The 57671-nt window shown below is 44.3% G+C and carries 49 protein-coding genes and 1 other annotated feature (2 of these 50 cut by a window edge); of the genes, 19 read left to right on the top strand and 30 right to left on the bottom strand.

Annotation, left to right across the window (positions count from 1 at the left end):
- From clpB to rluD, 3 genes are all read right to left on the bottom strand, one after another.
- On the bottom strand, window positions 1-1481 hold the 5' portion of the coding sequence (gene clpB, locus HRQ85_RS20600; protein WP_048606842.1) for an ATP-dependent chaperone ClpB. The gene continues 1093 nt to the left of window position 1, outside the view; only the first 1481 of its 2574 coding nucleotides appear in the window; its start codon is at window positions 1479-1481; the stop codon falls past the left edge of the window.
- 142 nt (window positions 1482-1623) lie between these two features.
- Window positions 1624-2364, bottom strand: coding sequence for a peptidoglycan editing factor PgeF (gene pgeF, locus HRQ85_RS20595; RefSeq protein WP_172380483.1), 741 nt, complete (start codon window positions 2362-2364; stop codon window positions 1624-1626).
- Window positions 2365-2366: 2 nt separating this feature from the next.
- Entirely contained in the window at window positions 2367-3341 is a 975-nt protein-coding gene (gene rluD / locus HRQ85_RS20590; protein ID WP_017056156.1) for a 23S rRNA pseudouridine(1911/1915/1917) synthase RluD, read from the bottom strand.
- A 137-nt stretch (window positions 3342-3478) separates the two neighbouring features.
- On the opposite strand from rluD, the gene HRQ85_RS20585 reads away from it, so the two are divergent.
- From HRQ85_RS20585 to yjjX, 6 genes are all read left to right on the top strand, one after another.
- Complete coding sequence (locus HRQ85_RS20585; RefSeq protein ID WP_048606835.1) at window positions 3479-4207, top strand: outer membrane protein assembly factor BamD; 729 nt, start codon at window positions 3479-3481, stop codon at window positions 4205-4207.
- Window positions 4208-4347: 140 nt separating this feature from the next.
- Window positions 4348-5772: a lytic transglycosylase F gene (locus tag HRQ85_RS20580; protein WP_332017469.1), complete on the top strand. Its 1425-nt coding sequence runs from the start codon at window positions 4348-4350 to the stop codon at window positions 5770-5772.
- Window positions 5773-6212: 440 nt separating this feature from the next.
- Complete coding sequence (hpf, locus tag HRQ85_RS20575) at window positions 6213-6548, top strand: ribosome hibernation-promoting factor, HPF/YfiA family (RefSeq protein ID WP_004735034.1); 336 nt, start codon at window positions 6213-6215, stop codon at window positions 6546-6548.
- A 110-nt stretch (window positions 6549-6658) separates the two neighbouring features.
- Window positions 6659-6780, top strand: a sequence feature (Phe leader region).
- 12 nt (window positions 6781-6792) lie between these two features.
- Window positions 6793-7968, top strand: coding sequence for a prephenate dehydratase (gene pheA / locus HRQ85_RS20570; protein WP_048606831.1), 1176 nt, complete (start codon window positions 6793-6795; stop codon window positions 7966-7968).
- 333 nt (window positions 7969-8301) lie between these two features.
- Complete coding sequence (locus HRQ85_RS20565; protein ID WP_172380482.1) at window positions 8302-10680, top strand: putative bifunctional diguanylate cyclase/phosphodiesterase; 2379 nt, start codon at window positions 8302-8304, stop codon at window positions 10678-10680.
- Window positions 10643-11164, top strand: a complete 522-nt coding sequence (gene yjjX / locus HRQ85_RS20560) for an inosine/xanthosine triphosphatase (protein ID WP_059021471.1) — start codon at window positions 10643-10645, stop codon at window positions 11162-11164. Before HRQ85_RS20565 ends, yjjX begins: the two co-directional genes overlap by 38 nt.
- A 118-nt stretch (window positions 11165-11282) precedes the next feature.
- On the opposite strand, the gene trpR is transcribed toward yjjX, so the two are convergent.
- Window positions 11283-11576, bottom strand: a complete 294-nt coding sequence (gene trpR, locus HRQ85_RS20555; RefSeq protein WP_048615039.1) for a trp operon repressor — start codon at window positions 11574-11576, stop codon at window positions 11283-11285.
- A 172-nt stretch (window positions 11577-11748) separates the two neighbouring features.
- Window positions 11749-13698 carry a murein transglycosylase gene (sltY, locus tag HRQ85_RS20550; RefSeq protein WP_172380481.1) on the bottom strand — a complete coding sequence of 650 codons (1950 nt, stop codon included), beginning with the start codon at window positions 13696-13698 and terminating at the stop codon, window positions 11749-11751.
- Window positions 13699-13961: 263 nt separating this feature from the next.
- On the opposite strand from sltY, the gene ettA reads away from it, so the two are divergent.
- The 3 genes from ettA to HRQ85_RS20535 all read left to right on the top strand — a co-directional run bounded on the left by ettA (window position 13962) and on the right by HRQ85_RS20535 (window position 17148).
- Complete coding sequence (ettA, locus tag HRQ85_RS20545) at window positions 13962-15629, top strand: energy-dependent translational throttle protein EttA (protein WP_017056147.1); 1668 nt, start codon at window positions 13962-13964, stop codon at window positions 15627-15629.
- 90 nt (window positions 15630-15719) lie between these two features.
- Window positions 15720-16088, top strand: a complete 369-nt coding sequence (locus HRQ85_RS20540; protein WP_048615035.1) for a PilZ domain-containing protein — start codon at window positions 15720-15722, stop codon at window positions 16086-16088.
- 49 nt (window positions 16089-16137) lie between these two features.
- Window positions 16138-17148 (top strand): M23 family metallopeptidase, encoded by a 1011-nt coding sequence (locus HRQ85_RS20535; RefSeq protein ID WP_048606822.1) that lies wholly within the window; start codon window positions 16138-16140, stop codon window positions 17146-17148.
- A 161-nt stretch (window positions 17149-17309) separates the two neighbouring features.
- Here the strand turns inward: HRQ85_RS20535 and tyrA are convergent, their stop codons facing one another.
- The 4 genes from tyrA to HRQ85_RS20515 all read right to left on the bottom strand — a co-directional run bounded on the left by tyrA (window position 17310) and on the right by HRQ85_RS20515 (window position 21725).
- Window positions 17310-18437, bottom strand: a complete 1128-nt coding sequence (gene tyrA / locus HRQ85_RS20530; RefSeq protein ID WP_050622330.1) for a bifunctional chorismate mutase/prephenate dehydrogenase — start codon at window positions 18435-18437, stop codon at window positions 17310-17312.
- Window positions 18438-18555: 118 nt separating this feature from the next.
- Window positions 18556-19629 (bottom strand): 3-deoxy-7-phosphoheptulonate synthase, encoded by a 1074-nt coding sequence (locus HRQ85_RS20525; RefSeq protein ID WP_017059354.1) that lies wholly within the window; start codon window positions 19627-19629, stop codon window positions 18556-18558.
- A gap of 246 nt (window positions 19630-19875) precedes the next feature.
- Complete coding sequence (gene nagZ / locus HRQ85_RS20520; protein ID WP_172380480.1) at window positions 19876-20865, bottom strand: beta-N-acetylhexosaminidase; 990 nt, start codon at window positions 20863-20865, stop codon at window positions 19876-19878.
- 11 nt (window positions 20866-20876) lie between these two features.
- Window positions 20877-21725, bottom strand: a complete 849-nt coding sequence (locus HRQ85_RS20515) for a MurR/RpiR family transcriptional regulator (protein WP_048618290.1) — start codon at window positions 21723-21725, stop codon at window positions 20877-20879.
- A gap of 241 nt (window positions 21726-21966) precedes the next feature.
- Between HRQ85_RS20515 and HRQ85_RS20510 the strand changes: the two genes are divergently transcribed.
- From HRQ85_RS20510 to murQ, 4 genes are read left to right on the top strand one after another with little or no spacing between them, the layout of a single operon-like run.
- Complete coding sequence (locus HRQ85_RS20510) at window positions 21967-23559, top strand: sodium:solute symporter (RefSeq protein WP_048618288.1); 1593 nt, start codon at window positions 21967-21969, stop codon at window positions 23557-23559.
- A gap of 3 nt (window positions 23560-23562) precedes the next feature.
- The gene (locus HRQ85_RS20505) at window positions 23563-24447 is read left to right on the top strand and encodes a BadF/BadG/BcrA/BcrD ATPase family protein (RefSeq protein ID WP_172380479.1); all 885 of its coding nucleotides are present in this window, start codon (window positions 23563-23565) and stop codon (window positions 24445-24447) included.
- Entirely contained in the window at window positions 24444-25556 is a 1113-nt protein-coding gene (locus HRQ85_RS20500; RefSeq protein ID WP_172380478.1) for an anhydro-N-acetylmuramic acid kinase, read from the top strand. The genes HRQ85_RS20505 and HRQ85_RS20500 overlap by 4 nt, the downstream gene beginning before the upstream one ends.
- A gap of 45 nt (window positions 25557-25601) precedes the next feature.
- Window positions 25602-26522, top strand: coding sequence for an N-acetylmuramic acid 6-phosphate etherase (murQ, locus tag HRQ85_RS20495; protein WP_048606806.1), 921 nt, complete (start codon window positions 25602-25604; stop codon window positions 26520-26522).
- A 268-nt stretch (window positions 26523-26790) separates the two neighbouring features.
- On the opposite strand, the gene HRQ85_RS20490 is transcribed toward murQ, so the two are convergent.
- Entirely contained in the window at window positions 26791-27141 is a 351-nt protein-coding gene (locus HRQ85_RS20490; protein ID WP_017098352.1) for a DUF2799 domain-containing protein, read from the bottom strand.
- A gap of 332 nt (window positions 27142-27473) precedes the next feature.
- On the opposite strand from HRQ85_RS20490, the gene HRQ85_RS20485 reads away from it, so the two are divergent.
- The 3 genes from HRQ85_RS20485 to btsR all read left to right on the top strand — a co-directional run bounded on the left by HRQ85_RS20485 (window position 27474) and on the right by btsR (window position 31731).
- Complete coding sequence (locus tag HRQ85_RS20485) at window positions 27474-28967, top strand: carbon starvation CstA family protein (protein WP_048615024.1); 1494 nt, start codon at window positions 27474-27476, stop codon at window positions 28965-28967.
- A gap of 256 nt (window positions 28968-29223) precedes the next feature.
- The gene (locus HRQ85_RS20480) at window positions 29224-30894 is read left to right on the top strand and encodes a sensor histidine kinase (protein WP_048606801.1); all 1671 of its coding nucleotides are present in this window, start codon (window positions 29224-29226) and stop codon (window positions 30892-30894) included.
- A 105-nt stretch (window positions 30895-30999) separates the two neighbouring features.
- Window positions 31000-31731 (top strand): two-component system response regulator BtsR, encoded by a 732-nt coding sequence (gene btsR, locus HRQ85_RS20475; protein WP_017106772.1) that lies wholly within the window; start codon window positions 31000-31002, stop codon window positions 31729-31731.
- A 140-nt stretch (window positions 31732-31871) separates the two neighbouring features.
- Here btsR and ispH read toward each other — a convergent pair whose 3' ends face one another.
- The 6 genes from ispH to murJ all read right to left on the bottom strand — a co-directional run bounded on the left by ispH (window position 31872) and on the right by murJ (window position 39696).
- Window positions 31872-32828, bottom strand: coding sequence for a 4-hydroxy-3-methylbut-2-enyl diphosphate reductase (ispH, locus tag HRQ85_RS20470; RefSeq protein ID WP_029235087.1), 957 nt, complete (start codon window positions 32826-32828; stop codon window positions 31872-31874).
- 138 nt (window positions 32829-32966) lie between these two features.
- On the bottom strand, window positions 32967-33398 hold the full coding sequence (gene fkpB / locus HRQ85_RS20465; protein WP_017062866.1) for an FKBP-type peptidyl-prolyl cis-trans isomerase: 432 nt from the start codon (window positions 33396-33398) through the stop codon (window positions 32967-32969).
- A 149-nt stretch (window positions 33399-33547) separates the two neighbouring features.
- Complete coding sequence (lspA, locus tag HRQ85_RS20460) at window positions 33548-34048, bottom strand: signal peptidase II (RefSeq protein ID WP_004735054.1); 501 nt, start codon at window positions 34046-34048, stop codon at window positions 33548-33550.
- A 157-nt stretch (window positions 34049-34205) separates the two neighbouring features.
- A complete protein-coding gene (gene ileS, locus HRQ85_RS20455) occupies window positions 34206-37064 on the bottom strand; it encodes an isoleucine--tRNA ligase (protein WP_048606798.1) in 2859 nt (952 codons plus the stop codon).
- 63 nt (window positions 37065-37127) lie between these two features.
- Window positions 37128-38063 (bottom strand): bifunctional riboflavin kinase/FAD synthetase, encoded by a 936-nt coding sequence (gene ribF / locus HRQ85_RS20450; RefSeq protein ID WP_017062867.1) that lies wholly within the window; start codon window positions 38061-38063, stop codon window positions 37128-37130.
- Between the two features lie 70 nt (window positions 38064-38133).
- Complete coding sequence (murJ, locus tag HRQ85_RS20445; protein ID WP_032545655.1) at window positions 38134-39696, bottom strand: murein biosynthesis integral membrane protein MurJ; 1563 nt, start codon at window positions 39694-39696, stop codon at window positions 38134-38136.
- A 251-nt stretch (window positions 39697-39947) separates the two neighbouring features.
- Between murJ and rpsT the strand changes: the two genes are divergently transcribed.
- Complete coding sequence (rpsT, locus tag HRQ85_RS20440; RefSeq protein WP_004739529.1) at window positions 39948-40208, top strand: 30S ribosomal protein S20; 261 nt, start codon at window positions 39948-39950, stop codon at window positions 40206-40208.
- Between the two features lie 292 nt (window positions 40209-40500).
- Here rpsT and HRQ85_RS20435 read toward each other — a convergent pair whose 3' ends face one another.
- Both HRQ85_RS20435 and nhaR read right to left on the bottom strand, forming a co-directional pair.
- The gene (locus tag HRQ85_RS20435; protein WP_004735028.1) at window positions 40501-40794 is read right to left on the bottom strand and encodes an ArsR/SmtB family transcription factor; all 294 of its coding nucleotides are present in this window, start codon (window positions 40792-40794) and stop codon (window positions 40501-40503) included.
- A 100-nt stretch (window positions 40795-40894) separates the two neighbouring features.
- A complete protein-coding gene (gene nhaR / locus HRQ85_RS20430) occupies window positions 40895-41785 on the bottom strand; it encodes a transcriptional activator NhaR (RefSeq protein ID WP_017062869.1) in 891 nt (296 codons plus the stop codon).
- Window positions 41786-42174: 389 nt separating this feature from the next.
- Here nhaR and HRQ85_RS20425 point away from each other — a divergent pair, with 389 nt between their 5' ends.
- Window positions 42175-43320: a Na/Pi symporter gene (locus HRQ85_RS20425; RefSeq protein ID WP_050646294.1), complete on the top strand. Its 1146-nt coding sequence runs from the start codon at window positions 42175-42177 to the stop codon at window positions 43318-43320.
- Between the two features lie 191 nt (window positions 43321-43511).
- Here the strand turns inward: HRQ85_RS20425 and HRQ85_RS20420 are convergent, their stop codons facing one another.
- The 7 genes from HRQ85_RS20420 to rppH all read right to left on the bottom strand — a co-directional run bounded on the left by HRQ85_RS20420 (window position 43512) and on the right by rppH (window position 51041).
- A complete protein-coding gene (locus HRQ85_RS20420; protein WP_172380486.1) occupies window positions 43512-43988 on the bottom strand; it encodes a hypothetical protein in 477 nt (158 codons plus the stop codon).
- Window positions 43989-44205: 217 nt separating this feature from the next.
- A complete protein-coding gene (locus HRQ85_RS20415; RefSeq protein ID WP_172380477.1) occupies window positions 44206-45606 on the bottom strand; it encodes a winged helix-turn-helix domain-containing protein in 1401 nt (466 codons plus the stop codon).
- Window positions 45607-45730: 124 nt separating this feature from the next.
- Complete coding sequence (locus HRQ85_RS20410) at window positions 45731-46582, bottom strand: thymidylate synthase (protein ID WP_017056122.1); 852 nt, start codon at window positions 46580-46582, stop codon at window positions 45731-45733.
- Window positions 46583-46591: 9 nt separating this feature from the next.
- On the bottom strand, window positions 46592-47413 hold the full coding sequence (gene lgt / locus HRQ85_RS20405; protein ID WP_017059338.1) for a prolipoprotein diacylglyceryl transferase: 822 nt from the start codon (window positions 47411-47413) through the stop codon (window positions 46592-46594).
- A 57-nt stretch (window positions 47414-47470) separates the two neighbouring features.
- The gene (locus HRQ85_RS20400) at window positions 47471-48262 is read right to left on the bottom strand and encodes a sulfite exporter TauE/SafE family protein (protein ID WP_048606789.1); all 792 of its coding nucleotides are present in this window, start codon (window positions 48260-48262) and stop codon (window positions 47471-47473) included.
- A gap of 8 nt (window positions 48263-48270) precedes the next feature.
- On the bottom strand, window positions 48271-50520 hold the full coding sequence (ptsP, locus tag HRQ85_RS20395; RefSeq protein ID WP_050644343.1) for a phosphoenolpyruvate--protein phosphotransferase: 2250 nt from the start codon (window positions 50518-50520) through the stop codon (window positions 48271-48273).
- 2 nt (window positions 50521-50522) lie between these two features.
- Window positions 50523-51041 (bottom strand): RNA pyrophosphohydrolase, encoded by a 519-nt coding sequence (rppH, locus tag HRQ85_RS20390; protein WP_017059335.1) that lies wholly within the window; start codon window positions 51039-51041, stop codon window positions 50523-50525.
- Window positions 51042-51656: 615 nt separating this feature from the next.
- Here rppH and mutH point away from each other — a divergent pair.
- A complete protein-coding gene (gene mutH, locus HRQ85_RS20385; RefSeq protein WP_253918872.1) occupies window positions 51657-52322 on the top strand; it encodes a DNA mismatch repair endonuclease MutH in 666 nt (221 codons plus the stop codon).
- Between the two features lie 89 nt (window positions 52323-52411).
- On the opposite strand, the gene HRQ85_RS20380 is transcribed toward mutH, so the two are convergent.
- The 5 genes from HRQ85_RS20380 to prfB form a co-directional block, all read right to left on the bottom strand.
- Window positions 52412-52723, bottom strand: coding sequence for a DUF6482 family protein (locus HRQ85_RS20380; RefSeq protein WP_004735016.1), 312 nt, complete (start codon window positions 52721-52723; stop codon window positions 52412-52414).
- 214 nt (window positions 52724-52937) lie between these two features.
- Window positions 52938-53189, bottom strand: a complete 252-nt coding sequence (locus HRQ85_RS20375) for a hypothetical protein (RefSeq protein WP_004735015.1) — start codon at window positions 53187-53189, stop codon at window positions 52938-52940.
- Between the two features lie 571 nt (window positions 53190-53760).
- Window positions 53761-55095 (bottom strand): cyclic-di-GMP-binding transcriptional regulator VpsR, encoded by a 1335-nt coding sequence (gene vpsR, locus HRQ85_RS20370; protein ID WP_050646298.1) that lies wholly within the window; start codon window positions 55093-55095, stop codon window positions 53761-53763.
- Between the two features lie 271 nt (window positions 55096-55366).
- A complete protein-coding gene (lysS, locus tag HRQ85_RS20365; RefSeq protein ID WP_017059330.1) occupies window positions 55367-56899 on the bottom strand; it encodes a lysine--tRNA ligase in 1533 nt (510 codons plus the stop codon).
- Between the two features lie 98 nt (window positions 56900-56997).
- Window positions 56998-57671, bottom strand: a protein-coding gene (prfB, locus tag HRQ85_RS20360; protein WP_100208942.1) for a peptide chain release factor 2 (it continues 425 nt past the right edge of the window). Within the gene, window positions 56998-57671 belong to an annotated coding region that runs on past the window's edge; the region does not span the whole gene.

The raw sequence follows: 57671 nt of genomic DNA, 5'->3' as shown, positions 1-57671 counted from the left end.
TCACCAGCACGTCTCGCAAAATCCATATCCATACGAGCCTGTTCTAGCTCTGACTTGATGTGTTGCGTGCCTGAAAGCGCGGCTTTCTCTGCATTCCACACTTCTTCAAGCTCTGCGAAATCTCGTTCTTTGTCAGAAAGCTCTTCTTGTAATGTTCGAAGACGTTTTTCACTGGCTTCATCATTTTCATTGGTAAGAGCTTGCTGCTCGATCTTCAATTGAATGATCTTACGCTCGAGCTTATCTAGCGACTCAGGTTTTGAGTCGATCTGCATACGGATACTCGAAGCAGCTTCATCAATCAGATCAATCGCCTTATCTGGCAACTGACGGTCAGAAACGTATCGATGAGATAATGTTGCCGCTGCGACGATTGCTGGGTCAGTAATTTCTACATGATGATGAAGTTCATAGCGCTCTTTCAAACCGCGGAGAATTGCGACCGTGTCTTCCACGGTTGGCTCATCGACTATCACTTTTTGGAATCGACGCTCTAACGCAGGATCTTTCTCTATATACTGGCGATATTCATCGAGTGTGGTTGCGCCTACACAGTGAAGTTCACCACGAGCCAATGCTGGTTTTAGCATATTACCCGCATCCATAGAGCCTTCGCCTTTACCCGCACCTACCATGGTGTGAATTTCATCGATGAAGAGAATGATGTTGCCCTCTTCTTTCGACAATTCGTTAAGAACTGATTTTAAACGTTCTTCAAATTCACCACGATATTTAGCGCCGGCAATCAAAGAGCCCATATCTAACGAAAGGACACGTCGGCCTCTCAAACCTTCAGGTACTTCATTATTGATAATACGCTGCGCTAAACCTTCGACAATTGCTGTTTTACCAACACCTGGTTCACCGATAATGACGGGGTTGTTCTTAGTGCGGCGTTGAAGTACTTGGATCGTGCGACGGATTTCGTCGTCTCGGCCAATTACCGGATCCAGCTTGCCTTGCTCTGCTCTTTCGGTCAGATCAATGGTGAACTTCTCTAGTGCTTGGCGTCTGTCTTCCGCATTCGGGTCATCGACCTTCTGACCACCGCGAACTTGTTCAATAGCTTGAGATAATTTTTGCTCAGTAAGACCTAGTTCTTTAAGTAGGTTTCCTAAAGGACCTTTGTCTTCAATAGCAGCAAGTAGGAATACTTCTGAAGATATGTAACTGTCTTGACGCTTTTGCGCGACCTTGTCACATAGGTTAAACAGCGTTCCCATCGCATTCGATAGCTGAACGTCACCACCGATGCCACTTACTTTAGGCACTCGATCTAATATTTCGCTCAATTTAGAACGCAATTGAACCACATCAATATTCAGCATGGTGAGCAATGGACGAATTGCACTACCATCTTGATTAAGCAAAGACACCATTAGGTGTACAGGTTCTATATATTGGTGATCACGACCTAATGCGAGCGACTGAGCATCAGATATCGCAATTTGGAATTTACTAGTGAATCGATCGAGACGCATGCCAACCTTCCTACTCTTAGATATGTTTATCTTATGCTTAGAAGATGGATACGGTAACTGGGATTTTCAAGGGATAAGAATGAAGAATAGAGCTGATATAAAAATATAAATGAACTGGATGACTAGTTGCACTAGCTAAAGGTTACTCTAACCAAATAAAAGTAGCTTGGCGCCCAGTAATACCATCACGACGATAAGAATAGAACGCATCCGCATCAGCGAAGGTACACAGATTGGAGTCTATCACAGAAGTGACACCAACTTTGTTCAGTCGTTGCGTTGCAAGCTGAGACATATTCGCTAGCCATTTGCCCGGTTCAGCTTTGGCTTCAAATGCGAGCTTAGCTTGAGGGTCAAAACTAACGAAAGCTTCCAACACATCATCGCCTACTTCAAAGGCTTGTTTGCCTATTGCAGGACCAAGCCAAGCAATGAGCTTATTCTCTGAATCTAGGTTTGAAAACTTTGCGACGGCATTTTCAAGAATTCCACCAGCAAGACCACGCCAACCAGCATGAACTGCAGCAACTTGAGTGCCTTTGGTATCAGTAAGAATTACAGGTAAGCAATCGGCTGTCATCGCAGAACAAACAACACCTTTAGCTGTGGTAAATGCACCGTCAGCATCAAGAATATCTGCCGTAGGGTGTAAAACCGTAACGACATCTGTTGAGTGAGTTTGATTTAGCCATACCGGATCTGCAGGCATATTAGCGTGTTGCTTGAGCCAGGCTCTGTTGTTTTCAACAAGCGAAGTATCATCCCCAACATGCGTACCTAGGTTTAATCCTTGATACGCACCAGTAGAAAAACCATCAAAACGTGTCGAAGCAAATGCTTTCACGTTATTTGGTGCATTCCAGTTAGGGATGATCATCGACATAGTTAAATGTCGTCTTCCAAGTTTTCGCGAGCATCAACACGTAACGCTTCAGCCATCACAACCATGTCATTTGGCACAGGAGCGTGGAACTCAACTTCTTCACCAGTAATTGGGTGAACAAATTTAAGCATAACTGCGTGCAGTGCTTGGCGGTCAAAAGAACGAATCATAGTCGTTAGTTCTTCAGATGCACCTTTTGGAATACGAGCACGGCCACCGTATGCAACGTCACCTAGCAGCGGGTGCTGAAGGTATGACATGTGAACACGGATTTGGTGAGTACGACCCGTTTCTAGACGTAGACGAATACGAGTATGTTCGCGGAAGTGCTCAGCAACACGGTAGTGAGTTACCGCTGGCTTTCCTAATTCATTTACGTCCATTAGAGTACGCTTAGTTGCGTGACGGCTAATGCCTTTCTCTACCACACCACCAGCGGTCATTTTGCCAATTGCAATTGCTTCATATTCACGAGTAATACGACGCTTAGCAAGAGCACGCACAAGACGAGTTTGAGCTGGAACCGTTTTAGCCACAACCATAAGACCTGTTGTGTCTTTATCAAGACGGTGCACAATACCTGCACGAGGCACTTCTGCAATCTGTGGGTAATGGAAAAGCAATGCGTTTAGTATGGTTCCATCCGGTGTGCCTGCGCCTGGGTGTACAACCAGATCGCGAGGCTTATTGATAACCAATAAGTCATCATCTTCGTAGACAATGTCTAGAGGAATATCTTGTGCTTCCCAGCGCTCTTCATCTGCAAGTTCAGCTTGCAAGATGATCTCTTCACCGCCCAAAACCTTAACGCGTGGCTTAGTAATAACTTCGCCATCCACTTGGATTTTGCCGTCAAGAAGCCACTCTTTAATGCGAGAGCGAGAAAAATCGGTAAATAGTTCAGCGACAGCTTGGTCTAAACGTTGACCTAACTGGCTGCTTTTTACTGTGTCTGTTAATGTGATCTGCTGAGCCATATCGAACTTTTTTAAAAACCGTGAGACTAATACCCATTAGTATGGATAAAATAGAATAATTGCATCATTGTATCTGTTACTGGTTAGAAAGTAACGGAAGCTTACGAAATATTTAATTCAAGGAATCGACGCCTGACATGAAACACCTTACTTTATCGGGTCTATTAGCCGTATCACTCTTGGTTGGTTGTTCAAGTAGTGAAGAGATAGTGCCAGATGTACCACCATCGGTTCTCTACTCTGACGCTCAAGAATCACTGCAGAGCGGTAGCTGGCTTTCAGCAATAGAAAAGCTAGAAGCCCTAGATTCACGTTACCCATTCGGCGCCTATTCTGAGCAAGTACAGCTCGATCTGATTTACGCTTACTACAAAAATGATGACTTGGCACTTGGCCTCGCTACCATCTCACGTTTCCTACGTTTGAACCCAACGCATGAGAAACAAGACTGGGTTCTTTACATGCGCGGCTTAACGCACATGGCGCAAGACCGAAACTTCATGCACGATATTTTTAATATCGACCGTAGTGACCGAGACCCAGAACCAGTGAAGCTAGCGTTTGCTGATTTCAAACGACTGTTAGAACGTTTCCCTGCAAGCCCATACGCTGAAGATGCACAAAAACGCATGTTCGCACTGAAAAACCGCCTAGCGGAGTATGACTTAGCAACGGCTGATTTCTACCTACGCCGCGAAGCTTGGATTGCTGCGATCAACAGAACGCAAGAGCTGCAAAAAACTTACCCAGACACCATTGCTGCGCGTAAGTCTTTAGATATCCAGCTAAAAGCTTATCAACAACTCGGCCTAGATGACGCTGTGTTAAGAACAGAAAAGTTGATTGAGTTAAACCCACTACCTTAATCAAACTTCTTACATCTCAATCCAAAAAGCGCGCTAATTTACTAGCGCGCTTTTTTTTATCTACATATCGCAAACTTGATGGATCGCATAATACACGGTATCTTCAAAAGATAACTTTTAACAAAACATCAACATGGAGTGTGGATGTGAGTAGGTTGTTATTATTTATCTGGATATCGCTATTTAGCCAATTATCCTACGCATTAGAACTGTCCCCGTTAAGCAACAAGCCTTACATGGGTGACTTAGATGTGCTCAAAACCAAAGGGACGGTTAGAGTGCTCGTGTCTGCTGATCTTGGTTTTTATTATATCGAGGATGGAAAACCAAAAGGCATCGTGGCTGAAATGCTCTACCACTTTGAGAAGAGCCTTCGTAAGAAGCATCCCTACCTTAATGTGCAAATTATCCCAGTGCAGCGAGATGATCTACTTCCCTCATTAGAATCTGGTTATGGCGACGTCGCTGTCGCGAACCTGACGATCACCGACAAGCGATTGCGAATCATCGATTTTTCCGACCCAATGATTAAAGATGGAAAAGAACTGATTATCACAGGAAAGAATTCAGCCCCTATCACCGAAATCAAGCAACTGAGCGGTAAAGAGGTTTGGATCCGTGCAAGTTCGAGTTACTTCGAGAGTGTACAAAGAGTCAATAAAGAACTGAATGAATTAGACTTACCACCGCTGCATGTCCACTTTATTGAGGAGTCATTACAAGACTACGAGCTGATAGAGTTGGTCAACCAAGGCTATATACAAGGCACAATCCTAGATAGCCATAAAGCAAAGTTATGGACTGACGTAATGGAAAACATTCAGGTCCATCACGATTTACCCTTACGTGAAAATGGCCAAATAGCGTGGGCATTAAGGAAAAACAGCCCTCAACTAAAAAAAGAGATCAACAAATACGTCAAGACGGCACGAACAGGTACCCTACTTGGAAATGTTATCTATCAGAAGTACATCGACAACACTCGCTGGTTAGGTAGAGCGCTCAACCCAAATAAAATAGACCGAGTGGCTAAGCTGTCAGATGTTTTTGAAAAATATTCGAGTCAATACGAATTCGACCCTTTGATGATGTCTGCACAAGGTTTCCAAGAGTCAGGACTGGATCAAAGCCGGGTTTCTCACCGTGGAGCTATTGGTGTGATGCAGGTATTGCCAAGTACCGCCAAAGACAAAAACGTCAACATCAAAAACATACATAAGGTGGATAACAACATCCATGCGGGCGTGAAATACATGCGTTTCATTAAGGACAGGTATTTTGACGACCCTGCCATTACGCCAGATAACCAAATCTATTTCACTTTGGCTTCTTACAACGCTGGTCCTGCTAAGATTAGAAAGATGAGGCGCATTGCCAAGCAGAAAGGTTACAACCCAAACATCTGGTTTAAAAACGTAGAAATCATCACTCGTAAATACGTGAGCAAAGAACCGGTGACCTACGTCGCCAACATCAACCGTTACTTTGTAATCTATAAGCAGTTACAAGCTATCAATGCTATCCGAGAAAATGGGACAGCCAGACTACTAAAAACCAACGATTAGTTTGTCTTCAACCCTAAGAGCCAGGGGAGCTAAGGCACTAAGGCACTAAGGCACTAGGGCAAATTAAAAACACAAAAGCCGCATAAGAAAACTTATGCGGCTTTTGCTTATCAAATTCAGAGAAAGCTTATATAGCGATATATATCACGAGATCTACATCACAAAACACTATTGAGTAAATTTCAATCAAACACTTTCAATAAGCTGTAAGACGCCCCTAAAAACTGGTTTAATTTTTAGCGAAGCCTTGCCTCCAAGTTATCGTTTTTCATAGAGATAACAAGCATTTTTCGCCAAAAAGATACTAAGACTTGCGTGAGATCACATTTGATTTTAATGCTTATCCCACCCAATCAAAACAAGATCTAGATCACATTCTTTATTCCTAAAAGTCGTAATCTGAAGTTAACCCATGAGGGATACAACAGAGGAAAACTTCTATGAAAATGAACATCACTGGTAAAAACATCGACATTACCTCTGCAATCCGTGATCACATAGAAAGCAAATTTAAAAAGCTGGATAAATGGCAAGTAGACATCATTGGCTGCCAAGCGAGCTTTAGCGAAGAACCAAACAAGAAGAAAAAATTTGAAGCGGTTCTAACCGTACCAAAAGGCCAACTTGTTGCTTCATCAATCCATGACGACCTCTACGTAGCTATCAACGAAGTAGAACAAAAACTAGAGCGTCAACTCAACAAGCTACGCCATAAACCTGAAGCGCGCCGCGCTGAAAAGCCTGAAATCGAAGAGCTAGAAGCTGAAGTAGAATAAGGAAAGAGAACAGATTAAAAAATAGCGCCTCAGGGCGCTATTTTTTTGCTTGACGCTCGTAGCTCGCTTGCTTATTGTGTTTAAATATTCATAAAAAAAACACTTTTTATGCACACTCAATCTTTGTTTATTTTTGACTTCTTTTTTCTTCCGTAAATCGGAGGCTAAGTCGTTTTAGAAAAACAAGTCAAAAACGAACAAGAAGCCTCCCACACTAGGGAGGCTTTTTTATAAGGACACATTTATGACTGACCGCTCAATTTCACTGGATGATATCCGCCTTCGTCTTAATGATTTAGACGACGAACTCCTGAAGTTACTTTCGGAGCGTCGCAAGCTAAGTATCGAAGTCGCTAAAAGCAAAGTAGAGACATCAAAACCAGTTCGTGATGCAGTACGAGAGCAACAACTATTAGTTAAGCTGATCAACAATGGCAAAGATAAATACGAATTGGATGCGCAGTACATTACCAAGCTGTTTCACACCATCATCGAAGATTCCGTTTTACTACAGCAGTCATATTTACAAAACCTAGCGAACCCGCAAAGCCGCAAACCATTGGCTCGCGTTGCATTCTTAGGTTCTAAGGGATCATATTCTCACCTTGCGAGCCGCGAATACTTCAGCCGCAAGAATATGGAGTTGATTGAGCTGAACTGTAATCACTTCAAAGAAGTCACATCAACAGTAGAGTCTGGCCATGCCGACTACGGTGTCCTACCAATTGAGAACACCAGTTCAGGGTCAATTAACGAGGTCTACGACCTGCTACAGCATACGACTCTATACATTGTTGGCGAACTTTCTCAACCGATTGAGCACTGCCTCCTTGCTAAGAGTGATATCCGATTAGAAGACATCAAAACGCTCTACTCGCACCCACAACCTCATCAACAATGCAGTGAATTCTTGAGCCGCCTTAAAGGTGTCAGCCTTGAGTCTTGCGCAAGCACAGCTGATGCAATGAAAAAGGTTAAAGAACTGGGTGGTAATGACGTAGCTGCTATTGGTAATGCATCTAGCGGTAAGCTTTATGGGCTTCAGCCAATCCAAGGCAACATTGCAAACCAAACAGAAAACCACACTCGTTTCATTGTTGTGGCGCGTAAGCCTGTTGAAGTATCAACTCAAATACCAGCGAAAACGACGCTCATCATGTCGACATCTCAAGAGGCGGGCTCTTTGGTAGAGACACTACTGATCTTGCAACGCTTAGGCATCAACATGACCAAGCTAGAATCTCGTCCTATCATGGGCAACCCTTGGGAAGAGATGTTCTATGTCGATTTAGAGGCGCATCTGGATTCAGATAATATGCAGCAAGCGATAACGGAACTAACAGCCATTACTCGCCACCTGAAAGTGTTGGGTTGCTACCCAAGTGAGAACATCAAAGCGACTCAAGTGAAGTTGTCATAGCTGAGAGCGAGTATCGGCTTTTAGCTCACATAAGTATTTGGCCTACAGTAGGCCAAATGCTTAAATCACCCTCTAGTCGAATACTATTCGAGCTAAGAACACATACCCTAGCATGCCTGAGAAACAATTCTCTTGTTTCGCACATTCGGCACGCATACTCGCTCCACTGCTTACGCCTTTCTAACAAAAAACTCATTAGTAGCTTTTTTATCAATAAAGACAAAACCTTACCCCCTTCACAGGAAATCATCGAACTACGTGTAATTAATAGCGAGTAAGCATTAAGTAACATAAACTTACGCGCTTAAATTATAAATAGTGTTGTCATTAACTATGAAGCTAAGTACTAAAATCTTACTACTGATAGCCCCTGTGATACTGATCAGTACCGCGGCTTCTAGCTATATTATTTATTCGACACAGAAAAGTAGCTTCATTAAACGCGAAGACAACGCACTTCAGCTGAATATGGAGAAACTAGCCGGTTACTTTCGCCAATCTCGTTCGTTCCTCAATAGCTACTCTTACACCTTGACCCAGAGTGATATGGTGAAGCGTTATTTCCTCACTGATCAAAATCTATCTCGCGATCTTGAACTGGTCAGTAACCTTCGAGAAGCCATACATTTCCTGCAAGATGACGATGAAAGTTATACCGGTTTAGCACTTCTTAATGGTGATCGAAAACTGCATTATTACGCGGATAATAGCAACGACTCACGCACTCAGATTGACAGTAAGATATTGGAGTATGTTGACCAGCACTATCAAGACACCCTAGCAACATCGAGTACCAACTATATTCAAAACTCCCAAGGCGAAGGGATGTTGGTTCACTACGACAAGGTTGATAGAAAAGCGATTTTCCCAACCGCAAGCAATCAACCCGACGATGTGTTCTTTGTTGTTGTCTCTGTCTCTCTCGACAAGTTTAATGCGCTGAGAAAACAAATAGAATTCGATTACCAAACCAGCTTGTTCTTCACATCCATAGCGGTTTCTTTGGAAAATGATGTTACTCACTCAGTCAAGCTTGCACCAGACCTGTACGCCACGGTCGATCCGGCTCAATTCCTGTTGGAAAACAAGCTCGATTCAATTTGGAACAAGTTGAGTTTGTCGTTTGCACTGTCTGCGTTTGTGACTGTCGCTCTGCTACTCATGCTTCTGTCTCGCACCGTGATTACTCCAATAACACGGCTCGATCGACAGCTACAGCAAGTCGAAAAAAAACAACGTAAGAACATTGAACGCTTGGGCACTCGTGATGAACTTGGCCGCTTATCACAGCGTTTTTATGACATGTACCAAGAGCTAGACAACACCTACCAGCAAACCAAGCTCTTGGCCGAAAATGATCAGTTAACCCAAATAGCCAATCGGCATCAGTTTCAAACCTTCGTTCAGCAATCGTTGCCAAAACCGAGTTCGAATACCGAAACCTGGGTTCTCTATTTTGACTTAGATAACTTCAAGTTTGTGAACGACAAATACGGGCATCAAATCGGCGACTCGATTCTGGTCTCTTTTGCTCAGCGTATTTCAGATATTTGTCGTCACTATAAAGAGAAGTTCGACGCTCATTGTATGCCAGCCCGACTTTCTGGAGACGAGTTCGTTGTCTACATTAACGCTCCTAGTCACCGAGGAAATGTCGCGCATCGATTCTCGACTGATTTACTGACTCCATTGCAAAAAGGCTTTGTCACCGAATCAGGCAGCTTTCCGATCACGGTCAGTATTGGTATTGCGACCTACCCTAATGATGGCAACTCAATCGAGAAGCTACTGTCCAACGCAGATACCGCGATGTACCAAGCTAAGCGTGCCGGTAAAAACCAATTTGCTGACTATTCACGGGATTTAGACAAAGCCATTCAGCGCCAAGCAGACATTGAACGTGCGCTTAGAGATAAGAATTTTGATGATGAATTCAGGCTCGTTTACATGCCCTACATGGATTCTACCGGGACTGATGTTATTGGCGTTGAGGTGTTATTACGTTGGAATTCAAAGCAACTTGGTTTGGTTCCACCGGATGAGTTCATTCCAATAGCCGAACAAACCGGGCTGTTCGAACATGTTGACCGTTGGGTAATACAGAATGCGTTTGCTTCATTCCATCGACTTCAGACTCAATTTGATCACTCGATTCAATTGTCGATCAACTTATCTTCTGCTGGTATTGAAACCACTCACCTTGCGGGTTTTATTAAAGAACACGCGGAGTTAAATCGAATTCCACCAAGCCTGATCGATTTTGAAATCACTGAAACCTTTTACTCAAATTCAGAAGGTTTTCCATTGCTGAACGAACTGGCATGCATGGGCTATCGACTGGCGATTGATGATTTTGGTTCCGGTTACACCTCTATCACTCAACTGGTGCAGTATCCAACTCAGAAAATTAAATTGGATAAAGCGTTTTTGGATACCTTAATTGAGACCGATAACCAGAACATCGTAAAACCAGTTATCGGGTTGTGTCATGCTCAGGGGAAAAAGGTCACCGCCGAAGGGATTGAAACTCAAGACATGCACCAGTGGTTACAGGATGCACAGTGCGATATGCTGCAAGGCTATTACTTTGGTAAACCCATGCCACTAGAAGAGTTGAGTGACTGGTATCGACAACATCAACTCAATCTAATCGACAACAAAAAGAATCCGACACATGAAATCTGTAATCATCGCATCGCTGAACCCAGCTAAAATAAACGCCGTTAAAAGCGCGTTCTTATCTGCTTTTCCTGATACTGAATTTGATTTCAAAGGCACCAGCGTCCCTAGTGGTGTCGCCGATCAACCGATGAGCAATGATGAAACCTATCAAGGTGCCGTGAATCGTGTTCACAATGCAACTCAAGCTCAGCCTGATGCAGACTTCTATGTTGGTCTAGAAGCGGGAATAGAAACAAACGTTACCTTTGCTTGGATGGTGATCGAAGCGAATGGTCAACGTGGCGAGTCTCGTTCAGCAAGCCTGATGCTGCCACCAGCCGTGCTTGAGAAGTTAGAGCATGCAAACGAGTTAGGGGATGTGATGGATGAAGTGTTTGGTACCGACAATATCAAACAGAAAGGTGGCGCCATTGGCCTACTGACACATAACCAACTGTCGCGCAGTTCTGTCTATCATCAGGCTTTAATTTTAGCTCTGATCCCATTTGTGAATCCTGAGCACTTTCCTATTTAGCACTTCGTAAACTTAGAAAGGTCAAAGAACAATCTTCAGAAACAAAAAACGCTAACATTCAGTTAGCGTTTTTATCGAATTCGTATTCGCACTATCGCGTGATAGCTTAATTCCGTTATTACTTTAGCAATAGGTCGGCGATCACGGCTTTCTCTTGTTCAGATTTGGCCTTTAGCTCATTTGAGCCTCTGGTTATCGTCGCGACGCCTACGCCCAGCATTTGACTCACCTGACGTTGAGACATATCGCCTTTCATCAGCTCACAGAAGATATTAATTCGAGCAACCAGAGCATCTCGCTCGTCTGGTGTCATCATCATGGTCAACAACAGCTCGTGCTGATCTTTTTCGACAGCCGTCTTTACCAAGTCCATCAGTTGTTGCCAATTATCATATTCAGGTTGTGATGCCATATCTCTACACTTACTTTTAAATTCTGACTTTAAAGAGTCGCTTAACGATTGAAAGCGTTTAACACTTTATACCGAAACACTTGATGCGATCCAATGTAAAAAGGCAGTAAGTGGAAATGGTTCGCACTCACTGCCTTTATTCTTACTCAGTTTCGGGCCAAATGCCGAAGGCTTAGTATTTCGTTTTTGCCTCATGGGGCGCTAAAAACGTCCCTTTCTCACCCAAGATATCTCGATAGTAGGTCTCAAACATCAAGATATTCTGAACATAGCCACGTGTCTCTTTGAATGGAATCATCTCAATAAAAGCGAAGGCATCGAGCTTTTCATCACTACGTGAACGCCACTGTTTCACGCGGCTTGGACCTGCATTGTAGGCCGCAAAAGCAAAGATACGATTGTCATCATATTGAGCGAGTAAACCATCTAAGTAGTGACTGCCAATCTCAATGTTCTTGCCGACATCATAAAGATCATCGCTGCCCTGATACTTAATCTTATGTTTGTTCGCCGTGTATTGCGCCGTCTTTGGCATAATTTGCATGATGCCACGCGCGCCTACTGGAGAACGAGCCTCTGAATCCATCGCACTCTCTTGTCTTGCTAAAGACATCAAAGTGATTGGATCGAGATCGTGCTTTTCAGCGTAGAAGTTAAACCACCACTTATGAGCAACAGGGAAGCGCAGCGCAATGTTATCCCACATCTTCGCAGAGATACTCGCTGTTACGGTAAAGTGATTCCATCGCTGTGTCGCAGCATGAGCGGCAAGCATCGCTTTTTGCTCTTTATCTGCATTAGTTAATAACCAACGCCACTCACTCTTCGCTGCCGCAATTTTATCTCGGTCAATTAGCTCACTAATACGCACCAAAGAGGTGCCGAATGGCTTCACTGTTTCAGCATTGTATTTAAGTGTCGATGTTGGGTATTCGACAGGCTTACCTAACTGCTTAGCCGCAGCCACACTGTAAAAATTACGCTGACCCAAGATATCTGATAATCGCTTATTGCCTTTGTCAGTATCGCCGGTCGCGATTTCAGCTCTGCCCTGCCAATATTGCCATCGAAGCGAAGCCCGATGTTTATTATCCAGGCGCGCTACCCACTCTTTCAAACCCGTCCAATCGGCATGTTGAATCGCTAAGCGAGCACGCCGTTCGAGAAGAACTTGCTTTGATGAACTCGCCAGCATTTTGTCGCGCCACACCATTAACTCTTCAGAGTCGGTGTTGATCAGACGAAACGTTAGGTAATCAGCAAGCTCTTGAGATTTCTCTTTCGAAAACTTCTGAGCCTTGATGACATCATCAAACACCTCTTGAGCGCTGCTTGGTGATTTCCTTGCTAGCTTCTCGAAAGCAAACTCGGTTTGAGCTTGGTAGAATTCATTCGCTGGGTGTTTCTTAGCAAACGCGAGTACATTTTCAGGCTTGTTATAAAGCGCCTTCATCTGCTTTGCTTGAGCAATTGACTCATCATGATCCAATTGCTTAATCAGATAGCTCATTAACTTACCGTTACGGCCCTCGAACGCTAGCAGCATTCTATCCAGAATCAGCTCATCAGCTCTTAGCCCAGCTTGATCCCAGCTTTTAAATAAAGGGTCACAAGCGTCATCAACACCACTACCACTCAACCAAAGTTGTTTAGCTCCTTTAAAGGCAAGCTCTTGGTTACCTTGCTCGTAATGCGCTCGGTAATAGATACATTGGTATTTTTCACCGACAGGCTCTTTGGTTTGAAACTCAAGGATCGTCTTCCACTGTTTTTGAGAAGCCAATGAGTCCAAATAAGGTGCGCGCATTCGATTGGAGAAAGGCAATGCCTTGTTCTCTTCAATGAAAGCATCGACCTCAGCAGGAGTACGCTCTCCTAAACCTAATAAGAAGGCACGATAATCGGTGTAAGGTGTTAAAGGGTATGTTTGAATTTTGTTACGTAACGCGGAGTAAGCTTTTAGGTCACGGTTATCTAAAACCTCTTGCGCTCTATCATAAACGTCACGCTGCATTTCAAGCTCGGAGGCATTGCTAGCCATAGCGACCGGAGCCAGTGAAACCGAAGACAAAATTGCCGATGCAGCCACAGCAATTTTCGTATTACCAATGCGGAAAAACATTCGCTCTTTCCTTAGTGCGTGTATGAATACGTGAAGTCTATTTACGCCCGACATCACATCAAATGTAAAGGATTTGAGTGTAAATATTATTAATATTTAACACTTCGCCTCAGAAGCCTATTAAATATAGTTTTAATGACCAATGTGACAATAATAGGTAAGGATTGGTTCAAGAGTGGCTTTTCTGTCCTAGGAGTAACATCTTTGAGGATATTGGTATAAAATAGCAGACAATTTTGAACAATAATTAGGATCGATCGGCAATGGCTGAATACGTATATACCATGTCTCGGGTGAGCAAAACTGTTCCACCTAAGCGTCAAATTCTTAAAGACATTTCTCTTAGCTTTTTTCCTGGCGCTAAAATCGGTGTTTTGGGTCTAAATGGTTCAGGTAAATCTACCCTACTACGTATCATGGCTGGTATTGATACTGATATTGATGGTGAAGCACGTGCACAACAAGGCCTTAAAGTAGGTTACCTACCGCAAGAACCTGTACTAGACGAATCAAAAACGGTTCGTGAAATCGTAGAAGAAGCGGTTTCTGACGTTGCTGACGCACTTAAGCGTATTGATGCGGTTTACGCAGCTTACGCAGAACCAGACGCAGATTTCGATGCACTGGCTAAAGAGCAAGGCGAACTAGAAGCACTGATTCAAGCAAAAGACGGTCACAACTTAGAGACAGCTCTAGAGCGTGCTGCTGATGCACTTCGTCTTCCTGAGTGGGATGCGAAAATTGAATTCCTATCAGGTGGTGAGCGTCGTCGTGTTGCTATCTGTCGTCTACTTCTTGAAAAGCCAGACATGCTGCTTCTTGATGAACCAACCAACCACTTGGATGCAGAATCAGTAGCATGGCTTGAGCACTTCCTAGTCGATTACAGCGGTACTGTTGTGGCGATTACCCACGACCGTTACTTCCTAGACAACGCAGCTGGCTGGATTCTAGAACTTGACCGTGGTGAAGGTATCCCATGGGAAGGTAACTACACGTCTTGGCTAGAGCAAAAAGACGAGCGTCTTAAGCAAGAAAAAGCGGGCGAAAGCGCACGTCAAAAGACAATCGAGAAAGAACTTGAATGGGTTCGTCAAAACCCTAAAGGCCGTCAAGCTAAGTCTAAAGCTCGTATGGCTCGTTTTGAAGAACTGACAACTGGCCAATACCAGAAGCGTAACGAAACTAACGAACTGTTTATCCCGCCAGGTGAGCGTCTAGGTGACAAAGTTCTTGAAGTGAACAACCTAACTAAATCGTTTGGTGATCGCGTTCTTATCGACGACCTATCGTTCAGCATGCCTAAGGGTGCAATCGTCGGTATCGTTGGTGCCAACGGTGCAGGTAAATCAACACTATTCAAGATGCTAAGCGGTGCAGAACAGCCAGACTCAGGTACAGTTGAACTAGGCGAAACCGTTAAGCTTGCTTCTGTTGATCAGTTCCGTGACAGCATGGACGACACTAAGACAGTATTCCAAGAGATCTCTGAAGGCGCTGATATCATTAAGATCAACAACTTCGAAATCCCTGCGCGTGCTTACTGTTCTCGTTTCAACTTTAAAGGCAACGACCAACAGAAGATCATCGGTGAGCTTTCTGGTGGTGAACGTAACCGTGTTCACTTAGCGAAACTGCTAAAAGCCGGCGGTAACGTACTGCTACTCGATGAGCCTACCAACGACCTTGACGTTGAAACGCTACGTGCTCTTGAAGAAGCACTGCTTGAATTCCCTGGCTGTGCAATGGTTATCTCGCATGACCGTTGGTTCCTTGACCGTATTGCGACCCATATCTTAGACTACCGTGATGAAGGTCAAGTTAACTTCTACGAAGGTAACTATACTGAGTACACTGAGTGGCTTAAGCAGACTCTAGGCGCACAAGCGGCAGAACCGCACCGTATCAAGTACAAGCGTATAGCTAAGTAAATAAGCTTGTATTTTGAACAAAGGCCGCGATAATAGCGGCCTTTGATATATCTGGCTTACGTGTAATGCATCGATATAGAGAGATTACTTATGGTTGAAAGACGTCAATTTTCACGAGTTATTTATCAAGTCCCGACTGAGATCTCACAAGGACACGTAAATGTATCAGGCTCAGTGCAAGACTTATCACTCCATGGTTTACTCATTCAATGCAATGAATCAAAACAACTTAGCCATGATGTCCCTGTTCAAGTGAGCTTTAAGCTCGAAAACAGTGATATCAATATTCAATTAGAAGCAACGATAGTCTCTACCATCAATACCTCAATGCGTTTACGCATAGAGCATTTAGATATTGATAGTATCAGCCACCTTAAGCGTCTTGTAGAGCTTAATGTTGGCGACGATGAACTGCTTTATAGAGAGATTGAACACCTTACCGATTTAGGTAGTGAGTGACATCTCCATTACCCTTTTTCTATTAGAAGCATTTAGTTAATACAGAACCATGTCTAAAAAACTATCCATTACTATTCCCTCTAGTCAGGGGGAACAGACGTTTTACTTCGGCCGTAAGGCTGTGCTCATTTGCACTACTGCCATTTTTTCAGTACCGCTATTAATTGGCGGAGCGGCGTACATGCACTTCGAGAGTAAACAAGAACTCGCGCTACAAGCGGGTGATGCCCAACAGTTGATTGAAACGCTGATTGTTGAAAAAGAACAAACTGAGTTTCTTTATGCTGAGCAAGTAGAAACCAACCATTCGCTATCGCAAACACTGACCGAGAAAGAAGGCACGATTCAGCTGCTTGGTAAGCGTGTATTCGATGTTGAATCAGTGCTGGGTCTTGCTGATGAAGAGCTGCTTACCGATGATATTTCTTTAGAAGATCGCATTGATGCGGCTGCAGTCGATTCAGCAGTAAGAGCCACGATGTTCCGTTTGATTCCAAACGACAGTCCGATGGCTTATCAACGTATCTCTTCTTCTTATGGTAGCCGCACTAACCCTATTTCAGGGAAACGCCATGTACATACAGGTATCGATTTAACGTGTAAGCGTGGTGAAGATATTGTGGCGCCTGCAGATGGAGTCATTGAAACGGTACGCCCAAGTAAAAAAGGCTTCGGCAACTTTATTACTATGCGTCACTCGTTTGGTTTCATGAGTTCTTATGCGCACCTACAGAAGTTCAAGGTACGTAGCGGTCAGTTTGTGAGTAAAGGCGATGTCATCGCGAGCTGTGGTAATTCAGGTAACTCAACCGGCCCACACTTGCACTATGAAGTACGCTTCCTTGGTCGCTCACTGAACCCGCAATACTTGATGGATTGGACGCCTGAGAACTTCAACTACGTGTTCGAGAAAGAGAAAAAGGTTAAGTGGGGCCCACTGGTTCAACTGATTGATAATGTGGTTCGCTTGCAGATCAACCTGACTAACGTGCCTTACATTAGCTCGACCATCGACACCGTATCGAGTGAAGAGAGCAAAAAACCTATCACGACTAACTAGTTGTTAATAGCTAGCTAGTTGTTAAGGGCTAAGAGCTGTTGGTTTGGCTTATGATGATCTAATTGCTTTTAGTCTACTGTAGGCCAAATGCTTTCATAGCGTTCAGCACAAACAAAAAGAGCGACCAGATGGTCGCTCTTTTTTATGATTTCAAATCAGTATTAACCACGATGAATCGAGTCATGTGCTTGTTTTAGAAGACTTTGGCTCTCTTGCAAGAATTGTTGTGAGTAGTCACCAAACCAATCACTCACTTGGTTGAAGCTCTCAACAAACTTAGCCTTATCTTTGCCATCTAGGATTTCTAACGCTTCTCCGAAACAACTATGGAAGCGTCGAATCATCTCTATATTCTCATCCGAAGACAGAATGATATCACCGTACAAATTCGGGTCTTGAGCAAACAGACGACCAACCATCGCAATCTCAAGTCGGTAGATTGGTGAGCTTAGCTTCAGAAGCTGATCGATATTCGGGTTCTCTTTACTCAGGTGCAAGCCGTAAGCAAAAGAGGTGAAGTGACGAAGTGCTTGAATCAATGTCATGCCGTGATCGTGTTCAGCTGCATCCATCTGGCAAAGGCTCGCGCCCCAAATACCAAATTGATTCAGTAGCCATTGGTAACTTTCAGCACCACGACCATCACTGTAAACAATCACTTGCTTAGCAAGACTTGGAACATCAGGGCCAAACATTGGGTGCAATCCAACCACTGGGCCTTGGTGCATGTTCATCATTGCTTGTAGCGGTTTAGATTTAATTGACGTCAAATCACATAGAATACAATCGCTAGGTAGATTACCTAGCTTCGCAATCACACCTTCCGTTAGGTGAATTGGAACCGTAACAACCACAAGCCCAGCATTATCTAAGATTTCGTCGGCCTTATCCCAATCTTGGCTGCCGAGGATTTTCACTTCGTAGCCAGACAGTTTGAACATACGACCAAACAAGCCACCAAGTTGACCATTACCACCAACGATAACTACTGAACGTAATTCTGGGTTAAGACACTTAAAACCAGAATCTTTCTCACTGGCATAAGACTCACGCATAGTACGACGCAAAATATCTTCGATTAACTGTGGTGGAACCCCTATTTTCTCGGCTTCTTGACGACGAGATGCCAGCATCGCAGCTTCACGTTCTGGTACATAAATAGGTAAACCATGTTCACTTTTTACTTCGCCTACTTTCTCTACTAGAGCAAGGCGTTGAGCCAGTAAATCCAACATTTGTTTATCGACAGCATCGATTTGGTCGCGTAATTCGTTCAGTTCAACGGCCATTTTATTCCTTACTAATCTATAAGCCCGTGCCAATCTATCAGCGCACAATCACGTAGGTTCGCTAGCAACAGATCTTAAAATGCCCCATTAGATGAGGCACTTAAATTTAAAACTCTGACTAACCTTTCAAGCGGTTCTCTAAGAACGGGACTAATTCCGTATGTGCATGTTTCAATAGTGCCTCAGTTGAATCCCAATTGATACACGCGTCGGTAATAGAAACGCCGTATTTCATCTCATTGAGAGGTATATCCGAAGATTGGTTTCCTTCGTTAATATGGCTTTCAATCATCAGGCCGATAATCGACTTATTGCCTTCACGAATTTGGTGAATCACATCTTCTGCAACTAAAGGTTGGCGACGGAAATCTTTACGAGAGTTCGCGTGGCTACAGTCGACCATTAGCGCTGCCTCTAAACCAGATTTACCCAGCTCTTGCTCACATTCGTGTACCGATACTGAATCGTAGTTCGTCTGCTTACCGCCACGTAAAATCACGTGACCATTTGGGTTACCTTGCGTTGTTAGTAGTGCAACTTGACCTTCGCGGCTGATACCCATGAAACGGTGGCTAGAAGAAGCCGCCTGCATTGCATTGATTGCAGTGCCTAGGTTGCCATCGGTACCGTTTTTAAAACCGATTGGCATTGAAAGACCACTTGCCATCTCACGGTGAGTTTGAGATTCAGTCGTACGTGCGCCAATTGCCGCCCAGCTGAAGGTATCTGCTAGGTATTGCGGGCTGATTGGATCTAGCGCTTCTGTCGCCAATGGAATTTCCATCTCAGCGAGTTCAACAAGTAGCTCACGGCCAACATGCAGACCATGCTCAATATCGAAAGTGCCGTCTAGATGCGGGTCATTGATCAAACCTTTCCAACCCACAGTGGTACGAGGTTTCTCAAAGTAAACACGCATAACAATATACAGTTGGTCGCTAAGTTGCTCAGATAAGGCTTTTAGGCGTTTCGCGTACTCTTTCGCAGCTTCAATGTCATGGATAGAACATGGGCCACATACAACAAGCATGCGATGATCTTTCTTATGAATGATGTTTGCGATAGTTTGACGAGACTCTTGAATGAAACGACGAGCATTATCACTCAAAGGCAGTTTTGCTTTTAACTCTTCAGGAGTAATCAGTACCTGTTCGTCGATGATATTGACATTGCTTAATTCACTTTTCTGCATAACTCAACCTGTATATTTATTTTTACACCCAACATTTCCATTTGGGCTAACAATCTTTAAAAACACAATAACAGCTAAAAAAACGATTGCAAGTGTAAACAATAAAAAACATTCACCGTAAATTATAATTTACACACCAACTTTAACTCACTCTAAGGGATAAATAGGTTTAAACCACGGATCGCAGATACAAAAAAGGCGATATTTATCATATCGCCTTATCTAAAATTATTATGTGTTTATTTATCACTCACTGCCTAGCATTCGCTTAATCGTCTCCGAGGTCTCTTTCCACCTAGCATCCGAGTGAAGTGTCGACAAATCAAAGCTGTGTTTTTTAAGCAATGAGTTGGCTAAAGGCACCTCTTGAATCGCTAAGTGATCCAGAGCTTCAATTTGTGCATCTCGTTTATTACACATCAACACCATGTCACAACCTGCATTCAAGGCCGCTTTCGCTCTGTCGGCTGGTCCGCCCATTATGGCAGCGCCTTCCATCGTTAAATCGTCGGAGAACACCAAGCCTTTGAATCCAAGCTGCTGCTTCAATACTTTTTGTAGCCAATACTGTGAACCGCTCGCTGGTTGATCATCATAGTGAGAGAAAACCACGTGAGCTGGCATCATGGCATCCAATATTCCAGCTTCAATTTGCGCCTTGAAGATTGCCATGTCGGTTTCAAAGATGTCGTCTCTAGGGTCATATGGCGTATCTAAGTGTGAGTCAGCAATCACGCCACCATGTCCAGGGAAGTGCTTGCCTGTCGTCGCCATGCCAACCGACTTCATGCCTTTGATGAAAGCGCTGCTATGACGAACAATGGTATCAATATCTTCACCAAACGCTCGGCTACCAATCGCTTTACAGTCATGACCTTTGTCTAATACTGGCGCAAAGCTCAGATCGATATCATGGGCAATCAATTCTGCCGCCATCAGCCAGCCGGCCTGTTCTGCTAAATGCTCACCGTTATTTTTGGTCGCAAATTCCTGAGCAGCAGGAATAATGGAAAAGCCATCGCGGAAGCGCTGAACTCGGCCACCTTCTTGGTCAACACCAATCAAAATAGGACGTTTCGCTACCTTGCGAATTTCTTTGTTTAACGCCGATAACTGTTTGCTATCGTGGTAGTTTCGAGCAAATAAGATGAGACCACCAACAGTTGGGTGCTCTAAAATTTCTCTGTCTTCAGCTGTTAGCTCGTAGCCTGCAACATCAACCCACAACGGTCCCATAAAATTTCCTTCTATTGCTTAAATTCCGCTACTGCAGATTTACTTTGTTCAATTAATTGGTCGGCCTGCTCTTCCTGCTGAGTTAACGCAATGAACAACAAGTCAGTAATAAAAAGTTGGCTATCACGCGCGGTGATAGATGAGCTTCGAATATGATTTTCGTCTGCCGCCGAGATGAGTTTGATATCAGCGTATTTATCTAAAGCAGAAGGGGATAACTGGCTTACCACAATCACCTTGGCCTTTTTCGATCTAGCCAACTGGGCAACCTTCACCACTTCTCTAGTGTTTCCTGAATAGGAAATTGCAACCAACACATCATTTTCAGAAAGAGAAGCGGCATTAGCAATCTGAATGTGAGCATCCTGTTCTGCGTTAACAGCATGACCTATTTTCATCAGCTTATAAGCGAAATCTTTCGCAACCAGAGACGATGCACCCACCCCAGAAATCTGTACTTTATTAGCAAGGTGCAGCAAGTCAGCAGCATTGCTTAACTGTTCACCTTCATTTAATAACACTGTACGCTCAAGCGATTGTGTTTTACTTGCAAGAAGTTTGTCCATCACCGTATCTGGCGGATCTTTTCTGGTGATGGTGCCGTGTATTCCACGTTGGGATACTGGCTGATAAGTCATATCGCTTTGATAAAGCTTCACCTTCATTTCAGAGAACCCTTTGTAACCGAGCTTCTGACTAAACTTGACGATTGTCGATTGGCTCACACCCACCGCTTTAGCCAACTCAGGAGAGGAAAGCTGCTTCACCTGTTGTGGATGGTCAAGAACATATCGCGCCACCAGAGCATCAGATGGAGACAGCTTGGGTAATAACGCTTTTACTTTCGCAATGCCTTTCACTAAATGCCCTTCCCTCTAACCGCACCTCGTCATCATAACGAGTTTTGTATTTTCATTGGAATAATTATTCCTTCGTATTCTGGTGTTTGGAATAACTAACACAACCTTCTGGGATCATTGTCAAAGAAAACCGTTGGTCACTATTCCACCAAGGAATAGATTTTGAAACTCATTATTCAAACTGACATTCTGAAAAAATAATAATAAACACCCTCTATCCTATTCATGCTACGGAGCTGCTATGAATTCACTATTTACTTCGCTGGACTGGGCGGTATTTGCGGTTTACTTCGCTGTTATCGCTTTTACAGGCTGGCACTTCAGTCGAACCAAGATCACGAGCACCAAAGATTATTTCTTAGGCGGTAACTCGATGCCAATGTGGGTCGTTGCCATCTCAGTATTGGCGACCTCGCAATCTGCAGCGACGTTCTTAGGAGGACCAGAATCTAGCTACCGTGGCGATCTCACTTATCTAGCGACCAATATTGGTGGAATTATTGGGGCTGTCTTTGTCGCATTAGTACTGATACCTCGCTTCTACAAAAACAAAGTATCTACCGTTTACGAACTGCTGAAAGTTCGTTTTGGCGAGAAAACAAAACAGCGCGCAGGCGTGATGTACTTGGTCGGTCGCGTATTTGCTTCTGGTGCTCGCCTGTACATGGCCGCTATCGCTGTCTCCATGATTCTATTTACCAACATTGACCCAAGCAGCGTAGTGACTTCAGTGGTAATTCTGGTTGCCGTTGGCCTTGCTTATACTTACATGGGTGGCATTCGTTCCGTTATCTGGAGTGACCTAATTCAGCTTGTGGTTTATGTCGGTGCAGCCATTGCTGTGATCATCTATTTATTGGGACAAATTCCAGCTGATTTCAACCAAATTGCGCAGGTACTGGCTAACCCTGGTGAAGGCCAAGCTTCGAAACTGACCTTATTAGATTTTAACCTCGACTTTAGCCCTGCTGGCACCTTCAGCTTTTGGGCATGTATTACGGGATTCGTGCTGTTAAACATTGGTGCGTTTGGCCTTGATCAAGACATGACTCAACGTGTTTTGACTTGTAAAGATGCTAAGCAAGGTTCAAAGGCGATGATTAACTCAATCATTTTCTCAATTCCAGTTGTGCTTGTATTCATGTCAATTGGCCTACTTTTGTATGTCTTCTACCAAAGACCTGAACTAATGGGCGTTGAAGGTAAAGAAGTTGTTCAAAATTTTAATGGCGAGAACGTCACTATTTTCATGTATTACGTGCTGAATGAAATGCCAGCAGGTCTTAGAGGCTTGGTTACTGTTGGGGTTGTTGCAGCGGCACTTTCAACACTAAATTCTGGATTAAACTCAATGTCATCAGTGGCTATTCAGGATATCTATAAGCCTTGGCTAGAAGCTCGTAAAGGAGTGCAAGATGATTTCCATTACGTGAAAGCTGGCCGATTTGGTATGGCGGCGGCAGCTGTGGCCTTAGGTAGTATGGGAATCCTGTGTTACTACTGGCAGCAGTACACTGACATGCCACTGTTGTCGTTTGCTTTGAGTGTGATGGTCTTTGCCTACACAGGGTTGTTGGGTGTCTACTTCACCGCAATATTCACCGAGCGCGGTAACGAAACTTCGGTCGCTTTAGCTCTAATGGCAGGCTTCTTCACCACTCTGCTGATGCAAGCTTATGTTTGGGATAGCGTGATGGGCGTGATTAACGATGATTGGGTAGGAGTTCGTTTAGCGTTCCCTTATCAACTTTGTGTTGGCACATTTGTATCGTTAATCGTGTGCCTTTCAGGAAAGAAGCAAACTCAAGAAGTTAATAAACTACAAACGGTTTAGCCAATGATTACCCATACTTTGGCAGTCGATGGCGGTGGAACTAAAACCGCCATTAGACTGAAGCGAATATTACCAACACTAAGTAACATCGAAGAGTGTATTTTACCTGCTACGTCATTGACCTTATATGGTGAAGCTGCGATCACTCAACTGACTCATTATATTGATGAAATGTTGAGTGTTAATCAGATAAAATCACAACAGTGCTATATTGTGGTTGGTGTTGCTGGCGTAGGAAACTTAGATTTAAAAGCCAAACTGCAATCGGCGTTAACCCATTGCCCGCACCTGTATGTAACGACTGATGCAGAAGCGTCAGTATTTGGTGCTAATTCAGGACAAGGAGTTAACTGTATTGCGATTGGGACGGGATCTGTTGCGATTCAATTAGACGTACAACAAAAGACTCAACAAGTTGGTGGCTGGGGTTTCCCAATTGGTGACCAAGGTGGTGGCGCTTGGCTTGGCTTTCAAGCTGTTCAACAAACTCTCATTGAATTAGATAACAAGCGTACTTCTTTAACGAGTCAGCTTGTAATGCGAAAGACAGGCAACGAACGCAGCCAAATTCTACAGTGGATTGGCGAAGCTAACGCGACCGATTACGCCAAATTTGCACGAGAGCTCGTTGATATGGAACAGCGCTGCTCAACGGCAAGTACCATATTAAAACAAGGTATTGAAGAAATAGAGAAGCTCACACGTACATGCTCAGACTATAACTCATTACCGATTATGTTCTTAGGCAGTTTAGGACAGTTCTATCGCCCTAGGCTTTCCCAAGAACTCCAAGTTCGTACCTTAAACATTCAAGGTAATGCTCTGGATGGTGCAGAAGTCATCGCTAACCAAAAGATCCAGCAGCTTAATTTAGGAAGTGAACAATGAAATCAGAGTTATATATCGGTGTGATGTCAGGAACGAGCATGGACGGCGTTGATACGGCCTTAGTGTCGATTGAAGATACGCGCATCACATTGCTTGCTCATGATGAGTTCCCAATGCCTGATGACCTCAAAGCGCGTCTGCTTGAAGTCTGTATTGGTCAGAAAACCGATTTAATTACCATTGGCGAACTCGACCACCAGCTTGGCCATCTGTTTGCTGATGCGGTTCTGCAACTTCTCGAAAAGTCAGGAACACCTGCATCTTCTGTGACTGCGATTGGTAATCATGGTCAAACAGTGTTCCACCAGCCAACAGGTGATTCTCCATTTACCATGCAGTTGGGTGATGCCAATATCATTGCCGCTAAAACACAGATTCAAACGGTTGCCGATTTCAGGCGTAAAGACATGGCATTAGGCGGGCAAGGTGCGCCACTCGTCCCAGCCTTCCACCACACGATTTTCCACCCGCAAGACAGCTCAGTTGTGGTGTTGAATATTGGTGGTATCTCGAATATTTCAGTACTGCGCCCTAATCAGCCAACGCTTGGTTATGATACAGGACCGGGCAATATGTTGATGGACGCTTGGGTTGATAAACACACGGGTAATAAGTTTGACCGTGATGCGCAATTTGCGCTTAAAGGCCAACTCAATCAAGCGTTGCTCGAACAGTTGTTAAATGAATCTTATCTATCTCAAATGCCACCGAAAAGTACCGGTAGAGAACTATTCAACCTACCTTGGCTAGAGCAACAATTAACAGAATTTAAAGATCTTGCAGTAGAAGATGTTCAGCGCACGCTTTGTGAATACACCGCATTGACGATAGCCAATGAAGTGGAGACTTATCGCTTGGGTAACCAGCCTGCACTGTATGTGTGTGGCGGTGGTACACGAAATCCATTGTTGATGAAGAGACTGTCTGAACTGCTTCCAAGTTGGGATGTTGATTCAACCACCAGCAAAGGCGTGGATGCCGATTACATGGAAGCGATGGCCTTTGCGTGGCTTGCTCAACGTCATATTCATCAACTGCCAAGCAATTTACCAGAAGTGACTGGCGCAAGCAGAGCTGCCTCTCTAGGCGTTCTCTATCGTGCTGACTAAACAACTTTAGAACCATCATTTTAGAATCACCATTTAAGGATCATTATGAGTAACGACGCTCTCATATCAGCGCTCTCGCACCTCGTTTCGGAGGGGAGAAACCCTGACACTATGGATATTGATCTGCTCACCTCTCTCGAAGTGGTTGAAAAGATTAACCAACAAGACAAGCAAGTCCCACTGGCGATTGAAGCTGAACTGCCACAGATCGCGAAAGCGGTCGATAAAATTGCTCATGCATTTCAAAACGGTGGTCGACTGATTTATATGGGCGCAGGCACCAGTGGTCGATTAGGTGTGTTAGACGCCTCAGAATGCCCACCGACTTTCGGCGTCTCAGACAAGATGGTTATCGGCCTAATTGCTGGCGGACCAGAGGCGATTTTAAAAGCCAAAGAAGGTGCAGAAGACTCGCTGACTCTCGGTATTGAAGATCTGAAAGCGATTCAGTTTTCAGAAAATGATGTCGTGGTGGGCATTGCTGCGAGCGGTCGTACACCTTACGTGATTGGTGCACTCAACTATGCCAATCAGCTTGGCGCAGTAACGGTTGCATTGTCTTGTAACCCTGATTCTCCAATTGCTGAAGTCGCTCAAATCGCAATTAGCCCGGTGGTTGGCCCAGAAGCATTAACAGGTTCAACACGACTCAAATCAGGTACGGCGCAAAAGTTGGTGCTTAATATGCTGACCACAGCCAGCATGATTCGTATCGGTAAGAGCTACCAAAATCTGATGGTCGACGTAAAAGCGACCAATGAAAAGTTGGTTGCCCGCGCTGCTCGTATCGTTATCCAAGCAACGGAGTGCGACAAAGCTCTGGCAGTTTCGACACTTAAAACGACTGATTACGATGTGAAGTTATCTATTTTGATGATTCTAACAGGGCTAGATTTAGAATTGGCCAAGGCTCAGCTTGATAAGCAAAATGGTTTCTTGAGAAAAGCGGTTGAGAATAATCAGTAATCTGCTGATACCAATCACAGTAAGTAAGTGATCATAAATAGCGCAGGAAAAATGCTTGAGAACAAGGCAGAAATTTTCGATAAGTAGTTATTCTACAATCAAAGTTTCTAACGATGTTATCGAGTGTTTTAACCAGCTAGGATGACCAGTTATTTACTACGATTGGTATTATACTGTTGTGAGAGTTACTCTCGCTGCATACAAAAAGACCAGCACACACGCGGTACTGGTCTTTTTTTAGTTTTAATTTTTCATCGCTAGCTTGGGCTTAGTAGTCGTTTGAGAACTCGTCCCAGCCGCGTTGCCATTCCATGCGGAAACGTTGAGCGTCTTCCGTACCAGAACACACGCCCTCATACACCTGACCAGATAAACCAATCTGATATGCATGGTTCGGATTACAATATTCAGTCACACCTAGGTGATAACCTTCTGTGTAACTCGCTTGATCGACTGCGCCAAGCTCAGTCATCTCTGAATACGAACGCTGAGTGTGGCCTTTGATACCATCACGATAGCCAATCTCTTGCCAATTGCCTTCAGCTGCTAAATCTTGAACATTGGCGCTGCATCCTGCAAGGCTAAATGCCACGGCGAATAGTGCGATTATTTTTTTCATTTCAGTCCTTTATATTTACCTAGCCACTTCCTGACGAAGCGTTGCCTTTGTGGTGATTCTCCGCTGAACACTAGCTGATGTCCACTTATGTCTGTTATCTGCCACTGATATCTATTGATTACCGCTTAAAGCTGATAAGCCGCCACTTGCCAGAAGCAAGACACTTCTCAACACGAATAACCAACCGCTCTACAAACGTAGCAAACCACTCAATCAGTTATAACACCACTTAATTGACTATTCGACCACTCACTCTCATAGCGGAAGTTTCTTCTCATACTCTTCTTTAATATACACCCTGACTTAATTAATACATTCAGGGATAACAAATTATGATGTGGTTTCTTACCTGTGTTGCAGCACTCATTGGTGGCTACTTTATTTACGGTGCCTTTATCGAGAAGATTTTCGGTATCAATGAAAAGCGTCAAACACCCGCTCACACCAAACAAGATGGCGTGGACTACGTTCCAATGTCGACGCCAAAGGTTTACCTAGTTCAGCTGCTTAACATTGCAGGTGTAGGTCCAATCTTCGGCCCTATCATGGGTGCCCTTTACGGCCCGGCAGCGATGCTTTGGATCGTGCTAGGTTGTATCTTCGCAGGTGCAGTACACGACTACTTCTCAGGTATGTTATCTATCCGTAATGGTGGTGCTTCGGTTCCAACTATCACTGGACGTTACCTAGGCAATGGCGCAAAACACTTTATGAACATCTTTGCCATTGTTCTACTGCTTCTAGTTGGTGTGGTATTCGTTTCTGCTCCTGCAGGCATGATCACTAACCTAGTGAACGACCAAACTGATTTCGCGATGTCTGCAACAACCATGGTTGTTATCATCTTTGCTTACTACATCATCGCAACGATTGTCCCTGTCGATAAAATCATTGGTCGCTTCTACCCACTGTTCGGCGCACTGCTTATCTTCATGTCTGTTGGCCTAATCACTGCGATTGGTCTATCTGACGAGCACCAAATCATGGGTGGCTTCGAGATGAAGGACATGTTCACCAACATGAACCCGAATGACCTACCACTTTGGCCTGCTCTATTCATCACTATCGCTTGTGGTGCAATCTCTGGCTTCCACGCAACTCAGTCTCCTTTGATGGCGCGTTGTATGGAAAACGAGAAGAACGGTCGCTTCGTATTCTACGGTGCAATGATTGGTGAAGGCATCATCGCTCTAATCTGGTGTGCACTTGCTCTGTCATTCTTCGGTTCAGTTGAGTCTCTATCTGATGCAATTGCAAACGGCGGCCCTGGTAACGTGGTATACAGCGCTTCATTTGGTCTACTGGGTGTATTCGGCGGTATCCTTGCTTTCCTTGGCGTAGTTATCCTGCCAATCACTTCTGGTGACACAGCATTCCGTTCAAGCCGTCTTATCCTTGCTGAATACTTCAACATGGAACAGAAAACACTGCGTAACCGCCTGCTGATGGCTCTACCACTGTTCGTTATCGGTGGCATCTTGACTCAAGTTGATTTCGGTATCATCTGGCGCTACTTCGGTTTTGCTAACCAATCAACAGCAGTAATGATGCTATGGACAGCTTCGGCTTACCTACTTCGTCACAACAAGCTGCACTGGGTAACCACAGTTCCAGCTGTATTCATGACGTCTGTGTGTATCACATTCATCCTGAACAACAGCCAACTAGGCTTCGGTCTACCAATGCAAATCTCGACCATCATTGGTGTGGTGAGTGCACTAGGTGTTGCGGCTTACGTTATCAAGATTTCAAAAGGTAAAGGCGATATCGACCTTGCTGATGAAAAAGAAGAGAAAGAAGCAAAAGGCGTCACCAAAACTGCCTAGTTCTTTCAGACTCTTAATATAAAGAGACACGTCTTCATAGAGAGACAAAAGAACAGCCAAACACACTTCGCTTGCTCACGTAGTCACCCAGTGATTCGTGGAAATTAAGACTAAAGCCCGTCCTTTGTGATGGGCTTTACTGTATCTCAGCATTGAGAAGTAATCGTCACTCGATATAACCAACGAAAACACAAGCAAAGCTACCGTTACCACGCAATGAGCTTTACACTTAACAAGCGTCTCAATAGGTGAAAATATGGAACTCATTCTCTCTCTGCTGCAACAAACCTGCGTCTACTTAGTGATTGCTTACATGCTAAGTAAAACGCCATTGATTCTCCCTTTGTTGAGCATCTCTTCACGCTTAAGTCATAAAGTCAGCTGTTATGTTCTGTTTTCTCTGTTCTGTATTATGGGCACCTATTTTGGACTGCAGATTAATGACGCGATAGCCAACACTCGTGCGATGGGTGCGGTAATGGGGGGTCTGTTTGGCGGCCCCGTGGTTGGCTTTGCCGTCGGCTTTACTGGCGGTATTCACCGTTACTCATTAGGCGGCTTCACAGACTTAGCTTGTGCTATTTCCACCACAGCAGAAGGCTTGATTGGCGGCCTATTGCACGTTTACTTAGTCAGAAAGAACAAAGCGAGCCAGTTGTTTAATCCATTGGTGGTTTTCTCGGTAACCCTGTTTGCAGAGATCATTCAGATGCTGATTCTGCTGGCGGTCGCAAAACCCTTCGAACAATCCTATGCTCTGGTCTCCGATATTGCGGCGCCAATGATCATCGCTAACTCGGTCGGTGCCGCGCTGTTCATGAGCATCATCCAAGACAGGAAAACCATCTTCGAAAAGTACTCGGCTACCTTCTCACGCCGCGCATTGACCATCGCCGAGCGTTCGGTGGGTATTTTACATGGCGGATTCAATTCTGATAACGCACAAAAAATCGTACGTATCGTTTATGAAGAGACCAATGTTGGTGCGGTAGCGATTACCGACCGAGAAAAAATTCTTGCGTTCGTCGGCATTGGCGATGAACACCATATTCCAAATACCCCGATTTCATCGCAAAGCACGCTCACTTCGATGGAACAGAACGACATCATCTACCTTGACGGCAAAGAGAACCCATACCAATGCTCCTTGTCGCAGGATTGTAAATTGGGCTCGGCTCTGATTATCCCATTGCGCGCGGGTAACGAAGTGGTCGGTACCATCAAACTGTATGAGCCAAAACTAAAACTTTTCTCGACCATCAACATGTCGATGGGTGAAGGTATCGCTCAGCTATTGTCGAGCCAGATCCTATTCAGCAACTATCAGCAGCAGCAAACGCTACTGACACAAGCAGAAATCAAACTGCTGCACGCTCAAGTGAATCCACACTTCTTGTTCAATGCGCTTAATACTATCAGCGCAGTAACACGTCGTGACCCAGATAAAGCTCGAGAGTTGATTCAACACCTGTCTCACTTCTTTAGAAGCAACCTAAAGCAGAACATCAACACCGTGAAGCTCAAAGACGAACTGGCACACGTCAACGCTTACCTGACCATAGAGAAAGCACGCTTTACCGATCGACTAGAAGTGGAATGGGATATCGACCCGCAACTTTATGAGTCACAATTGCCGAGCTTTACCCTGCAACCGCTGGTAGAAAACGCCATCAAACATGGGATATCTAATATGTTGGAAGGCGGTAAAGTGAAGATCTCTAGCGAGGCTTTCGAGGGTGGATTCAAGTTAACCGTTGAAGACAACGCAGGTAATTATCAGAAGCCATCTCAAGATCATGTAGGATTAGGGATGGAAATTGTTGATAAACGACTCACTAATTTCTTTGGACAAGATTCAGCACTAAAAATAGAATCTCAACCACAGCAATTTACTCGAATGAGCTTTATCATACCTATACTCAAATAATGGTATTTTCGGGGGCAAATCGCTCCGAGTTGAAACAATTAGAAGCAGATATTTAAAAGATAAGCGTGAATCAAGCAAGGATAGAACCAAGATGAAGATTGTAGGATGTTAAAGGCATTAGTTGTCGATGATGAGCTTTTTGCTCGCGAAGAGCTGATTGAGCTGCTGACCGAAACCGGAGAAGTGGAAATCATTGGCCAAGCAAGTAACGCGATCGAAGGACTGAAACAGATCAACCTACTCAAGCCTGATGTCGTGTATTTGGATATCCAAATGCCGCAGGTTACCGGGATTGAACTGTTAAGCATGCTTGACCCAGACACCATGCCTTACGTGGTATTCGTCACCGCCTACGACCAATATGCGATTCAAGCCTTTGAAGATAACGCTTTTGATTACCTACTTAAGCCAGTCGAGCCTTGTCGATTAAACAAGAGCGTTTGTCGCCTGAATAAGGTCATCAAACAAAATCAGAAAGCACCAGAACAGAACATCTCAGCGATTGCTCCCTGTCACTTAGAGCAGATCCCGTGTATCGGTCATAACCGCATTGTGATCATGGCAAGCCAAACGGTCGAGTGTGCTTATTCCGATATCAGTGGTGTGCATGTTCGTAGCTCATCGCAAACCGCGACCTCACAGTTAACGCTAAAGATCTTGGAAGAAAAAACCGATTTGATCCGCTGTCATCGCCAATATTTGATCAACATAAAATCGATCCAAGAGATCAAACTGCTAGAGAATGGATTAGCAGAGATCATTACCCTGACCGGCTTTGAAGTGCCTGTCAGTCGTCGTTACTTAAAGACTTTAAAAGAGCAACTCGGTCTCCAGTAACGCGTTAGAAGTTAGATGCCTTATTCCAAAGCACGATCAAAAAAGCCAACGTATCAACGTTGGCTTTCTACTGTTTACAAATCGATAGTGTTTACGAATCGCTAGTATCACGAATCGATCTAGTCACCAATCAATAGAGATTAGTCGACTTGCTTAATCTGTAGCTCTTTTGGTACTTCAAAGAACATATTCTCTTCACGACCTTGAATCTCTTCAACGTCAGTCGCACCTAGCTCACGAATACGATCTAAGATTTGGTTTACCAACTCTTCAGGAGCAGAAGCACCAGCTGTTACACCGATTTTCTTTTTCCCTTCAACCCACTCGGTTTGAATGTCTTCAGGGCAATCCGTTAGGTAGCCTGGCGTGCCTAGCTTCTCAGCCAGCTCTTTTAGGCGAGTTGAGTTAGATGAGTTCTTAGAACCAACAACAATTACCACATCAACGTCATTCGCCATCTCACGCACTGCGTCTTGACGGTTTTGAGTCGCGTAACAGATGTCGTCTTTACGTGGGCCTTGAATCTCAGGGAACACTCGACGTAGCTCTTCAATCACATCAGCTGTTTCATCAACTGATAGCGTAGTTTGGCTAACGTAGTGCAGGTTACTCGGGTCGTTCACCACGAGGTTCTGTACATCCTCTGGTCTTTCAACCAAGTACATACCACCCGTTTGGCTCGCGTACTGACCCATAGTGCCTTCCACTTCAGGATGGCCGGCGTGACCAATCAGTACCACTTCCATATGTTTGCGGCTCGCACGAGCAACCTCCATATGAACTTTAGTCACCAAAGGACACGTCGCATCAAATACCGTTAACTCACGCTCTTTCGCTTCTTTACGAACCGCTTGAGAGACACCGTGAGCCGAGAAGATCACGATGTTGTCGTCTGGCACTTCACTCAGTTCTTCGACAAAAATAGCACCACGCTGCTTGAGCCCCTCAACAACAAAGCGGTTGTGTACCACTTCATGGCGAACATAGATCGGTGGCTGGTACATTTCGAGTGCACGCTCTACGATGCTGATCGCACGATCGACACCGGCACAAAAGCCACGAGGGTTAGCTAACATTATTTTCATTTCATTGCTCATCATTTACCGCGGTACTAAGGTTGTTTCTATAGAGTTCGCCGTCAGCGAGGTTCGCATTCTACAGTGAAGCGCCTAGACAGTGAAGCTCTGGGTTGTGTGTCACAGCTGTAAGGCAGTGCTATTCTAACGTTAAGAGCGTTATTCTACCGTTAAGATGTTGACGTCAAAGGTAACATCTTGACCAGCGAGTGGGTGATTAAAATCAACCGTCACTGAATCACCTGCGATCTCAGTAATAATACCTGGAATTTCCATACCGTCAGGACCTGAGAATGCCATGATAGTGCCCACTTCAACTTCAGAGTCACCAACAAACTTAGCACGATCCATATAGTGAATATGATCTGGGTTTGGCATACCAAACGCGTCTTCCGCTTTCAGTTCGATAGACTTTTCAGTGCCGGCTTCAAGTCCAAGTAAGCACGCTTCAAAGTTCTCACTTAGGCTGCCATCGCCCATGACGAACTTCGCTGGCTTGCCCATATTTTCCGTACTATCGGCAACTGAACCATCCTTCATTTTAATCGTAAAATGTAGAGTTACTGCTGAATCATTTTTAATTGCTGCCACGTTACTTTCCTTAGATTTCTTTATTATTTGAGAACGCAATTTGCTTCGCTCTCATATTACTTGCAGCATAAAAAAAAGCGCCGTCGGAATCAACCGACAGCGCTTAGGGCTATTCTATTCTGTGAGTCATAGACTGACTTTGAGGCAAGCTATTTGCTTTCGTCTTTCTTACGGAAACCATCTAAGATGATCATCGCAGCACCGATACAGATTCCCATATCCGCTAAGTTAAATGCAGGCCAGTGGTAAGTGCCCCAGTAGAAGTCTAAGTAATCGACAACAAAGCCATGTACGACTCGGTCAAACACATTACCTACTGCGCCACCAATGATGATCGCATAAGCAATGTTATTCCACTTCTCTGCTGCTGGTAGTTTGCTCATCCAGTACGTCAGCATACCTGTTACCGCAAATGCGATACCCGTAAATAACCAACGCTGCCAACCACTTTGATCACTCAAGAAGCTAAACGCTGCACCGTAGTTATGCACGTACAAAAAGTTAAAGAATGGCAGCACCTCAATACGGTTTGCCCAGCCGTAACCCATATTGTCCATGACAAAGAGTTTAATGCCGATATCAGCTAAGAAGACCAATAGAGCCAGCCATAACCAACGTACACCAGATTGTTTTAACGAAACTTCACTCATTTCTATTCCTAGTATTTACGAAGTTGGTATTCATTGTTAGTCACCTTACGTGATCTTGATTACCAACTTGGTTAAACACATTTCCTATAACTAAAAATAACCCCAGTTGATACTGGGGCTATGATTTTTACAAAAAGTTCAGTCTTTCTCTGAGTCGTTATGCGAACTTACGCACTTCGCCTTCACCGTCGATGTTCGACACACAACGACCACAAACTTTCTCGTGACCTTCGATAGTGCCTACATCTGGAGTGTGGTGCCAGCAACGGTCACACTTCTCAGCTTCAGTAGCCGCAACTTCAACGAATAGACCAGCAACGTCTGTCGCTTGCGCTGCATCAGACTTCTCGCTCAATGGCTTAACAACAGCTGCAGAAGTGATAAGTACGAAACGTAGCTCATCTTCTAGCTTGTTGATTTTAGCCGCTAGTGCATCGTCAGCGTATAGAGTAACTTCAGCTTGCAGTGCACCACCGATCGTTTTCTCTTTACGAGCATCTTCAAGAAGCTTATTCACTGCGCCACGAACAGACTGGATTTCAGTCCAGAATTCGTTGCTTAGCTCTTCGCCTTCAGCAAGACCAAATAGACCTTCGAACCATTCACCTGTGAATACGAACGTGTCGCGCTCACCTGGCATTTCATTCCAGATTTCATCTGCAGTGAACGACATGATAGGTGCCATCCAACGAACTAGAGCTTCTACGATGTAGTAAAGCGCCGTTTGACAGCTACGTTGAGCATGGCTGCCCTGCTTCGCTGTGTACTGACGGTCTTTAATTACGTCTAAGTAGAAAGAACCCATTTCAATAGAGCAGAACTGCATTAGACGTTGAGTCACACCGTGAGTGTTGTACTCGCCGTATGCTTTAACAATCTCTTCTTGTGCAGCTTGAGCACGGCCAACAGCCCAGCGATCAAGTGCAACCATCTCTTCAGCAGGTACTAGGTCAGTTTCAGGGTTGAAACCGTTCAAGTTCGCTAGGAAGAAACGAGCCGTGTTACGAATACGACGGTAAGCATCCGCTGAACGTTTCAGGATTTCATCAGAAACCGCAACTTCACCTGTGTAGTCTGTAGAAGCAACCCATAGACGCAGAATATCTGCACCTAGCTTGTTAGTTACGTCTTTAGGAGCAACAACGTTACCGATAGATTTAGACATCTTACGGCCGTTACCATCCACTACGAAACCGTGCGTTAGCACTTGCTTGTACGGTGCTTCGTCTTTCATCGCGATAGATGAAATTAGAGAAGACTGGAACCAGCCACGGTGTTGGTCTGAACCTTCAAGGTAAAGATCAGCACTGTGAGTACGCTCTTCGTTCGGGAAGTTGTACTCTTCACGAGAATCAACAACAGAGAAGTGCGTAACACCTGAGTCGAACCATACGTCTAGCGTATCCATTACTTTTTCGTACTTATCAGCGTCTTCTGCGCCCATAAGTTCAGCAGCGTCTACATCCCACCAAGCTTGAATGCCTTTCTCTTCAACTAGCTTCGCTACTTTTTCAATAAGCGCTGGGCTTTCTGGGTGAAGTTCTGCTGTTTCTTTATGAACGAACAGAGCAATTGGCACACCCCAAGTACGTTGACGAGAGATACACCACTCAGGGCGACCTTCAACCATACCTTCGATACGGCTTTGACCCCATTCAGGCAACCACTCAACACTCTTGATTGACTCTAGTGCTTTAGCACGCAGGCCAGCTTGATCCATAGAGATGAACCATTGTGGTGTTGCGCGGAAGATGATTGGAGTTTTGTGTCTCCAACAATGTGGGTAGCTGTGCTCGTAAGCGTGGTGATGCAGAAGTGCACCTTTCTCTTTTAGAACTTCTAAAACAGAGTCGTTCGCTTTGAATACGTGCTGACCAGCAAATAGCTCAGTATCTGGCAGGTAAACGCCGTTTGAACCAACTGGGTTAGCGATTTCTAGGTTGTACTTCTTACCAACCACGAAATCTTCTTGACCGTGGCCAGGCGCAGTGTGAACCACACCAGTACCTGAATCCGTTGTTACGTGATCGCCAAGAACTGCAGGAACAGTAAAGTCGTAGAACGGGTGGTTGAACTGAGAAAGCTCAAGATCAGCACCTGTAGCAAAACCAAGGTTATGGAAATGCTCGATACCTGCACGGTCCATTACGTCTTTTGCTAGATCAGAAGCAACAACGATACGTTGAGCAGGCTGGTCGCCATTCGCTTCAACTTGGATTAGTACGTATTCAAGATCATCACGTAGACATACTGCGCGGTTCGCCGGCAGAGTCCATGGTGTTGTTGTCCAGATAACGATAGAAATTTCGCCCTGACCCGCGTGACCTTCAGCTAGAGTGAATTTCTCTAGAAGCGCCGCTTCGTCAGCTGCTGTAAATTTCACATCGATAGATGGAGAAACTTTATCTTTATATTCAACTTCAGCTTCAGCCAGAGCAGAACCACAGTCAGTACACCAGTGAACTGGTTTGAAACCTTTAAGAAGGTGACCTTTATCTGCGATTTTGCCAAGAGAACGAATGATGTTCGCTTCTGTGCCGAAATCCATAGTGCGGTAAGGTTTGTCCCACTCGCCCATGATGCCAAGACGTTTGAAGCTCTCTTTCTGACCTTCAACTTGACCCGCAGCGTACTTACGACACTCTTCGCGGAATTCAGCAGCCGAAATCTTCTGACCAGGCTTACCTTTCTTCTTCTCAACCATTAGCTCGATTGGAAGACCGTGACAGTCCCAACCAGGGATGTACGGTGCATCAAAACCAGAAAGGGTCTTAGATTTGATAATAATGTCTTTAAGAATCTTATTCAGCGCGTGGCCAATGTGAATGTCGCCGTTCGCGTATGGAGGGCCATCATGCAGTACGAAAGATTTTTTACCTTTCTTTGCCTTACGGATTTCGCCGTAAAGATCTTCTTTGTACCAACGCTTCAGCATTTCTGGCTCACGATTTGCCAGATTGCCGCGCATTGGGAACCCTGTTTCTGGTAAGTTCAGGGTATCTTTATAATCACTCATCGATTCTTAATTCCGTTATATTGGGCGAAGTTAGACATTATGTTAATCGGTGGAATCATCCGATTAATTCTTTAGCTGAAGCAGCCACACCCTTGCGGCTTCAGCATCCAATTCTATTTGATTCTTTAGTGCGTCGAACGATTCAAATTTTATCTCGTCGCGCAGTTTGTGCAAAAGTCGTACTTCTAACTGTTTACCATATAAATTGGCTTTAAAGTCAAAAAAGTGCACTTCTAATTGCTGCCTTACCCCATTAACTGTTGGTCGTTGTCCAATATTAGCAACGCCACCGACAGGAACACCGTCGATATCCAAAGCTTCAACAACATACACTCCCGATACAGGAGAAACACAACGCTTTAATGGAATATTAGCGGTAGGGAAACCGATAGTTCTCCCTAGTTTTCGACCATGGGACACTCGACCACTAATACTGTAATCACGTCCTAACATGGTAGCACTTGCAGCCAAGTCATCGACCGCTAATGCATTTCGTATCTCAGTACTGCTTACTCGTAATTGGTTTAAGCAATAGCTTTGGGTGCTGACCACCTCAAAACCGTACTTCTCGCCCGCCTCTTTGAGCATAGCGAAATTGCCAGTGCGACCTTTACCAAAGCAAAAATCGTCACCAACCACCAAGAACTTCACACCAAGCTTATCAACCAAAAGATCCTTAATGAACGCTTCCGCGGATAAACTTGCAAAATACTGATTAAAATTAACACACAATAAGCGACTGATATCTAGCTTGCTCAGTTGCACGTATTTATCTCGTAAGCGAGTTAAACGTGCTGGCGCTCTATCTCGGGCAAACAGCTCCATAGGCTGCGGCTCAAACGTCATAACAACAGAAGGTAGCCCTAATGCTGCAGCTTGTTTAGAAACCTGACTCAGAACCTCTTGATGTCCTAAATGAACACCATCGAAGTTACCTATGGTTAATACACAGCCATGATGCTGCGCTTTAATATTGTGTATACCTCGGATCAGTTCCATTATGATCAGCTAAAACCTGTTATTTGCATCATTTATTGTGTGAAACCGACGGATTATATACTAATCAGTATTAATCTGTCGCTGCTTTTAAATGTTTTACTCGGATACCTAAAATCAGTACCGAAACAATATAAACAAAGCCACCAAGTCCAATCAAGCCTGTTAATGTCAGCGCTCTCTGGCTAAAGCTCCATTCAAGCCAATGTTGCATATTATCCAGCTGCCATAAAATAGCCGCTACCATCACCACACCTGAGATAATTAATTTGGCACTGAACAACAAGGTTGTCTTAGTTAATTGATACACACCCGCAAGGTGTAATCCTCGATATAACAACGCCATATTCACAAAGGCAGACAGTGCCGTCGCAATCGCCAAACCCACATAGCCATAGAAATAAGCGAAAATCGCGTTAAACACCATATTGGTCACCATAGCGATAATGCCGTACTTAACCGGTGTCTTAGTATCTTGGCGAGAGTAATAACCCGGAGCTAAAACTTTAATCAACATGAAGTTAAGCAAGCCTGATGCGTAAGCTACCAATGACATCGATGCCTGCTGTACATCGTGTGGAGAGAACTCACCGCGCATGAATAGCACCATTAGCATTGGTTTAGCTAAAACGATAAGACCTAACATCGCAGGAATACCAAGCAGCAAAACCATGCGCACGCCCCAGTCCATGGTATGCGCGAATCCTTCCCCTTGAGCATCTACGTGTTTACGAGATAAAGCAGGAAGAATCACAGTCGCAATCGCGATACCGAATAAACCGAGAGGAAATTCAAGCAGTCGGTCTGAGTAGTACAACCAACTGATAGAGCCTGTTGCGAGGAAGCTGGCAATAAAGGTATCAAACAATAAGTTGATTTGACTGACCGATACACCGAACAGAGCAGGGATCATTAATGTGCGGATCTTAACCACACCCGGATCTCGCCAACCCCACTTCGGCTTAACCAATACACCCGCTTTGATCAAGAAAGGCATTTGGAAAAGGAATTGGACTAAGCCACCAAGAAACACACCAATAGCTAAACCAATTTCTGGTTGTTCTAAATTAGGTGAGATAAACCATGCAGCGCCTATGATCATCACGTTCAAGAACACAGGCGTAAAAGAAGAGACCGCAAACTTACCTAATGTATTAAGAATGGCACCAGATAAAGCGACGAAGGTGATAAACCATAAATAAGGAAAGGTAATCTTGAGCATAAAGCTCGCTAGCTCAAATTTTGGCGCTGATGGGCCATCATTTAGCCAGTCGATAAACCAACCTGCCCCAAACATCGCGGTGATCACACCAGAGCCCAACACCCCGATAACGGTGACAATAGAAACTAAGACCCCGAGCGTACCCGACACCTTAGCAATTAAATCTCGTGTCTTATCTTTATCGCCTGCGGCGTGATATTCCGTTAATACAGGAACAAACGCTTGAGAAAACGCACCTTCTGCAAAAAGTCGACGTAAGAAATTAGGAATTTTATTAGCGAAGAAAAATACGTCGGCACTCGCTCCTGCCCCCATCAAATTTGCTACTACTACATCACGTACTAGCCCCAATACACGGGAAACAAAAGTCATTGCGCTGACAATCAGGCCTGACTTTAATAGTCGTTTACTCACAGAAACCTCTGACACTGGTTGATTACTTTCAAGCGAGGATAAATACTATCCTGTCCTAAGAAGCATATTTATTAGCATTGGTCTAAAAATGCTGTTAGAATCCCCGCCATCTTAACCGCGATGACCTTTCCATACCAAAGTTTGTTTGGCTACGATTGGTTTTTGCACAAATCATTTGACAATTAAGCGCTAATGAGGGATAGTCCTCGCCCTTAAATTGTCACCGAACTAAGTTTTTGGGAGTTAGACCCTTGGCAAACAGTAAATCTGCTAAGAAGCGCGCTATCCAAGCTGAGAAACGTCGCCAGCACAATGCTAGCCGTCGTTCTATGATGCGCACTTACATGAAAAAGACTATCGCAGCTATCGCAGCTGGTGATAAAGAAGCTGCAACTGCTGCTCTTGTAGAAGTTACACCACTTCTTGACCGTATGGCGACTAAAGGCCTTATTCATAAGAATAAAGCTGCACGTCATAAGTCTCGTTTCGCTGCTGCAATCAAAGCTCTTTAATAGAAATTTGATTACAACGCAAAACGAAAAAAACCGGCCTAGGCCGGTTTTTTTATATCTAAATTTTGAGTAACGCTTTTATTTTACGTGCTAACAGCCGTTTTGCTTACCGATAGACAGTTAAACCGATAGATAAAACAAACAATCAGGAAAATAAATAGAGAAGTAAATTGGTACGTAGGTAGATAGGTAGATAGGTAGATAGGTAAACATTAACGTTCAATGTGAAATGCTAACACTTCCTTGTGTCATTCTATCGCTGATAAGAAATCCCCCTCCCACCAGCAATAAGCTACTTGCAGTAAATACCATGCAGTAGGTTAATCATCGCTTTTACTTCTTCACTACTCAATGTGTAATACACAGTTTGAGCTTCTTTGCGAGTTTCGACCAAACCATCTCTTCTCAACCAAGCAAGATGTTGAGATAAAGCAGACTGACTCAGTTCCAACTTGCCACACAGCTCCCCAACCGACAGTTCAGTACCATGTAATAGGCACAAAATCTGTAAGCGACGCTCGTTAGCCATGGCTTTGAGTAGAATCACAGCTTGTGCTGAGTTCTTCTCCATCTCTTTTAAGTTCATAGTTTGGCTCCCTACAACCTTTACGCCAACTACGGGCTATCAGTATTTCCGGCATATGGTGGAGCTATGATAATCGATATCAATTCATTAACAAACTAACTCATTCGAACAATTTGCTAAAATCTGCGTCACATACGTTTTTTACTGCTGGATGTTGGATCATCCTCTCAGCAAATATGACGTAGTACTCCTCTTTTAACTCTTCAATACCGCCTAATAGTTGCAGTGATGTGTCGTCTTCCACTTCAGACATATAAAGCGTCGGAGCTAAGAATATTGCGTCATGATGATAACGAGCAAAAGCCTTCATCAATGCGGCATCATCAAACTCACCTAAAATATCTGGCTTAAGCCCTTGTCTATCGAACCATTGCAGCACTTTACGCCCCATTGAGGTTCGGCTACCAGGGATCAAAAGCTTTCTTTGCTCCAATACAGCAGGGAAATTAACCCCTTCAACCTGACCTGAACTAAAAAAACTCATTCCACTCTCACCCAACTTTTTACTGAACAAGCCCGGACTTTGACTAGAGTCCACCGGACAGTCAGACAAAATCATATCGAGCTTATGTTGAGAGAGTTGCTCAAGTAGCATTTCATGGGTCGATTCAAAGCAGCGTAAATGAATGCTGTTATCTGGAGGGATGGTCGACATCAGTATCTTACTGACGAGTCTTTTAGAGAGCGCATCCGCGACGCCAACATCAAACAGAATATTGGAGTGCTGGCTGTAATTCACGATATCCAGCATCTCGTAACTCAGGCCAAACATACGATCGGCATATTTAAAGACCAGTTGCCCAAGCTCTGTAGGCTCCACACTTCGGCCATTACGCTTGGTCAACTTGCCATCCATGCGCTCTTCCAAGGCTTTTATCTGCCCCGTTACCGTTTGTGGTGTTAGAAATAGGGCTTCTGCAGCTTTAGTAACAGAGCCTTGCTTGCAAACCATCCAGAAGTAATACAGATGGTTGTAGTTGAGATGCGACATAGATGTGCCGTAATAAAAGAGTAGATACCCTTTTATATCAAATATGACACCGCCACTCAATAAACTCGGAAAAACCTAAATAAACATAGATTTATCACTTATTTTTTCGAAGTGTCTGATTTCATAATGTAATATTTCAGCGATTATTTTCAATTTTTCTCTAACTTTTAAGATCTATATCACCTATAGAATTACCGTTAAAAATCAAATAAAAACAACAACTTAAAATAACCACATTAGCTCTAGGAATATTTAAAGAGTAAATCATCACAAAAAAGTCCGACCTAAACCAAAATGTAATATTACTGAAATATTTCCCCTCTAACATCACGCTCAGATTAAACAAACAGACCAAACACAGACTTAAACGGTCCAATGGAGAAAACATTATGAACCAAGCTACTACTGCAGCAGCGCCTATCTCGAGCACTACTCGTTGGCTACGCTGGGCTAACTTGGCATTCATGCTTTACCTACTATTACTTTCAGTTTCAATGGTTGGTACAGGCTTCAAATGGGCAACAGGCGAGCAAGCAAAGGTTCTTTTCGAATTTGCTTCACACCCAGTTGCAGGCTTAATGATTGGTTTAGTAGCAACAGCGCTTATTCAATCATCAAGTACAGTTACTTCAATTATCGTTGGCCTTGTGGCAGGTGGTTTACCTGTTGAGCTAGCTATTCCTATGATCATGGGTGCTAACATTGGTACTACGGTAACCAATACGCTAGTTAGCCTTGGTCACGTTCGTTGTAAAGAAGAGTTCAAACGTGCATTCGCAAGTGCGACAATCCACGACTTCTTTAACCTATTAGCCGTTGCTATCTTCCTTCCACTAGAGATGGCGTTTGGTATTCTAGAGAAGATTTCTCACTGGTTGGTATCTCCGATGCTAGCAACAGGTGATATGAGCATGGGTGGTCTTAACTTCATCAAGCCAATCACTAAACCAGTAGTAAGTGCGATTAAAGAGCCTCTATCAACATTTGGCGACACTGTTGGCGGCATCATGCTTATCGCTCTAGGTATCGCAACTATCTTCGTAGCTATCACTGTAATGGGTAAGCTGATGAAGAGCCTGATGGTTGGTCGTGCTCGTGAGATTCTAAAGAACGCAATCGGTCGTGGTCCAATCCACGGTATCGCTTCTGGCTCTATCGTTACTATCCTTGTTCAGTCTTCTTCTACGACAACAAGCTTGATGGTTCCACTAGTAGGTTCAGGTGTTCTTAAAGTACGTGACGTTTACCCATTCACTCTGGGTGCAAACATCGGTACATGTATTACGGCTCTACTTGCAGCGACAGCAGTGTCTGGTGAGTTCGCAGTATTCGCACTACAAATTGCTCTAGTACACTTGGTGTTCAACATCATGGCAACGGTATTCATCTTCGGTATCCCGTTCCTACGTGAACTTCCAGTTAAAGCGGCAGACATGATTTCAGACATGGCTGTGAAGAACAAAGCTGTAGTGGCTGGTTACCTTGTTGCGGTATTCCTTGTACTGCCTGGTAGCGTGTTAGCTCTTACCGCTTAATAGCAAAATAAACATCGCTTATAACAAAGCCCGCAACCTCCTAGGTTGCGGGCTTTTTCTTTTTAAGAGCAGATACGGGATTCGGGTAAACGAGTAACGAAAAGCAACTGCCTCTCATTATCTGCGTTTGATATTCAGTATCTCACTGACTCAAATCTAAAAACGCTCTTCGTATCTCGCATCTAGCTACCCTACTTACCTTGCTCATTGCGCAGGTACATAATGGCAACCATGCCAAAGCCGATAAATTGCCATAGATACTGTCCGTCGCTTGCGCCAGTGATAGTTTGAGTGAAAGCCATACAAGCCGTCACAAACAGAGAAGCGAATGCGGCATAGAGCAACCACGGACGCTCTTTGCCCACCATGAACTCACCTGCAAGCACTGAACGAAGAACCAATAAAAACGGCACACATTGCAAAGCAATCAGAATCGGGAACATAAAATCGAACGTTGGGCTCAGCAGAGCATGACCGATTTGGCTCTTATCCCAAGTGCCAACAATGTAACCTTTCCAACCAGCCCAAGTGTCTCCCGCATAAGCGGTCTGAGGCGTAATGAAGCCAAGTAACACGCCCATCACTTTATCGATAAAGCCATTTTTGAACCAAAAGACGAATATGAAGACCTGAATTGGAATGATCTGAAAAGCAAACTTCTTCAACATGTGTGTACCCCAAATAATGAATGATTTGGTGACCAGTATGTGGAAGTCGATGTTTTTACGCTTGATGCAAGGCAATCGAGCCTGAGTCCAAACAATAATCAAACATATTGAGAAGCCTGTTGGTACAAGGACACCTTGCGGAAGTACCGGAGCCATTAGCGCTCACGAAACACCCTCGCTTAAAAACGTATTTCGAGGTTTAGGAAAGGTTTGTTTTTTATAAAGATTCAATAAGATCAAACAGTTGACCGTCATGCTCTTTTTTCACTTCGGTATAACGTTGATAATTGTATTGCGAACCTTTTGGGTTGTCCGACAGCTTGTCAGCCACACTGAGTAGATAAAAACTGATTGGGCTCGGTGTACTTTCGGCCGCATAAAAAAGGTAAGGGAAAGCTTGATTGGCATGTTGGTTGATTAACAGTGCAAGACCCAAGGTAAGATTAGCGATGTCACAACGTGGGTTCATCTCGAAGGCTTGCTTTGCCAGCTGCAGTGCATGTTCGCGATCTTCTTGCTCATGGCTTTGCAAATAAGCCAAAGATTCCGAATATGACAGTAACGCATTGACCAGATAATTATCTCGCCCTTGTTGTTGAATCGTATCCAACTGAAGTGCTATTTCCTCAAATGGCTGACCACCTTTACCTTGGTAGAACAACGATATCCCCTCAGAAATAACACTCCAATCATCGTAATTATCAATAGAGGTCACTCGATGACTTGCCACGCCGTATTCTGAGCTCATTGGAGCAATAATGGCTTTGATCTCGAGAATCACATCCCCAATGGCATCGAAGAAATTATCTTGGCTAAAGGTCTTTTCCACTTTCTGACTTTGGTTGGGTTGGCGGTTGTTTTGTACAAGCACGCTCAACACATAATCACCACCCTTTTGCTTAAGCCAACCTTTGAGCTCGACACCATTGTTGGCCAGTGATTGCTTGCCCTGCTTCGATAGCTGAGAAAAGTGGTAACCCGATAAGTTTTTTGCCGAGTTCAGCCCGTAGAAAAGATAGTTATAAACGCTTTCTGACATCTCATAATCGTTCGCAGAATCGAGTGTTATGTCATGGATATAAACAGGAATCACATCACTTTGATTAGCAGAAATAACAGCTGTGTCATCGGTTGGGACATCGGTTTGCCACGCCCAAGTTGCTATTAAGCCAACAGAGAATACTGCGGTTGTAATCAGGGCGATGGTTTTCTTTTTCGACTTAGCAACAAAAGGTTTAGGTTCAGATTCAGGTAGAGAGGCGCCCTCAACGGGAGTTGGTTCGACGCTCGGCTGAGTCACCTCAACATTGAACAGGTAACCTTGCTTAGGAATGGTCTGAATAATCCGATACGGACGTGATTTATCCTGAAGCTGACTGCGCAGTAAGCTAATGACCTGTCTGACCAAGTTGTCAGACACTTGAGTTCTTTGCCACACATCCGCGGCTATCTGTTGAGTGCTAACCACTTGCCCGCGATTTTCGATGAAATAGCAGAGCAACTTTGCCTGCAATGGCTCTAAATGAATCGCTTCGCTATCCACCACCAACTGATTTTTATCAGGGTAGAAAGCAATAGGAAAATCGTGTTGCAGTACAAAGCAATGCGAGCGAGTCATAGTAGTTCTGTAGTTAGAAAAGACCACTCAAGATTATTGGTTTTACAAATAGTAAGCAAGCCAAGCATAACAAATAAAAAAGGCTGCACAGAGGCAGCCTTTCAATCAAACAAAGCGAGTGAGATTAAACCGAGAATGGGTACTTAATCGCTTCGTGGCATTCGTAACCTTCAACCCAGAAGTCATCCATCGTTACCCATGTCTCCAAATCTTCTAGAGACTTAATCTCAGGATTGATGTGGAATGTTGGGCCAGCTAACGGCTCACGCTTTAACTGGATATCACGCATGGGTGCGAGTTGATCTTCGTAGATATGAGCATTCACAAGCTTATGGTAAGCCACACCCGCTTTTTTACCCGTGATTTGCGCCATGATAGCTAAGAAGACATACACTTGAACCATGTTGAAGTTCAGGCCTAGTGGTACATCACAAGAGCGCTGAGTGCTGTTTAGGTACAGAGTATCACCAAGTAGTGAGAAGTGATGGCTGTACATACACGGACGCAAACATCCCATGTGGAACTCACCTGGGTTATAGAAGTTTAAGATCTCGCCACGGTCATCAATACCGTTCGTTAGATCATCAACAATCTTCTTCAGTTGGTCGATATGACCGCCGTCAGGTTTTGCCCATGCACGTCCTTGAACGCCATAAACACGGCCCATGTCATCTTCACCCTTGCGGTAAGGATTATTCAGCCATGCTTCGTTCAGGTTCGAGTTCGCATCCCAAGTTTTAGTCCCTAGCTTACGAAAATCTTCAGCATTGTCGTAACCACGGATATAGCCAAGCAGTTCAGCAACTGCGGCTTTCCAAAAGCTCTTACGCGTTGTTACCAGTGGGAATTGGTTATTACCAACATCATATTCAAGGTCAGCATTGATCACGGTTAGGCAGCGCTTGCCCGTGCGTTCATTTTCAATCCAAGTACCGTCATCAACGATACGCTGACAGAGATCTAAATACTGTTTCACACCAATTCCTTACTTCGTTTGTTGTGGTAATTCGTCTTTGTAGTGACCACGCTTGTATGCCCACACCATCATCAGCACACCGATGATAACCATTGGCAGTGACAAAATTTGCCCCATAGAGATAAATCCACCGAACAAACCTAGGTGAGCATCAGGTTCACGTACGTATTCTACTAAGAAGCGGAATGTACCATATCCAGCTAGGAATAACCCTGATACAGAACCAAGAGGACGCGGCTTTTTGATAAACCAGTTCAAGATGAAGAACAGTACAATACCTTCAAGCGCCATCTCGTAAAGTTGAGATGGGTGACGAGGAAGTGGACCACCGTTAGGGAACACAATCGCCCATGGCACATCAGTCACACGGCCCCAAAGCTCGCTGTTCATGAAGTTACCTAAGCGTCCCATGCCTAAACCAAATGGCACCAATGGTGCAATCATGTCTGCCACACCAAAGAAGGTTCGACCGTTCTTTTTGGCATACCAAAACATGGCAGTAATAACACCAAGCAAGCCACCGTGGAAAGACATACCGCCAGTCCATACCTTAAATAGGTACAGTGGGTCTGCTAGGAAAAGATCAAAGTTGTAGAAAAGTACGTAGCCAATACGACCACCCAGCACCACACCTAGAAAGCCAGCAAACAGTAAGTCTGATACTTGCTCTCGAGTCCAACCGCTGCCCGGTTGATCAGCTCGGCGATTTGCTAACCAAAGAGCAAACATAAAACCGACAAGGTACATTAGGCCGTACCAACGAACTGAGATTGGTCCTAGTTCAATAAGAACAGGATCGATATTTGGGAATTCGATAAAACCCTGAGACATACTTGGCTCTCTATCTAAATTGATTAACGGTTAGCTCAATGGCTAACAGAAAAGACACTACAGCAGCATTGTGGCTGCTATAAACATTAAAAATACCGCAAAGAATTTCTTCAGCACAGGGGTTGGCAATTGAGTGGCCAGTTTCGCACCTACTCGAGTGGTCAAAACTGAGGTACAAGATATCGCGATCAAAGCCGGCAGATAAACATAACCTAAGCTATACGCAGGAAGATCATCGACAGAAGATCCATGCCAAATGAAACCTAGCATTCCCGAAATCGCGATAACACAACCGCATACCGAAGACGAGCCGACGGCTTTACGCATTTCCACACCGTGATGGTTAAGGAAAGGTACCGATAAAGACCCACCGCCAATGCCCGCTAAGCTTGATACCAAACCAATCCCGCCACCACACAGCACGGTTTTAGCTGAACCCGGCATCGATTTTTGGCTCTTGGAGCGAATCGACAACAGCATTTGCAACGCCAACACCAAAACAATCACACCAAAGACTTTTGGTAAGTATTGAGCTGGGATTACATCGGCCACGAAAGAACCGAGGAAGCCACCTATCACCACACCTGGCATCAACCATTTAACGACAAATATCTCTACGTTACCCAATTTTAGATGGTTAATCGCAGACGATCCTGACGTAACGATGATGGTTGATAGCGAAGTAGCCAATGCCATTTGCATCGCAAACTCTTGAGGGATACCCGCTTTAGGAAGCAAAAACAGTAAGGCAGGAACCACCAGCAAACCACCACCAATGCCTAGCAAGCCAGCTAAAACACCAACAATAGCACCAAGGCCTGCTAACAAGCCTATCAGTTCATATGACACGTTAAATCCTATTTTTTACCTGCTCGAATGAAGCCTGTAAATTCACGCTCTTCGAAATAGTTCAGCATCATACTATAGATGTCACTACCATACGGTTTTGAAAGTGCCTTATTTGCCAAATCCTGTAATTCAGCCAAGTTCGATTGACGAATCAAATATTTGGTCCTTGCGACATTCGAGGTATTCATACTTAGCGTCTCATACCCCAATCCAATCAATAGCAGCGCGCCCATCGGGTCACCGGCTAACTCGCCACAAATACACACAGGTAATTGATATTGCTTACAAGTATCATGAATTTGTTTTAATGCCATGATCACCGCAGGGTGCATTGATTCATAGACATCGGATACTCGTGAATTGTTCCGATCAACCGCTAATAAATATTGGGTTAAGTCGTTGGTACCGACTGAAACGAAGTCGACCTTATCCGCAATCAGCGGCAGTATGTACAGCATGGATGGCACTTCAATCATGATACCAACGCGAGGCATACGCACTCGGTTATCAAGCTCATGCACTTCGTCATACGCTTGTTCAATCAGCTGTAGCGCGTCATCCAACTCCTGAGCACCAGAGATCATCGGCAACAAAATACTCAAGTTATGGCTTTCACAACTCGCACGTAGCATGGCTCGTAACTGAATAATAAAGATGTCAGGATGATCGAGCGTAAAACGAATACCACGCCAACCAAGGAATGGATTGTCCTCTTCGATAGGAAAATACGGTAAGGCCTTATCACCACCGATATCGAGTGTACGCATCACCACTTGTTTCTCTGGGTAGCTTGCCAGCACAGAACGATACTGCTTGAATTGTTCATCCTCTGACGGGAATCTTTGCTGCAACAAGAAAGAGATTTCAGTTCGATACAGCCCTACTCCATCAACACCTTGGTTGATAGCGATGTTAGTGTCTGCACTCAAGCCCGCATTAAGCAGGATCTCGACTTGCTTGTCGTCTTGGGTTTTTGCCGGAAGGTACAGCTCGCGATTGACCATAGAGGAGAGCTCACTCTCTTCTAGAATCAGCCCACGATACTCTTTGAGCAGGCTTTTAGTCGGCTCAATAAAGATCTCACCGCTATACCCATCAACAATCGCTCGCTTACCATTAGCTTGAGCTAAGTTAAGATTTACCCCCATGACGGAAGGTATGCCAAGCGCTCGAGATAAAATTGCTGCGTGCGAGTTCGCCGCCCCTTCCAAAGAAATAACCGCCAAGAGCTTTTCTTTTGGAATAGACGCTAATACCGAAGCGGTTAACTCACGAACCACTAGGATAATCGGCTTATCTAACGTGCGAAGTTCATGTTCAGAGTTGTGGAGGAAATAGAGCAGCCTTTGTCCGAGCTCTCGGATATCTTGTGCTCTCTCACGAAGATACACATCGGACATACGAGCAAAGCGATTAGAATAACTCTCTACAACCTGCCTTAATGCCCAATCGGCTTTATCGCCTTTCTGGATTTGGCTTTTTAGATCCTTACGCAACATTGGATCGTTGAGTAAGTGAGTAAACAGGTCAAAGATCGCCAGCGCGTCTTTATTGATTTCGCTATCTAAACGCTTTCGCATACGCTTAAAGTCATTGAGGGCATTTTCAACCGCTACCGCCAACAACTCATGCTCTCTCTCTACATTGAGCGTAGAAGCAGGATAAACATCGGTGAGTTCAGGCTGAGTGTTGTCCCACCATAAGTCACCAATCGCCACACCCGATGAAGCTGCAATACCTTTAGTCGCCGGTAGCTTCTGTTGTTCTAACAGCCAATGGCCTTGAGTTTGGGCGTGCGCCACAATAACGGCAAGTTGTGCAGAGAGCGTGACAAGGAAGGATTCTTCCATCTCACTAAATAAACGCGGGGTCTTCTGTTGAATGACCAATACACCGAGCACTTGCTTGCGGTGGATAATCGGAGTACCGAGAAAAGAGTGATAGACGTTTTCTCCAAGCTCTGGAAAAAACTTATAAGCAGGGTGAGCAGACGCTTGTGCAAGGTTGATAGGTTCAGCACTTCTTTTAACAAGGCCAACCAGACCTTCATCAAAACCAATGTGAATGCTGTTGCCTTTGAAGATCAGGCCTTGAGTTGCCATCAACTCAAGGCGCTGCATATCATTATTTGCCAAATACACGGTGCAACATTCCGTCTGCATCGCACTGCATGTCTCTTTAACCAAAATATCAAGAGCCGTCGACACATCTTCAACTCTTGATACGTGTTCAACTATTTCCCTTAGTTGACTGAGCATGCTTAACCTCTACGCAATTTGCGCTTTCCTTTTATTTTTCGCTCTTTAAACGGCATTGCTAAAGATGCGAACTCTTTCATCGCTCGACGGTAAACATCTCGCTTGAAAGAAACAACTTGTCGAACTGGGTACCAGTAACTCACCCAACGCCAACCATCAAACTCAGGTGTACTTCCACGCTGCATGTTGATATGCGATTCATCGCAATCTAAGCGCAAAAGGAACCACTTCTGTTTTTGTCCAATACAGACAGGTTTAGAATCCCACCGAACCAGTCGTTTGGGTAGCTTGTAGCGTAACCAATGACGACTTGTCGCGACGATCTTTACATCCTTTTTAGTAAGGCCAACCTCTTCATACAACTCGCGGTACATTGCTTGTTCCGGAGTCTCACCTTCATCTATTCCCCCTTGAGGGAATTGCCATGAATGTTGCCCGTATCGTTTAGCCCAGAAGACCTGACCATGGTTGTTACAGATTACAATACCAACATTTAATCGGTAACCATCGCCATCTATCACTGGCCAACCTCTATCTAAATTTTTAATTACTCTGATTTTTCCACATATCCCCAATCGGAGCAAACTTAGTGACGTGATAAGCGCTATATTTATGAATAATAACTAAAGATATGGATAAGTTTTGCTCAAATTCTAGTTACCCACACAATAGTGAGACATAGACCACATTTATTCACCTTTTCTGTGAATAACTATGTGAAGAATTACCCGCAATCGTTTTTTTAATCCATAGATTCATCAACACAAAAAACGACAAATCAATAAAATTTAATTTATCTTCATATAAATCAACCAATTAAAATAATATCTTAGTTTTAAAAAACATTGGAAATGTAAAAGATCTTTCAGAAATTCGACATGGTTAAAGATCAACCACTCCGATGTTTATCCACACTACCAAGTGAAAGATTCATTTTGAACCCCATTTGGCAAGCATTTTATCCACCATAAACCCCTGTTTATTTATCCACTAAATTAATATTTCAATTAATTACCTTTATGTCCTGTGGATAACCCTGAGTTTGATCCCTTTTCTCGCAAGGAGATCATTTCTTAACCAGTCGTCATTTGGTGATAACTTCTGATAAAATCGTTTTTTTGATCATACCTTTTATTATGAAACCAGAACCACAAACACAACAAGAGCTGTTAGAGCGCGCGTATGCCATCGCCGGAATGACCTTTAAAGAACTCGCCGACGAAGCCGAGATGCGGATGCCAAACGACCTTAAGCGTGATAAAGGCTGGGTTGGGCAGTTATTGGAATGGCACTTGGGTGCACCTGCAGGCAGCAAGCCAGAACAAGATTTTGCCAAGCTAGGGATCGAGCTAAAAAGTATTCCGATTGGCTATTCTGGCAAGCCACTCGAAACCACCTTTGTGTGTGTCGCGCCTTTGATGGGTGTGCAAGGCATAACTTGGGAAACCAGCCACGTTCGAAACAAGCTGTCTAAGGTGTTGTGGATCCCTGTCGAGGGAGAAAGAGAGATCCCGTTAGCAGAGAGGCATGTAGGATCCCCTTTATTATGGACACCTAGCCAAGCTGAAGACGAACTCTTGAAAAGAGATTGGGAAGAACTAATGGAATTGATCGTGTTAGGCAATGTTGAGCAAATAACTGCAAGACACGGTGAAGCACTGCATTTACGTCCAAAAGCTGCCAACAGTCGAGTGTTAACCGAAGCTTACGATGCAAGTGGAAAACCTATCAAAACTAAACCACGTGGTTTCTATCTACGAACTCAATTCACCCACAAATTGCTGACAACACATTACGCATAGATCGTTTAATCGAGCCTCGGTAGCGAAAACTATCAATGCGTTACAAAAGAGCCTGTAATTAGAATCAATCTCTAGCAACAAACGCTCTCTTAATGAGGTTTAAGCGCCAGTTCAATGTCACAGTAGCTTTGGCTTGGCTCATTACCAAACTCATCATACGCGTTATGTAGGCGAAGATACGCTTTTTCAAAGCCGAGCCGGAGTAACTCCTCTTTCACTTGATCCAAGGATCCAAAGTGAAGCGGCTCGCCGTCTTGCTTTACCGGTTCTAGCTTGTGTTTGTACTCCACCGCCAGTAGATATTCTGAGATATCAGAACAGCCTATAACGTACACTTTTGGAGTTTGATAAGAGTCTTTATGCTCTCCATGTAACCACATGTCTAATTGATGCTTCTGCATAGCCAGCCTCCCTTGCTCTATAAAGCTTAGTAGAACTCTTTTCCTTTACTAGAGAACAACTTAAAAAAGCATAGATAACGGCTTAAAAAAGCAAAAAAGAGAAGCAAGAGCTTCTCTTATTTGACCAGTTCTAGTTCAAAAGTTTGCACTTTCGACGCCATAACTATCACTGTGACTTATCTTAGGGGTTGAACGGTGCTATCAACCCCGCAGATTACGTCGGTATTCGCGCACTTAGGACACGACGAAGGTGACGTACTCGACGTTCAATAGTGACAACTTCTGGTTCAGAAAAACCAATAGGTCGACCGTCAGCCTCAAGACCAATATCTCTTAATAAGTGAGTATTGTTCCATGGTAGATCATATGAACTACGACGAACTTTTCGTTGCCATTCACGCTCTTCACGACGAAGATCGGCACGGATAAGGACTGTTGCTAATTTTAAATATACTGAGTGACGCATAATAACTCTCCAGTTGTTGAATAAACTGAGGAAAAATAGCGTGTTAGATAGTATGAGGGCTTCTCATTTAGCTGCTATTTTTCCGCAGCCAAATAAGGATACGGATCTATTAGTTAGGTTTATCTTGGGTGTTTCGATCGGCCATGGCTGATGTTTGTGACATATCAGTCACCATGTCAGTACACGGATCAAACGACGCGCAAATATGCTGTATAAAATCGAAATGTTTCATTTGCGCCTCCAAGCTAACTAAAAAATCCAAAAAGAAATGAGGTAGTAAAAGCAGACAAGTATTTGTTAATATCTCTGCTTTCACACGGGTAAAGTCTAACCAAGTGAGTATATTATTCAACCGATAATTGGTTAACATTTTCAAAACAATGCATTTACCTAAAATATCAGTTGCATATTCATTTAAATATAACATATTCACTATGATTATATAAAATCACAGCATATCTATCTTCGGGCTGAGCTAGAAAAGAACTGACTATCCTTCAGAAACAAAAAAGCCACGTAGATACGTGGCCTTTCGTTTACAGTGACTGAATAAAGTCATGTAGAAAAGAGTCTAAACAACCCCCTCAGAGATTAGGCTGTGTTTATTGAGCAATCGGTACATAGTTGCTCGTGATACGCCAAGTTCTTTAGCTGCCAACGAAACCTGACCGCCGTAAGACTCCAATACAATCAGCAGTGCATCGCGCTCTGAACGCTCACGAATACTCTTCAAACTTCGGCGTTCATCATTCTGTTTTGGTAAATCGAGTTGGTGATCCTCAATGATCACCGCATCAGACATTAACACAACACGCTTAATCTGGTTCATCAGCTCACGCACATTTCCAGGCCAATGGTAGCGATTCATCGAACGGATAGCATCGTCTGAAAAGCTCTTCGCTTGAGCATTAAACTCTTTCGAGTACTCACGCAGAAAGTGATTAGCCAGTACTGAAATATCACTCACACGTTCTTTTAAGCTTGGAACATGAATACGCAGAACATTGATGTAGTGATAAAGCTCTTCATTGAAGTCGCCCTCGATCAACGCCTTCTCGATATCAGAGGAGTTCGCAGCCAGAATACGCACGTCGACAGATTTGGGTCCATTCGCGGTTTCAATCTTACCTTCTTGTAGAAAGCGCAACAGGTTCAGTTGTTGATTGCGTGGCATCGCTAAAACATCATTAAGCAAGATGGTTCCGCCATCGGCTTCTTCCAGCATGCAAGGCGCAGTCGCTGGCTGTGTTGATATGCCAAACACCTCGGCCTCTATTCTCATTTCAGACAAGGCACGACAGTTAACCGTTAAAAATGGTTTCTGTGCTCGCGACGAATTTTGATGAATAGAGCGTGCAATAGTCTCTTTACCAGCCCCGCTCTCGCCATAAATCAAGATACTGACATCCGTCGGCCCAATACGCTTCACTTGGTCTCTCAAGCGCTTCACGGCCACAGAATCGCCTAGCAGTCCCATGTTGTTATTGATGCCGTAGTTTGGCCATACCTTCTGCTCAAGCTTAAGCATACCCAGTTGGTGACCAATGGTACTCAGTAACTGAGCATCTGGGATTGGCGCCGTGAAAAAGTCGATACAGAAGTTAACGATAAACTGGCAGATCGTATCAGAGCTTAATTGCGATTCACGGATAAAGGCGAGCCATCTCACCTGCTTGTTATTGCTCACAAGGTTAGCAATACCGTTGAGACTGAACTCATCATGACTAAGATCGACAATACCAATACATGGGCCAATATCAGCAATCAAGGCATCGGCTTTTCGTAAATCTGCACACTGGGTACACTGCCAACCCACTTGTTCTAACACTGATAACCAGGGTTCGTACGCACCACCAACGACGATAAGAGAACCTGGTAAGGAATCCATCTTAAATTGAGTTCCCATCCTTCTTCCTTATTCTATTTTTATTTAAATCAGGCTAATACGAGTCACTGCTTCATCGTTCGACAAAATGCCGCGAGATCGTATTCAGCGCAGAGGCGTATAGTAGTGAGACTATCTTAGATTTTATGTCTCAATAGTAAGACTATGTCAGAAATAACGATTTTTCGAATCAAGAGTGCGGTACAGACTAGGTTTTGAAGCCCAAAAACAGAAAAAGCCACCCGAAGGTGGCTTTTTAATTACATAGGCTGTTACGCCCTATAAGCGAGAATTACGCTTGTGGACGCATTGCCGGGAACAAGATCACGTCACGGATTGTGTGCGTGTTTGTAAATAGCATTGCTAGACGGTCGATACCGATACCTTGACCCGCTGTTGGCGGTAGGCCGTGCTCTAGTGCAGTAATGTAATCTGCATCGTAGTACATCGCTTCATCATCACCCGCGTCTTTCGCGTTAACTTGCGCTTTGAAACGCTCGTCTTGGTCTTGTGCATCGTTAAGCTCAGAGAAACCATTCGCTACTTCACGGCCACCGATAAAGAACTCAAAACGGTCTGTGAAGAATGGGTTGTCATCGCTACGACGTGCTAGAGGAGAGATGTCCGCTGGGTAGCCAGTGATGAACGTTGGTTGAATTAGCTGAGGCTCAGCCGTTTCACCAAAGATCTCTTCTAGAAGCTGACCACATGTCCAGAACGTTTCTACGTCTACGTGTACAGATTTTGCGATAGCAACCATCTTCTCACGGTCTTGTAGGTCTGCTTCTGTTAGCGCTTGAATCTCAGCGTGCTCAGGGTTGTAGTGTTTGATTGCATCGAACATGCTCATGCGAGCGTAAGTGCCACCGAACTCAACCGTTTCGTCACCGTAAGGCATAGAAGTAGAACCAAGAACGTCCATTGCTGCCGTGCTTAGCATCTCTTCTGTCAGATCCATAAGGTCTTTATAGTCCGAGTACGCTTGGTAGAATTCCATCATTGTGAATTCTGGGTTGTGACGTGGAGATAGACCTTCGTTACGGAAGTTACGGTTGATCTCGAATACACGGTCAAAACCACCAACCACTAGACGCTTAAGGTAAAGCTCTGGTGCAACACGTAGGTACATGTCGATGTCTAGTGCATTGTGATGAGTGATGAATGGACGTGCAGTTGCGCCACCCGGGATCACGTGCATCATTGGCGTTTCAACTTCTAGGTAGCCTTTCGCGCTCATGAAGTTACGGATTGAAGATACTAGCTTAGAACGCACGATGAATGCATTGCGAGAATCTTCGTTCACGATTAGGTCAACGTAACGCTGACGGTAACGCATCTCTTGGTCAGTTAGACCGTGGAACTTCTCTGGTAGAGGGCGAAGTGCTTTCGTTAGCAATTCAAACTCTTCCATGTTCACGTAAAGGTCGCCTTTACCCGATTTGTGAAGCGCACCTTTAACACCGATGATGTCACCGATATCTAGGCCTTGGTACTTCTCTTTCAGTACTTTTTGTACGTCTTTCGCTGCGTATGCTTGGATACGACCAGAAGTTTCTTGAATCGCAAGGAATGGACCACGCTTCGCCATAACACGACCAGCGATCGCAACGATGTGGTTAAGCTCTTCTAGCTCTTCCTTAGTCTTCTCACCGAATTCCGCTTGAAGATCGCCAGCTAGGTGCTCACGACGGAAGTCATTTGGGTGACCGTTAGCTTTGCAGTTTTGGCGGATGTGATCCAGCTTGCTGCGGCGCTCAGCGATTAGTTTGTTCTCTTCAGGTGAAGAAGCTTCTTGTGCGTTTTCGTTTTGAACAGCATCAGTCATTAGAGATGTACCCTGCTTTTAAAATTTGGACCGCTATATTTTTGCAAATATAGGCATTTTTACCAATATTATTGGTAAAGCTTAATAGTTGATAAAGCTTACAGACCTGATTTCAGGCTAGCTTCAATAAACTTGTCTAAGTCACCGTCAAGAACCGCTTGAGTATTACGGTTTTCGATGCCGGTGCGTAAATCTTTGATACGAGAATCATCCAGTACGTAAGAGCGGATCTGACTGCCCCAACCGATGTCTGATTTCGTTTCTTCGCTCGCTTGTTTTTCAGCATTTTGTTTTTGAATCTCAAGTTCAAAAAGCTTAGCACGTAGCTGCTTCATCGCTTGATCTTTGTTCTTATGCTGCGAACGATCATTCTGACACTGAACCACGGTGTTGGTCGGAACGTGAGTAATACGTACCGCCGATTCCGTGGTGTTTACGTGTTGACCACCAGCGCCAGAGGCACGGTATACGTCAATACGTAGGTCAGAAGGATTAATGTCGATCGTAATGTTGTCATCAATCTCAGGATAGATAAACGCAGATGCAAATGAAGTATGACGACGACCACTTGAATCAAATGGTGACTTACGAACTAGACGGTGAACACCAGTCTCTGTGCGTAACCAACCGTAAGCATACTCACCAGAAATACGTACCGTTGCGCCTTTAAGGCCAGCAACATCACCATCCGACACTTCGATAACTTCAGTCTTGAAGCCTTTCGAATCTGCCCAACGTAAGTACATACGCAACATCATTGAAGTCCAGTCTT

This window comes from Vibrio sp. Vb339 (assembly GCF_902751245.1).
Classification (GTDB): Bacteria; Pseudomonadota; Gammaproteobacteria; order Enterobacterales; family Vibrionaceae; genus Vibrio; species Vibrio coralliirubri.
Note: the sequence above shows the minus strand (reverse complement) of the source record. Positions and strands in the feature narration are given on the sequence as shown.

Bases quoted from the DNA above. Each gene is read 5' to 3' on its own strand.
- yjjX (WP_059021471.1), top strand. From the start codon at position 10,643: ATGAAATCTGTAATCATCGCATCGCTGAACCCAGCTAAAATAAACGCC.
- HRQ85_RS20565 (WP_172380482.1), top strand. From the start codon at position 8,302: ATGAAGCTAAGTACTAAAATCTTACTACTGATAGCCCCTGTGATACTG.
- HRQ85_RS20490 (WP_017098352.1), bottom strand. From the start codon at position 27,141: ATGAAAAAAATAATCGCACTATTCGCCGTGGCATTTAGCCTTGCAGGA.
- trpR (WP_048615039.1), bottom strand. From the start codon at position 11,576: ATGGCATCACAACCTGAATATGATAATTGGCAACAACTGATGGACTTG.
- lgt (WP_017059338.1), bottom strand. From the start codon at position 47,413: ATGTCTCAGGGTTTTATCGAATTCCCAAATATCGATCCTGTTCTTATT.
- tyrA (WP_050622330.1), bottom strand. From the start codon at position 18,437: ATGGCCGTTGAACTGAACGAATTACGCGACCAAATCGATGCTGTCGAT.
- HRQ85_RS20375 (WP_004735015.1), bottom strand. From the start codon at position 53,189: ATGCGTCACTCAGTATATTTAAAATTAGCAACAGTCCTTATCCGTGCC.
- HRQ85_RS20435 (WP_004735028.1), bottom strand. From the start codon at position 40,794: ATGAACTTAAAAGAGATGGAGAAGAACTCAGCACAAGCTGTGATTCTA.
- HRQ85_RS20480 (WP_048606801.1), top strand. From the start codon at position 29,224: ATGGAACTCATTCTCTCTCTGCTGCAACAAACCTGCGTCTACTTAGTG.
- HRQ85_RS20425 (WP_050646294.1), top strand. From the start codon at position 42,175: ATGAACCAAGCTACTACTGCAGCAGCGCCTATCTCGAGCACTACTCGT.
- HRQ85_RS20505 (WP_172380479.1), top strand. From the start codon at position 23,563: ATGATTACCCATACTTTGGCAGTCGATGGCGGTGGAACTAAAACCGCC.
- HRQ85_RS20485 (WP_048615024.1), top strand. From the start codon at position 27,474: ATGATGTGGTTTCTTACCTGTGTTGCAGCACTCATTGGTGGCTACTTT.
- lysS (WP_017059330.1), bottom strand. From the start codon at position 56,899: ATGACTGATGCTGTTCAAAACGAAAACGCACAAGAAGCTTCTTCACCT.
- murQ (WP_048606806.1), top strand. From the start codon at position 25,602: ATGAGTAACGACGCTCTCATATCAGCGCTCTCGCACCTCGTTTCGGAG.
- HRQ85_RS20420 (WP_172380486.1), bottom strand. From the start codon at position 43,988: ATGTTGAAGAAGTTTGCTTTTCAGATCATTCCAATTCAGGTCTTCATA.
- lspA (WP_004735054.1), bottom strand. From the start codon at position 34,048: ATGAGTGAAGTTTCGTTAAAACAATCTGGTGTACGTTGGTTATGGCTG.
- HRQ85_RS20510 (WP_048618288.1), top strand. From the start codon at position 21,967: ATGAATTCACTATTTACTTCGCTGGACTGGGCGGTATTTGCGGTTTAC.
- vpsR (WP_050646298.1), bottom strand. From the start codon at position 55,095: ATGGGAACTCAATTTAAGATGGATTCCTTACCAGGTTCTCTTATCGTC.
- rluD (WP_017056156.1), bottom strand. From the start codon at position 3,341: ATGGCTCAGCAGATCACATTAACAGACACAGTAAAAAGCAGCCAGTTA.
- ispH (WP_029235087.1), bottom strand. From the start codon at position 32,828: ATGAGCAATGAAATGAAAATAATGTTAGCTAACCCTCGTGGCTTTTGT.
- pgeF (WP_172380483.1), bottom strand. From the start codon at position 2,364: ATGTCGATGATCATCCCTAACTGGAATGCACCAAATAACGTGAAAGCA.
- HRQ85_RS20540 (WP_048615035.1), top strand. From the start codon at position 15,720: ATGGTTGAAAGACGTCAATTTTCACGAGTTATTTATCAAGTCCCGACT.
- ileS (WP_048606798.1), bottom strand. From the start codon at position 37,064: ATGAGTGATTATAAAGATACCCTGAACTTACCAGAAACAGGGTTCCCA.
- mutH (WP_253918872.1), top strand. From the start codon at position 51,657: ATGAAACCAGAACCACAAACACAACAAGAGCTGTTAGAGCGCGCGTAT.
- HRQ85_RS20415 (WP_172380477.1), bottom strand. From the start codon at position 45,606: ATGACTCGCTCGCATTGCTTTGTACTGCAACACGATTTTCCTATTGCT.
- HRQ85_RS20500 (WP_172380478.1), top strand. From the start codon at position 24,444: ATGAAATCAGAGTTATATATCGGTGTGATGTCAGGAACGAGCATGGAC.
- pheA (WP_048606831.1), top strand. From the start codon at position 6,793: ATGACTGACCGCTCAATTTCACTGGATGATATCCGCCTTCGTCTTAAT.
- HRQ85_RS20585 (WP_048606835.1), top strand. From the start codon at position 3,479: ATGAAACACCTTACTTTATCGGGTCTATTAGCCGTATCACTCTTGGTT.
- ettA (WP_017056147.1), top strand. From the start codon at position 13,962: ATGGCTGAATACGTATATACCATGTCTCGGGTGAGCAAAACTGTTCCA.
- ribF (WP_017062867.1), bottom strand. From the start codon at position 38,063: ATGGAACTGATCCGAGGTATACACAATATTAAAGCGCAGCATCATGGC.
- HRQ85_RS20380 (WP_004735016.1), bottom strand. From the start codon at position 52,723: ATGCAGAAGCATCAATTAGACATGTGGTTACATGGAGAGCATAAAGAC.
- hpf (WP_004735034.1), top strand. From the start codon at position 6,213: ATGAAAATGAACATCACTGGTAAAAACATCGACATTACCTCTGCAATC.
- sltY (WP_172380481.1), bottom strand. From the start codon at position 13,698: ATGTTTTTCCGCATTGGTAATACGAAAATTGCTGTGGCTGCATCGGCA.
- HRQ85_RS20535 (WP_048606822.1), top strand. From the start codon at position 16,138: ATGTCTAAAAAACTATCCATTACTATTCCCTCTAGTCAGGGGGAACAG.
- nhaR (WP_017062869.1), bottom strand. From the start codon at position 41,785: ATGTCGCATCTCAACTACAACCATCTGTATTACTTCTGGATGGTTTGC.
- HRQ85_RS20525 (WP_017059354.1), bottom strand. From the start codon at position 19,629: ATGCAGAAAAGTGAATTAAGCAATGTCAATATCATCGACGAACAGGTA.
- ptsP (WP_050644343.1), bottom strand. From the start codon at position 50,520: ATGCTCAGTCAACTAAGGGAAATAGTTGAACACGTATCAAGAGTTGAA.
- btsR (WP_017106772.1), top strand. From the start codon at position 31,000: ATGTTAAAGGCATTAGTTGTCGATGATGAGCTTTTTGCTCGCGAAGAG.
- nagZ (WP_172380480.1), bottom strand. From the start codon at position 20,865: ATGGGACCGTTGTGGGTTGATGTTGCAGGCTACGAGCTAACAGCTGAA.